At 42.0% G+C, this 57,671-nt stretch carries 56 protein-coding genes and 1 pseudogene (2 of these 57 cut by a window edge); 28 read left to right on the forward strand and 29 right to left on the reverse strand.

The annotated features are described in order from the left end of the window. From H7F27_RS00675 to fdhA, 6 genes are all read left to right on the forward strand, one after another. Positions 1 to 196, forward strand: the end of a protein-coding gene (locus H7F27_RS00675) for a GNAT family N-acetyltransferase (protein WP_101859657.1). 275 nt of this gene lie to the left of the window's left edge; only the last 196 of its 471 coding nucleotides appear in the window; its start codon lies off the left edge, out of view; the stop codon is at positions 194 to 196. 148 nt (positions 197 to 344) lie between these two features. Beyond that, complete coding sequence (locus tag H7F27_RS00680; RefSeq protein WP_101859658.1) at positions 345 to 1,082, forward strand: YiiX/YebB-like N1pC/P60 family cysteine hydrolase; 738 nt, start codon at positions 345 to 347, stop codon at positions 1,080 to 1,082. 10 nt (positions 1,083 to 1,092) lie between these two features. Next, the gene (locus H7F27_RS00685; protein WP_185848392.1) at positions 1,093 to 2,256 is read left to right on the forward strand and encodes a hypothetical protein; all 1,164 of its coding nucleotides are present in this window, start codon (positions 1,093 to 1,095) and stop codon (positions 2,254 to 2,256) included. 57 nt (positions 2,257 to 2,313) lie between these two features. Further along, positions 2,314 to 2,523, forward strand: a complete 210-nt coding sequence (locus tag H7F27_RS00690; protein ID WP_185848393.1) for a DUF2651 family protein — start codon at positions 2,314 to 2,316, stop codon at positions 2,521 to 2,523. Between the two features lie 195 nt (positions 2,524 to 2,718). After that, positions 2,719 to 2,889, forward strand: a complete 171-nt coding sequence (locus tag H7F27_RS00695; protein WP_101859661.1) for a hypothetical protein — start codon at positions 2,719 to 2,721, stop codon at positions 2,887 to 2,889. A 62-nt stretch (positions 2,890 to 2,951) separates the two neighbouring features. Continuing rightward, a complete protein-coding gene (gene fdhA / locus H7F27_RS00700) occupies positions 2,952 to 4,178 on the forward strand; it encodes a formaldehyde dehydrogenase, glutathione-independent (RefSeq protein WP_185848394.1) in 1,227 nt (408 codons plus the stop codon). Positions 4,179 to 4,210: 32 nt separating this feature from the next. On the opposite strand, the gene H7F27_RS00705 is transcribed toward fdhA, so the two are convergent. Beyond that, positions 4,211 to 4,624 carry a hypothetical protein gene (locus H7F27_RS00705; RefSeq protein ID WP_185848395.1) on the reverse strand — a complete coding sequence of 138 codons (414 nt, stop codon included), beginning with the start codon at positions 4,622 to 4,624 and terminating at the stop codon, positions 4,211 to 4,213. A 184-nt stretch (positions 4,625 to 4,808) separates the two neighbouring features. Between H7F27_RS00705 and H7F27_RS00710 the strand changes: the two are divergent. The 3 genes and pseudogenes from H7F27_RS00710 (at position 4,809) to H7F27_RS00720 (ending at position 8,385) form a co-directional block, all read left to right on the forward strand. Beyond that, positions 4,809 to 4,977 (forward strand): annotated as a pseudogene (locus H7F27_RS00710) (CxxH/CxxC protein). Positions 4,978 to 5,057: 80 nt separating this feature from the next. Beyond that, positions 5,058 to 5,537 (forward strand): 23S rRNA (pseudouridine(1915)-N(3))-methyltransferase RlmH, encoded by a 480-nt coding sequence (gene rlmH / locus H7F27_RS00715; protein WP_003226975.1) that lies wholly within the window; start codon positions 5,058 to 5,060, stop codon positions 5,535 to 5,537. 718 nt (positions 5,538 to 6,255) lie between these two features. Next, complete coding sequence (locus H7F27_RS00720; protein ID WP_185848396.1) at positions 6,256 to 8,385, forward strand: AAA family ATPase; 2,130 nt, start codon at positions 6,256 to 6,258, stop codon at positions 8,383 to 8,385. Between the two features lie 928 nt (positions 8,386 to 9,313). Here the strand turns inward: H7F27_RS00720 and H7F27_RS00725 are convergent. The 5 genes from H7F27_RS00725 to H7F27_RS00745 all read right to left on the reverse strand — a co-directional run bounded on the left by H7F27_RS00725 (position 9,314) and on the right by H7F27_RS00745 (position 14,988). Next, positions 9,314 to 10,255, reverse strand: a complete 942-nt coding sequence (locus H7F27_RS00725) for a BsuBI/PstI family type II restriction endonuclease (RefSeq protein ID WP_185848397.1) — start codon at positions 10,253 to 10,255, stop codon at positions 9,314 to 9,316. An 18-nt stretch (positions 10,256 to 10,273) separates the two neighbouring features. Next, complete coding sequence (locus H7F27_RS00730; protein WP_185848398.1) at positions 10,274 to 11,809, reverse strand: Eco57I restriction-modification methylase domain-containing protein; 1,536 nt, start codon at positions 11,807 to 11,809, stop codon at positions 10,274 to 10,276. Positions 11,810 to 11,883: 74 nt separating this feature from the next. Beyond that, positions 11,884 to 13,809, reverse strand: a complete 1,926-nt coding sequence (gene fbp / locus H7F27_RS00735) for a fructose-1,6-bisphosphatase (RefSeq protein ID WP_185848399.1) — start codon at positions 13,807 to 13,809, stop codon at positions 11,884 to 11,886. A gap of 241 nt (positions 13,810 to 14,050) precedes the next feature. Then, complete coding sequence (locus H7F27_RS00740) at positions 14,051 to 14,209, reverse strand: hypothetical protein (protein ID WP_010332572.1); 159 nt, start codon at positions 14,207 to 14,209, stop codon at positions 14,051 to 14,053. A 68-nt stretch (positions 14,210 to 14,277) separates the two neighbouring features. Further along, positions 14,278 to 14,988 (reverse strand): GntR family transcriptional regulator, encoded by a 711-nt coding sequence (locus tag H7F27_RS00745; protein WP_185848400.1) that lies wholly within the window; start codon positions 14,986 to 14,988, stop codon positions 14,278 to 14,280. Between the two features lie 155 nt (positions 14,989 to 15,143). On the opposite strand from H7F27_RS00745, the gene H7F27_RS00750 reads away from it, so the two are divergent. The 3 genes from H7F27_RS00750 (at position 15,144) to H7F27_RS00760 (ending at position 20,106) form a co-directional block, all read left to right on the forward strand. Then, positions 15,144 to 17,012: a beta-glucoside-specific PTS transporter subunit IIABC gene (locus H7F27_RS00750; protein ID WP_185848401.1), complete on the forward strand. Its 1,869-nt coding sequence runs from the start codon at positions 15,144 to 15,146 to the stop codon at positions 17,010 to 17,012. A gap of 13 nt (positions 17,013 to 17,025) precedes the next feature. Beyond that, positions 17,026 to 18,465 (forward strand): 6-phospho-beta-glucosidase BglA, encoded by a 1,440-nt coding sequence (bglA, locus tag H7F27_RS00755; protein WP_185848402.1) that lies wholly within the window; start codon positions 17,026 to 17,028, stop codon positions 18,463 to 18,465. A 288-nt stretch (positions 18,466 to 18,753) separates the two neighbouring features. Beyond that, positions 18,754 to 20,106, forward strand: a complete 1,353-nt coding sequence (locus tag H7F27_RS00760) for a polysaccharide pyruvyl transferase family protein (RefSeq protein ID WP_185848403.1) — start codon at positions 18,754 to 18,756, stop codon at positions 20,104 to 20,106. A gap of 111 nt (positions 20,107 to 20,217) precedes the next feature. Here the strand turns inward: H7F27_RS00760 and ahpF are convergent, their stop codons facing one another. The 6 genes from ahpF to gntR form a co-directional block, all read right to left on the reverse strand. Next, complete coding sequence (ahpF, locus tag H7F27_RS00765) at positions 20,218 to 21,747, reverse strand: alkyl hydroperoxide reductase subunit F (RefSeq protein ID WP_185848404.1); 1,530 nt, start codon at positions 21,745 to 21,747, stop codon at positions 20,218 to 20,220. A gap of 13 nt (positions 21,748 to 21,760) precedes the next feature. Beyond that, positions 21,761 to 22,324 (reverse strand): alkyl hydroperoxide reductase subunit C, encoded by a 564-nt coding sequence (gene ahpC / locus H7F27_RS00770; RefSeq protein ID WP_024123485.1) that lies wholly within the window; start codon positions 22,322 to 22,324, stop codon positions 21,761 to 21,763. Between the two features lie 290 nt (positions 22,325 to 22,614). Continuing rightward, positions 22,615 to 24,027 (reverse strand): decarboxylating NADP(+)-dependent phosphogluconate dehydrogenase, encoded by a 1,413-nt coding sequence (gnd, locus tag H7F27_RS00775; protein ID WP_101859671.1) that lies wholly within the window; start codon positions 24,025 to 24,027, stop codon positions 22,615 to 22,617. A gap of 25 nt (positions 24,028 to 24,052) precedes the next feature. Beyond that, positions 24,053 to 25,399, reverse strand: a complete 1,347-nt coding sequence (gene gntP / locus H7F27_RS00780) for a gluconate permease GntP (protein WP_024123483.1) — start codon at positions 25,397 to 25,399, stop codon at positions 24,053 to 24,055. Positions 25,400 to 25,426: 27 nt separating this feature from the next. After that, the gene (gene gntK / locus H7F27_RS00785; protein ID WP_185848405.1) at positions 25,427 to 26,968 is read right to left on the reverse strand and encodes a gluconokinase; all 1,542 of its coding nucleotides are present in this window, start codon (positions 26,966 to 26,968) and stop codon (positions 25,427 to 25,429) included. After that, positions 26,961 to 27,692 carry a gluconate operon transcriptional repressor GntR gene (gene gntR / locus H7F27_RS00790; protein ID WP_185848406.1) on the reverse strand — a complete coding sequence of 244 codons (732 nt, stop codon included), beginning with the start codon at positions 27,690 to 27,692 and terminating at the stop codon, positions 26,961 to 26,963. The genes gntK and gntR overlap by 8 nt, the downstream gene beginning before the upstream one ends. A 193-nt stretch (positions 27,693 to 27,885) precedes the next feature. Here gntR and H7F27_RS00795 point away from each other — a divergent pair, with 193 nt between their 5' ends. Beyond that, positions 27,886 to 29,034 carry a glycerate kinase gene (locus H7F27_RS00795; protein ID WP_185848407.1) on the forward strand — a complete coding sequence of 383 codons (1,149 nt, stop codon included), beginning with the start codon at positions 27,886 to 27,888 and terminating at the stop codon, positions 29,032 to 29,034. A gap of 88 nt (positions 29,035 to 29,122) precedes the next feature. Further along, complete coding sequence (locus H7F27_RS00800) at positions 29,123 to 30,154, forward strand: polysaccharide pyruvyl transferase family protein (RefSeq protein WP_101859675.1); 1,032 nt, start codon at positions 29,123 to 29,125, stop codon at positions 30,152 to 30,154. 146 nt (positions 30,155 to 30,300) lie between these two features. Here H7F27_RS00800 and H7F27_RS00805 read toward each other — a convergent pair whose 3' ends face one another. Continuing rightward, positions 30,301 to 30,711, reverse strand: coding sequence for a hypothetical protein (locus H7F27_RS00805; RefSeq protein ID WP_024123478.1), 411 nt, complete (start codon positions 30,709 to 30,711; stop codon positions 30,301 to 30,303). Positions 30,712 to 30,725: 14 nt separating this feature from the next. Then, entirely contained in the window at positions 30,726 to 32,183 is a 1,458-nt protein-coding gene (locus H7F27_RS00810) for a lipase (protein ID WP_185848408.1), read from the reverse strand. Positions 32,184 to 32,384: 201 nt separating this feature from the next. On the opposite strand from H7F27_RS00810, the gene H7F27_RS00815 reads away from it, so the two are divergent. Further along, positions 32,385 to 32,765 carry a DUF1433 domain-containing protein gene (locus tag H7F27_RS00815; protein ID WP_260627306.1) on the forward strand — a complete coding sequence of 127 codons (381 nt, stop codon included), beginning with the start codon at positions 32,385 to 32,387 and terminating at the stop codon, positions 32,763 to 32,765. Positions 32,766 to 32,896: 131 nt separating this feature from the next. Here the strand turns inward: H7F27_RS00815 and H7F27_RS00820 are convergent, their stop codons facing one another. Both H7F27_RS00820 and H7F27_RS00825 read right to left on the reverse strand, forming a co-directional pair. Next, on the reverse strand, positions 32,897 to 33,589 hold the full coding sequence (locus tag H7F27_RS00820; RefSeq protein ID WP_105954584.1) for an LrgB family protein: 693 nt from the start codon (positions 33,587 to 33,589) through the stop codon (positions 32,897 to 32,899). Further along, entirely contained in the window at positions 33,559 to 33,963 is a 405-nt protein-coding gene (locus H7F27_RS00825; protein WP_095712610.1) for a CidA/LrgA family holin-like protein, read from the reverse strand. Before H7F27_RS00825 ends, H7F27_RS00820 begins: the two co-directional genes overlap by 31 nt. Before the next feature lie 223 nt (positions 33,964 to 34,186). Between H7F27_RS00825 and H7F27_RS00830 the strand changes: the two genes are divergently transcribed. Beyond that, positions 34,187 to 34,618 carry a MarR family winged helix-turn-helix transcriptional regulator gene (locus tag H7F27_RS00830; RefSeq protein ID WP_095712611.1) on the forward strand — a complete coding sequence of 144 codons (432 nt, stop codon included), beginning with the start codon at positions 34,187 to 34,189 and terminating at the stop codon, positions 34,616 to 34,618. A 71-nt stretch (positions 34,619 to 34,689) separates the two neighbouring features. Here H7F27_RS00830 and H7F27_RS00835 read toward each other — a convergent pair whose 3' ends face one another. Then, a complete protein-coding gene (locus H7F27_RS00835; RefSeq protein WP_185848410.1) occupies positions 34,690 to 35,760 on the reverse strand; it encodes an SDR family oxidoreductase in 1,071 nt (356 codons plus the stop codon). A 130-nt stretch (positions 35,761 to 35,890) separates the two neighbouring features. On the opposite strand from H7F27_RS00835, the gene yxaF reads away from it, so the two are divergent. The 3 genes from yxaF to H7F27_RS00850 all read left to right on the forward strand — a co-directional run bounded on the left by yxaF (position 35,891) and on the right by H7F27_RS00850 (position 38,922). Further along, a complete protein-coding gene (yxaF, locus tag H7F27_RS00840) occupies positions 35,891 to 36,466 on the forward strand; it encodes a transcriptional regulator YxaF (protein WP_101859680.1) in 576 nt (191 codons plus the stop codon). 89 nt (positions 36,467 to 36,555) lie between these two features. After that, positions 36,556 to 37,569: a quercetin 2,3-dioxygenase gene (locus tag H7F27_RS00845; protein ID WP_185848411.1), complete on the forward strand. Its 1,014-nt coding sequence runs from the start codon at positions 36,556 to 36,558 to the stop codon at positions 37,567 to 37,569. 150 nt (positions 37,570 to 37,719) lie between these two features. Then, positions 37,720 to 38,922, forward strand: coding sequence for a DUF418 domain-containing protein (locus H7F27_RS00850; RefSeq protein WP_185848412.1), 1,203 nt, complete (start codon positions 37,720 to 37,722; stop codon positions 38,920 to 38,922). Positions 38,923 to 38,975: 53 nt separating this feature from the next. On the opposite strand, the gene H7F27_RS00855 is transcribed toward H7F27_RS00850, so the two are convergent. Continuing rightward, positions 38,976 to 39,431 carry an RDD family protein gene (locus H7F27_RS00855; RefSeq protein WP_024123472.1) on the reverse strand — a complete coding sequence of 152 codons (456 nt, stop codon included), beginning with the start codon at positions 39,429 to 39,431 and terminating at the stop codon, positions 38,976 to 38,978. Positions 39,432 to 39,627: 196 nt separating this feature from the next. Between H7F27_RS00855 and H7F27_RS00860 the strand changes: the two genes are divergently transcribed. After that, positions 39,628 to 40,122: an aldo/keto reductase gene (locus H7F27_RS00860; RefSeq protein ID WP_260627307.1), complete on the forward strand. Its 495-nt coding sequence runs from the start codon at positions 39,628 to 39,630 to the stop codon at positions 40,120 to 40,122. A gap of 143 nt (positions 40,123 to 40,265) precedes the next feature. After that, positions 40,266 to 40,691, forward strand: coding sequence for a DUF5391 family protein (locus H7F27_RS00865; RefSeq protein WP_185848414.1), 426 nt, complete (start codon positions 40,266 to 40,268; stop codon positions 40,689 to 40,691). Positions 40,692 to 40,813: 122 nt separating this feature from the next. Here the strand turns inward: H7F27_RS00865 and H7F27_RS00870 are convergent, their stop codons facing one another. After that, complete coding sequence (locus H7F27_RS00870; RefSeq protein WP_185848415.1) at positions 40,814 to 42,151, reverse strand: aldehyde dehydrogenase family protein; 1,338 nt, start codon at positions 42,149 to 42,151, stop codon at positions 40,814 to 40,816. Between the two features lie 141 nt (positions 42,152 to 42,292). Here H7F27_RS00870 and H7F27_RS00875 point away from each other — a divergent pair, with 141 nt between their 5' ends. Next, positions 42,293 to 43,435 carry a TetR/AcrR family transcriptional regulator gene (locus tag H7F27_RS00875; RefSeq protein WP_185848416.1) on the forward strand — a complete coding sequence of 381 codons (1,143 nt, stop codon included), beginning with the start codon at positions 42,293 to 42,295 and terminating at the stop codon, positions 43,433 to 43,435. A 320-nt stretch (positions 43,436 to 43,755) separates the two neighbouring features. Here the strand turns inward: H7F27_RS00875 and H7F27_RS00880 are convergent, their stop codons facing one another. Together H7F27_RS00880 and H7F27_RS00885 are read right to left on the reverse strand one after the other, a co-directional pair. Further along, positions 43,756 to 45,225 (reverse strand): beta-barrel domain-containing protein, encoded by a 1,470-nt coding sequence (locus H7F27_RS00880; protein WP_024123466.1) that lies wholly within the window; start codon positions 45,223 to 45,225, stop codon positions 43,756 to 43,758. Beyond that, positions 45,226 to 47,409 carry a peptidase domain-containing ABC transporter gene (locus tag H7F27_RS00885; RefSeq protein WP_024123465.1) on the reverse strand — a complete coding sequence of 728 codons (2,184 nt, stop codon included), beginning with the start codon at positions 47,407 to 47,409 and terminating at the stop codon, positions 45,226 to 45,228. A 411-nt stretch (positions 47,410 to 47,820) separates the two neighbouring features. Here H7F27_RS00885 and H7F27_RS00890 point away from each other — a divergent pair, with 411 nt between their 5' ends. The 4 genes from H7F27_RS00890 to H7F27_RS00905 all read left to right on the forward strand — a co-directional run bounded on the left by H7F27_RS00890 (position 47,821) and on the right by H7F27_RS00905 (position 49,118). Next, positions 47,821 to 48,039, forward strand: a complete 219-nt coding sequence (locus H7F27_RS00890; RefSeq protein ID WP_024123463.1) for a helix-turn-helix transcriptional regulator — start codon at positions 47,821 to 47,823, stop codon at positions 48,037 to 48,039. After that, positions 48,029 to 48,454, forward strand: a complete 426-nt coding sequence (locus tag H7F27_RS00895; RefSeq protein WP_024123462.1) for a DUF6773 family protein — start codon at positions 48,029 to 48,031, stop codon at positions 48,452 to 48,454. Before H7F27_RS00890 ends, H7F27_RS00895 begins: the two co-directional genes overlap by 11 nt. Positions 48,455 to 48,646: 192 nt before the next feature. Further along, entirely contained in the window at positions 48,647 to 48,877 is a 231-nt protein-coding gene (locus H7F27_RS00900; RefSeq protein ID WP_024123461.1) for a hypothetical protein, read from the forward strand. A gap of 16 nt (positions 48,878 to 48,893) precedes the next feature. Continuing rightward, complete coding sequence (locus tag H7F27_RS00905; RefSeq protein ID WP_024123460.1) at positions 48,894 to 49,118, forward strand: Blp family class II bacteriocin; 225 nt, start codon at positions 48,894 to 48,896, stop codon at positions 49,116 to 49,118. Positions 49,119 to 49,265: 147 nt separating this feature from the next. Here H7F27_RS00905 and H7F27_RS00910 read toward each other — a convergent pair whose 3' ends face one another. Further along, on the reverse strand, positions 49,266 to 50,087 hold the full coding sequence (locus tag H7F27_RS00910) for an SDR family oxidoreductase (protein ID WP_185848417.1): 822 nt from the start codon (positions 50,085 to 50,087) through the stop codon (positions 49,266 to 49,268). Positions 50,088 to 50,205: 118 nt separating this feature from the next. Between H7F27_RS00910 and H7F27_RS00915 the strand changes: the two genes are divergently transcribed. Both H7F27_RS00915 and htpG read left to right on the forward strand, forming a co-directional pair. Then, on the forward strand, positions 50,206 to 50,457 hold the full coding sequence (locus H7F27_RS00915) for a hypothetical protein (RefSeq protein ID WP_024123458.1): 252 nt from the start codon (positions 50,206 to 50,208) through the stop codon (positions 50,455 to 50,457). Between the two features lie 189 nt (positions 50,458 to 50,646). Continuing rightward, positions 50,647 to 52,527, forward strand: a complete 1,881-nt coding sequence (gene htpG, locus H7F27_RS00920; RefSeq protein ID WP_024123457.1) for a molecular chaperone HtpG — start codon at positions 50,647 to 50,649, stop codon at positions 52,525 to 52,527. A 44-nt stretch (positions 52,528 to 52,571) separates the two neighbouring features. Here the strand turns inward: htpG and H7F27_RS00925 are convergent, their stop codons facing one another. From H7F27_RS00925 to iolR, 7 genes are all read right to left on the reverse strand, one after another. After that, the gene (locus H7F27_RS00925; RefSeq protein ID WP_185848418.1) at positions 52,572 to 53,957 is read right to left on the reverse strand and encodes a sugar porter family MFS transporter; all 1,386 of its coding nucleotides are present in this window, start codon (positions 53,955 to 53,957) and stop codon (positions 52,572 to 52,574) included. Between the two features lie 126 nt (positions 53,958 to 54,083). After that, on the reverse strand, positions 54,084 to 54,572 hold the full coding sequence (locus tag H7F27_RS00930) for an HPP family protein (RefSeq protein ID WP_240312878.1): 489 nt from the start codon (positions 54,570 to 54,572) through the stop codon (positions 54,084 to 54,086). A 143-nt stretch (positions 54,573 to 54,715) separates the two neighbouring features. Beyond that, positions 54,716 to 55,276: a CGNR zinc finger domain-containing protein gene (locus tag H7F27_RS00935; protein WP_185848419.1), complete on the reverse strand. Its 561-nt coding sequence runs from the start codon at positions 55,274 to 55,276 to the stop codon at positions 54,716 to 54,718. A 219-nt stretch (positions 55,277 to 55,495) separates the two neighbouring features. After that, positions 55,496 to 55,804: a DUF2653 family protein gene (locus H7F27_RS00940; RefSeq protein ID WP_185848420.1), complete on the reverse strand. Its 309-nt coding sequence runs from the start codon at positions 55,802 to 55,804 to the stop codon at positions 55,496 to 55,498. 3 nt (positions 55,805 to 55,807) lie between these two features. Further along, on the reverse strand, positions 55,808 to 56,458 hold the full coding sequence (locus tag H7F27_RS00945; protein ID WP_185848421.1) for a hypothetical protein: 651 nt from the start codon (positions 56,456 to 56,458) through the stop codon (positions 55,808 to 55,810). Positions 56,459 to 56,674: 216 nt separating this feature from the next. Further along, on the reverse strand, positions 56,675 to 57,607 hold the full coding sequence (locus H7F27_RS00950; RefSeq protein WP_024123451.1) for an aldo/keto reductase: 933 nt from the start codon (positions 57,605 to 57,607) through the stop codon (positions 56,675 to 56,677). A 53-nt stretch (positions 57,608 to 57,660) separates the two neighbouring features. Beyond that, positions 57,661 to 57,671 carry the final stretch of a myo-inositol utilization transcriptional regulator IolR gene (gene iolR / locus H7F27_RS00955; protein ID WP_024123450.1) on the reverse strand. Its footprint extends 745 nt past the window's final position, so 11 of the gene's 756 nt are visible here — the last part of the coding sequence; its start codon lies beyond the right edge, outside the window — the gene reads right to left on this strand; it ends in the stop codon at positions 57,661 to 57,663.

Consider the following 57,671-nt stretch of genomic DNA (forward strand, 5'->3'; position numbering starts at 1 on the left):
CGATTTCGGGCTGTATGAATCATATCGGGGAAAAGGTTTCGCGAAGCAAGCCTTGAACGCACTGGATGAGATGGCGAGAAACATGGGCATTCGAAAGCTGTCTCTCCACGTATTCGCTCATAATGAGACGGCTAGGCGGCTGTATGAGCGGGCTGGATTTCAGGAGACTGATGTAATCATGAGTAAGAAGCTCTAGGCCTGGGGAAGGCCTTTTTTTGTGAGACAACCTTCCTGTAAATGATTTCTAAAAATTCTGTAAATCACCTAGTTACCTTCCACATTTCCCTAATATAATGTTGATAAAGGAAATCATCTTTCCTACACACATGAAAAGAGGAGATGTCATGAGTATGAAGAAAAAGGTATCAATTATTTTGGCAGCGCTTACAATGAGCGGCGGCCTGTTTATTTCTCCCGTCAAAGCTGTAAAGGCCACGAACTATGCTGAAGAAATTGCAGCGCTTCAGCCAGGCACGACCTCAGAAGAAATCACAAAATCCGCCAGCCAGATTGCCAAACAGCAGCGCGTAAAGACCGATGTCATTCTCAAACAGTTTTACAATGAAATCACCGCCGATAAAGCAGAAGGAGACCGGCTCGCCAAGGAAAGCGGCATGTCCGTGATGGGCGGCTCATCCGGTACGAAAAAACTTCCCACTAGCACGAAAGGAAACATCTACTATACCAACTCCTACACAGCCTACTACAACCATGGCCACGTCGGCATGTACTCCGCCGCTGACAAGATTGTTGAATCGGTTCCAAGCGACGGCGTCAGGCAGATCGCTTATAATGCCAGAGACGTGGAAGACAACTCCATCGTACAAACAGTCAACGTCACCTCATCTAAAAAAACATCAGCTGCCGACTGGGCGGTATCAAGAGTCGGCGACCCATACTCATTTAACTTCGTCAATAACAGAAATACCGGCCATGACGGCGCAAAAAACTGTTCGAAGCTCCTATGGTCTGCATTTTTGCTAAAAGCCGGCATTGATATCGACAGCAATAAAGGATTAGGCGTTTACCCGCGCGACATCACAAGTTCTTCCTATACGACAACCGTCATGACGATCAATTAGGGAGACAGATATGAAAAAATGGATGATCACTATTGTCATGCTGATTCTCGCAGGAATCGCACTATTTGTCTTCGTTTCTCCTCTCAAAAGCCATAAAGCCGTGAGTCAGCAGGATCTCCGAGACCCTGAATTTCTGACCGACAAAGAAGTCCTGCTGTATTTCTCAACCTCAGCGGATCAAGATGCATTCGGCGGCGGGAAAAGCTATGCCCTGTTTATCAGCCAAGACGGTTCGCTGTCGTCATTTAAGATGAAGGGCCTTGAGCTGGGCTCAGCCAAGGTTCACGGCGACAGTGTGATGCTGGAGGACAAAAACACGATTTTCACGATCAAAGACGGCCTGAGCTCCCATAAAAGAGCCTATCAGCACACTGGAGACAGCGCAGGCTTTCTGCAAAATACGGATGGTTTTTATACCCTATACAATTCCGGCTACGACAAAAAGGGAGACGGGTACCGCTCAGAGCTGTACCGCCAGATGAACGGAGAGTGGAAAAAAGACGTCATTCCTTACTACATCCGAGCCTCCGGTTTTCACGGTGGCGCCATTTACGCACTTGTCCCGACAGACGATGAGAAAGGCTATCAGCTCCTTCAGATTCAGGCCGATCAAAAGAAGCTTACCTATCATGCCATCACGGAATGGCAGTATCGGGAAGGAGCTTCAATCGAATCTCAGCTTGCTGCGGACGATCAAGCTGTATATGTGATGGTTCGGGGGCAAAAAGCCAGCAATCTCTATCAAATGGTGAAAATCAATAAGAAAAGCGGCAAGGTGGAGCTTTACGATATCGCCGAATACAAAAACGACGAGCAAACAATATACAGCTCTATGCCGTTCAGCTTCAAAAAAAGCTTTTTCTCGTATCACAGGTCCCTGTATTTCATTGACGGCTTCGGAAAGGTATACAAGATCGATGCAAAGACAGGAAAAAGCCGGATTGCCTTCGCCCTTTCCCCAGAAAAAATGAAGTCCGATTTCAAAGAAATCACCCAAAAAGGCAGCAGCCTCTATTTCTTCACATACACCTACAACCAGCCTGCATACATTGAACAATACAGCTTAAGAACCGGAAAGAAAGTGAAGGAAAAAGAGATCGGGAAGGTAAAGGAGATCGTGGCGCCGAAAAGTCATTTGAAGCTGTATGATTTTGAGGTGATGAAGGATTTTTAAGGTGAAGGGGGTTCCGACTGGGGAGCCGTTTTACTGCTCATCGTTTTTGTTTTTCCGATGATGTCAGGCGTAATTGGTGCAGCGGGTTATTTCATATGTAAGAAAGTTTGGATTGGTCCGCTCATCGTGCTTATTGCGAGTTTGATATTGTTGTTTACGTTAGCCTCTGGTAACAGTTCATTCATGTTTTGGGTTGTGCTTTATACTGCAATTGCGTTAGCAACCAGTGTTGTCACATTATTTCTCAGGAAATTATTATTCAACTGACCGCTGTTTATGAAGAGACTTGTGAAGTCTCTTTTTTCTGTTGCGCAATGTGATACATATCAATGATAGAACGTTGTCCAGCCTCCATCTAAACGAGGTTCAAAACTATAAATCTCGAATGGCCTTTTCAAGCAAACAGGTGTTAATTACTGTAAAATGAATATATAAAATGGATGCAGATAAAGGAGGAAGCATATGCGCACCAAACGGGTCATTCTTCTGGCAGTTATCATCAGTCTGATTTCGGCGGCTACGATGTTCCTGTTAAACGGAGGTAAAGCAGATTGGTTCGACATCATCGGAACCATTATGGGCTGCTTTCTTGGCATATTTGTTGTTGTAAGAATACAGAAAAAGCAGGCGTGAAAAAGGGAAAGGGTCATGCCGAACCGAAGTCATGTTCAAGGACGCAAAGTCCAAAGACATGAATGGGAGGAATGGCGTTGACAGGAAACAAAGCGGTTGTGTACAAAGGCAAAGGAAACGTGGCGGTGGAGGATATCGGCTATCCGGAGTTAATCTTGAGGGACGGGCCCGGCGTTCCGAAGGCGAATGTGAATCGGAAATGTGAGCACGGGGTGATTTTGAAGGTAATTACCACAAACATTTGCGGAAGCGACCAGCACATGGTCAGAGGCCGCACGACGGCGCCTGATGGCTTGGTGCTCGGGCATGAAATTACGGGAGAAGTCATTGAAACAGGTCGGGACGTTGAATTTATCAAAAAAGGCGACATCGTATCCGTTCCTTTCAATATTGCCTGCGGACGCTGTGTGATGTGCAAAACGCAGAAAACGCATGTGTGCCTGAATGTCAATCCGGACCGGCCGGGATCGGCTTATGGCTACGTTGATATGGGCGGCTGGGTCGGCGGGCAGTCGGAATACGTCATGGTGCCGTACGCCGATTTTCAGCTGTTGGTCTTCCCGGATAAAGAACAGGCGTTAGAAAAGATTCTCGATTTGACGATGCTGTCCGATATTTTTCCGACCGGCTTCCACGGGGCATACACAGCGGGCGTGCAAACGGGTTCTACCGTTTATATCGCAGGAGCGGGGCCTGTCGGTTTAGCAGCTGCACACTCCGCCCAGCTCCTTGGCGCTTCCACAGTGATTGTAGGCGATTTGAATGAAGACAGACTGGCACAGGCCAGAAGTTTCGGTTGCGAAACGGTCAACGTACAAAAACACGACCGCCTCGGCGAACAAATTGAACAAATACTAGGTGAACCAACCGTTGATGCCGCAGTGGACTGTGTCGGCTTTGAAGCATCCGGACACGGCAGCCAAGGAGAAGCGCCGGCCGCCGTACTGAACTCGATCATGGATGTCACCCAGGTCGGCGGAAGTCTCGGTATTCCAGGCTTATACGTGACCGAAGATCCCGGTGCAAAGGATGCGGACGCCAAAACAGGCTCTTTAAAAATTCGCTTTGGACTCGGCTGGGCCAAAGCCCACACCTTCGTCACCGGACAAACACCCGCTATGACATACAACCGCAACTTGATGAAAGCGATCCTGAGCGGTAGGGCGCAAATCGCAAAAGCCGTCAACGCCACCGTCATTTCTCTGGGCGACGCGCCAAAAGGCTACAGCGACTTTGACAAAGGAGCGGCGAAGAAATTTGTGATTGATCCGCATGGAGCATTGAAATAAAAAAAAGCCGGCGGTTCAATCGAACGCCGGCTTTATTGCTGATAATCGGTTTCTGCAAAGCGATCTCCTGATTCGTCTTGAACGATTAAATCCCCTTCAATTTTGTCCAGTCCAATCAGAATATAAGGGTTTTTCTCATTTTCCTCGGGAGCCGGCTTTCGTTTCACAGTTACAATCGTTTCTTTAGGTGAGTATTTGACGTCTGACACCTCAAGCTTCTTATCCTTCTCGCTGCTTCCGAGAGAGACCACGACCATTTTTTTGCCTTCTGATATGGTGAAGACTTGGTATCCTTTCACATCATCATGTGTTTGAAGGTAATTTGCGTATAATTCTAGCTCGGAACTCCCTTCACCGATCCGATCCTTCTCTAACACCCAATAAGACGGCTGACACCCAGCAAGCAACAACATGATCACAAAAAGCCAAACCCATCTGAAGCGCACATGCAGACCTCCCCAAACATCGGTTACATCCAAACTAACATACAAGCGAAATAGAGTCATCAACAGCTTGTTTGTCGATTTGTGGATAAAACTCAGCCCGAAGCACTACTAACATGTGAATAAATAGGTTATATTGGGAAGAGAATATTTGCAAAAATGCAAGAAACCATCGGAGGATTTGAACATGAAACAAACGTATTATTCCTGTGAAGAACACATCGAAACCGTGCTGGATATGTACATAGACGACCACGAGCTGCCGCCCGAAATCAGAAAAATCGAACATACTAACAGTTTATCCACAGCCTGTGAATTATGTGGAGACCCCGCAGTATATAGTGGGGAACGAATGATCTTACACAAAATACAGAAAAGATATCCACAATTGTGGACAATATATATGAATAACTTGTTTCTAAAGTGGGGATGACCTGTGAATATCAATATTGTGACAATCGGAAAACTAAAAGAAAAATACCTCAAGCAAGGCATTGAAGAATACACCAAACGACTTTCGGCCTACGCAAAAATCGACATCATCGAACTCCCGGACGAAAAAGCGCCGGAAAACCTAAGCGACCAGGACATGAAAATCATAAAAGACAAAGAAGGCGACCGCATCCTATCAAAAATCAGCCCCGACGCCCACGTCATCGCCCTCGCCATCGAAGGAAAAATGAAAACATCCGAAGAACTAGCCGATACAATAGATAAGCTGGCTACTTATGGAAAAAGCAAAGTCACCTTCGTCATCGGCGGATCACTCGGATTGAGTGACGCAGTGATGAAGCGAGCGGATGAGAAGCTGTCGTTCTCGAAAATGACGTTTCCTCATCAGTTGATGCGTCTTATTCTGGTGGAGCAGATTTATCGGGCTTTTCGGATTAATCGTGGGGAGCCTTATCATAAGTAAATGAGGTTTTAAAATTGTATATTTTTTAGTTCTTTATTCCTTTAAACTGTTTCATATATGGAGGTATATAATGAGAGAGAAAGGTTTCTGTGTTTTATGTGGTCAGGAATCAATATTGACCTTTGAACATATTCCACCTAAATGTTAGGAAACAATAATAGAGCTAGAGGTATGAATTTTAATAGTTACATAAAAGGTAATTCTCAGAAGGATAAAAAAAATTCCTGAGAACTTAGAGGGCCTTAAATATAAACAAATGCAAAAAGGCAAGGGAAAATATACTCTATGTACTAATTGTAATAATAATACTGGTTCTTGGTATGGAGAAGCATATTGTAACTTTTCAAATACAGTAGCTTCTCTATTAGAGAATGAAGGATATAAAATTAATACTGTAATGAATTTCACACTAAAATTAAAGCCATAAAATGTTATGAAACAGATAATTTCAATGTTTTGTTCAGTAAATCTTCCGACATTCATAGACCAAAATTTACGTGATTTTGTACTTGAAAGGGAGAGTCAAACCTTTAATTCAAATATGTATAAACTTTCAGCCTTTGTTTACCCGGAGGGGATGCAGAAACATTTGGGTAATCAAGGATTAACTTTTGAGGGCAATATAGTTGTCACAGCGTAAACGACTATAGTGTAAATTTATTTACTATATTTCTAATAAAAATTTAATTAGAAATACTAATAGATTAGGAGCCTTGATATGAAATTAAAAGAAGTAAAACTACATAAAGTAAAAAAATATAATAATCAAGTTGTTTTTGATTTTACAGCTGGAAAGAATATTAATACTTTAAGTGGGATGAATGGTGCTGGAAAATCCACTATTTTTGAAGCACTAATAAAATTACAAAAAGCATATTTTGTTAACAAGATAATTGAAGAAAATATCGCATATGAAGGAAGAGATTTATATAAGGAAGTAGGAGAAGAGCTTTTTCAATTCATGCTTGACGATAAAGCATATATTCAAGCTGTATTTCAGTTTGATAAGCAAGACCAAAAAATGGTAAATGACTTAGAAATTCCGTTAATTGAAGGTAATAATATAGAACATTTAGAAGTCGCTGCTTCATCAGAGATTCAGGATGAGGTTATTGAAGTTACAATAACATTAAAGGCAATGAAAGTTGAAAACGAACTAGTTGACTGGAGAATAGAAATTGAGGATTCTGAAGATACTGTATTGAAGTCATTTTGGAATCTTAGTAATCCCAAGAATATTATCGCATTTATAAGTTCAATAAAAAATATTATTGAAAAGGATATTACTTTTGATGATATAAAGTTGAGGCAGGATAAAAATATTTCTCCAATTGTCAACTTTGTGTTAAATCCTACTAGCATTTTTGAAAATCTATATGAAATTGTAATAAATGACTATTTATATGAAAAAATAATTCCAGTTAATCGAAAAGGACCTTCTCCAAGAAAAGACTTATTTTATCATGTAACTAAAATGTTGTTCGCGACAATAATGCCAGACCTGTCCTTTACACATTTGTCGGGTTCCAAACGGGAAAATCAATTTATATTTAGCGCAAAAAATAAGTCTTTAGGTTCTAAACAATATGACATGAGACAATTTAGTTCTGGGGAAAAACTCATTTGGTATACATTACTATTTATTAATTATATTAAAAATATGGGTATTCTAATTATTGATGAGCCTGAAAATCATTTACATGAGGAAGTTGTTTGTAAACTTTCAAAACTATTGCATGACATTACTATTTCTAATGATTTTAAAACTTTTGTTAGTGAGTTAAATATTGACCAAAAATCTCTTAAAACAATAGAAAGTGAATTAGAAAAAGGGTATAGAAATTTTCGTTTGAATCAGGTATTCCTTCTAACACATTCGAAAGGGCTAATTTACCATAATTTTTCTCAGGGTACAAACTTTGTATTAGGTCATACACTTATGCCAATTGATTATGCTTCCTGTGAACAAGAACTACGAAAATTAGGTATTAGCTATGTTAATGATAAAATACTATTTGTTGAAGGGGATACAGATATAGAGATACTGGAGAATGTGTTAGACCGTTATAACATAAAGGTTAGAGCTCTAGAAAGTTGTTCTGAAATAATTAAGACTTTTGAAGGTATTAAAAGAGTGAGTAAATTTTTACAGGACCCAATGTTTGTGTTTTTAATAGATAGAGATACAAGAAGTGTACAAGAAATTGAATCTATTAGAAGTAGGCATGGCAAATACTTTGATAATCATTTTATAGTAATGGATAAACATGAACTAGAAAATTACTTTTTAGAACCTAGGGTTATCGCAGAGGTTTTAAAGCAGCATCAAAGTGATAGTTATCAACCCCCAACAGAAGACGAAATAAAAAGTGAAATTTATGAAGTTGCTACCGAACAATTAAAATATACCAGAAAGAAATATTTGAATTATCATCTTCAACATAAAATTGAAAAGGTAAAAAGGTTAATAAAACATAATGAAATAGAGGTAGAAGATAAGGAACTTTATAATCAGTATATTAATGATTTATTCAATAAACAGGGTTTCCTTAATATAAAAAAAGAACTTACAAATCTTTTTGACCAAATGCAAGATTTTTATGAGGGAGAAAATTGGGAAGATAATTGGCATGACTATATGGATGGTAAGTCGGTATTTGGCAAGGTTACTGCTAAACTTAGTGAGGGACCAGAAATAAGACATACAAGATTGAAAAGGGAAATTAAGTCTGCAATTCTAAGGACTAAAGGTAGTGAACTAAATAACCTTATTGATAGGATTACATTCCTTTTTGGAATTACACAGGAGGAAATTCAAGTAGAAGAGACTGAGGGGACGGAAGAATAAGTTAAGTTGTGATATTGAAAATTTAATCTTTCTAGGCTCCTTATTATCTTGTGTAAGCAAGGAAGGAGCCTCGATCTCTTGAGGCTCAAATGAACGTAATGCGTTGATAGTTCGCTCAATTGGGTATCCTTGAGAAAGTGATTTTGTCTATGAATGATTTTAGTAGGCGTTTTTTTGTCTAATTCTGCTTTCTCAATGGAATTAGTAAGGGTTTGTTGGATGGCAACAGGAATCAATAAACTCTAAGATCCAAGATTTTTTTAGTACCTTTAAAATCTATAAATTTTCCCTTTGTTTCTCACTCCTGTGCTTCTAAAAACTCCATCTGTTGGAATAAGATTCTCGTGCTTAATTTTTTCTCTAAATTCATCCTAAAGTTTTAATCTTTTTTTTTGATTTTTTCTAAGTCCTTAATCAATTTTTAAAATCCTTCTTGCAGAGGTTTGATATCAGTTTCGGAGTGTATTTTCATTTTCTTAACTATGGAATTTATATTTCAGGTGAAGATAAAAGGCTTTCAATTCTTCTTAGTAAAAATTCTTCAGCATAATCAGCTTAGACAAGGTTTGTTTTGCACAAAGCAGGACCCTTATTCACATTATTGCCACAAGCATATATGATACGGTCAGGATTACATCTGTCTAAATCATCAATTAGAACTTATTAGGTTGTCTACAGAGGACTCTTCTATTAAAGAACCAATGACATCTTCTTGTGACTGGGCATTAAAGTATTCTTATTTATATTTTATAATTTTTTGGAAAAGTTTGAAAGGGATAATATATGATTTAAAACGTGCAAATCTAATATTAATCCCCATCGTAGACCGATAAGGGTAGTGAACATAAAACATTTTATACCAAAGAGAATGAAAGAGTTCTCCTTATTTGATGAAGTGGATAATAAAAAAGCCTCTTAAGAGGCCTAATTAATTGCGAGGACCGAAAAAACGGTCTCCGTTAAGGTGTATCATGTGGTCTGGATTGTCTGCTACCCAGATTTCTGTTTCCCAAGCAATTTGGTCAATGAATTTCTTAAAACCATTCTTAGCTGACATGTCTAAGAATGCCGTTACATATACAACACCACAACTGCATTCTTCAAGCATGGCTTGTATCTCATTGATTCGCTTCATTGAGATAGGTCCTACAGAAGTAACAGCTTCAATGAAGTAGAGCCAGTTTTTTTCTTCCACATATAAAACTACATCTGGTAGCTTGTCGTGGTCTGTAATTCGGACACCAAGCTCCTGTAACTTCTCTCGGTTCTTAATCAAATCTTTCTTCTTTGTATCTCCAACATATAACACTTCCGCACCAGGAGCGAACCTCGGAGCAAAATCCTCAATTATGGCTTTTTGGAGATGATTGTGCTTCCCGGGGCTAAAAACTAACTCTTGACCGTTTGCCACAACAGGAATGAGTGACATTTCTCGAGCCTGTGTATACTGTTCTACCAATGTTTCATGTTGTTCTAGCCACGCACCCAATTTTTTTTCCCACTCATCAGTACCATATGATTGGAGAACTTCCACAATTTCATCGGATAAACGGTAGGAATATTTCGGGCTATTAGTAGCTCTTTCGTCATCATCGTCATTAGAAACAGCGATTGCTCCTGCTACAAACTGGTGAATGCTTTCTTTTCTTATCGTTTCTCTTGAATTGGGCTTGTAGATTTTCCCGTAGTGATTGCCCATAAAGTTCATCATATCTACAATACGCAAAGAGTTTATAGAGGCATCAGCCCAACTGTCTTCTTCTTTTACTCCTGCTAAAGCTAATAATACATATCCACTTCTATCGTTGTACTGTTGTTTTGGCATTCCTAATGCCTTTAGTATTTCTTTTGCTTCTGCTAACTTCCCCATGCTCTCTTTTCGCTCCCTTTACACAACATTTCTTCTTTCTGATCTTGTATCGTTTGTAAATAATTCTTCAATAATCGTATCACAAGACTCTGTTGTAATAGAGTTTTTTTCCAATAACGTTCTGCCCATTCTTTTAATCACATCAATAGAAGGGAGGGGAATAGCGTTCATTTCTGTTGCATTAACCTGGGTACTACCATTCAGAATGCGATAGTATGTGTCAATAAAAGTGCTGTTAAATAAAACGTATAGACCATACATTTCGTCAACGGCCATTTCTCCCTTTAACTTAGTAATATAGTTCAAATGATTTTCAATACCGACTTTTTCATTTTCAAAGTCTTCTTTGAAATAAAGTGAGCATTGAACTCTTCTTCTCTCTTCCTTACTTGAAAATCTCTTCACAAGTAGATAGTTTTTATTTGGAAGAAGAACGCTTTTGCTTTCTTCTGTATCTACAATGTATTGAGGATTTTTAGATACAGGAACAGGGAACGTAATTTTATTATTAACAAAATGATTTGACCATAATAGTGGAACTGTGTTCTCTCCTGGTTCATCTTGTATTAATTCCAACGCTCTAAAATCTACAACGGGTCCAGTCTTTAACTTGAATCCTAAAGATAACAAGTTGTAATCCCAAGATTGGACAAGTGTAAGTAGTTCAATTTCTTCCAGTGTTGTAGGGATTAACATGAACAGGTTAGCTGAATCCATATCAACGACAGTGCCATAAGGAACTTCATGAATGAAAATCTCGCCAGTAGTAGGATTTTCAGAAGCAGAAAGAGCAATATTAGTCGTCTGTTGGCTCGTCTTAATGGCTCTAATAATAATCGCTTCTTGTAGCACCTTGTCACTGTCAAACACATCCAACCTTGAATGATAAAGATGAATATTGCTTATCCGAACAGTATTTAAGAAATACTCTCTAAACTTCCTAAAGTAAAGACCGCTGGTAAAGCTACGAGGAGTAATGAATATCATTTCTCCGTTTTCTTTTAGCAGCTTTGCAGACATCGCCATGAATAAGAAATAGATATTAGGTTGTCCATGAACAATAGAAGACATAACAACTGATTCCGGTTCTGTTTTAGCAATTTTTTTATATGGAGGATTACTGATAACAACATTGTACTTGCTGTCTTCTGACCGTACCGTTCTATCATTCCAAAAGTCATCATTGCTAAGGATAAAGTTCTCATCAAAAATAGTGTAACTTATAGCCTTCCCTTTCTCTTCCAAAACAGAGCGAACGAGTTCCATATTTTCTCTCAAAAGAGGAAGGACATTATCATCGTTTTCGTACAGGTCAATGTGGATAGATTTAATTTTGTCATTTTCCAAAATGGATTGGCACAATCCACCCGTCAAGATTCCAGTACCCGCACCTGTATCTAAAATGCGAATTCTGGGTTGATTGTATTCCATCAAACTAGCCATATAATTTGCAATGGAAGGAGGTGTGAAGAACTGTCCAATTTTTTTTCGGATATTTTTCCCCACTCTTTGACCGTATCCTATTGTTGTCTCGTAAATCTGATTGACTAACATAACTGCACCTCAAAATGAATCAGAATGTGTTATCTCATTTTAACATAGAAAAAACACCTGAACCCCCACACCCCTCACTTCATATACCGATACTCCCGCAAACTCTCCAAAATCGCAACTTCCTGCAGCAGTTCCTCACCGACATTCGTTTCCTTTACTTTCTTCCGCTCAAGCTCTTTGTCCACTAAACGTTTCACCATTAAGACGTCGGTTCCGGTGCTTAGGACTTCTGCCTTGGAGTTGAAGTGTTTATGGGCGACGAGCTGCATGCCGTAGGAGTTGTATAGCAGCGTGTAGCCGGCGATGCCTGTTGTGGATTGGTAGGCTTTGGAGAAGCCGCCGTCGATGACGATCATTTTTCCGTTTGCTTTGATTGGGTCTTCTCCTTCGATTTCTTTTACGGGTGTATGGCCGTTGATGATATGGCCATGATCTGGATTGAGGCCGAATTCTGCCAGGATGTTTCGGCAGGTTGCCTCGTCTTCGCGTAAATAATAATACGGATTTTTCTTCTCTTTATGCGTTTCCTTTTCTTTAATGAAATACCGCTCAAATGTCGTCATGGCGCGTTTTCCGAAGAGGGAGGAGTACTCGCCTGTCCATAAATACCAAGCCATATCTGTCGCCAGGTCATCGGTTTCTTCCGGGTGGGCAAACGCTTCCCGTAAGAATCGTTCAAATACATCGAGCAGCTCACGGCCCGCATACGGTTTATCCTCAATCATCATCGTTTCCATATTGCCGTTTTCATCGACAGGAATACAGCCGTGAATTAACAGGTTGCCGTTATATTTTAAATAAAGGCTGCCTTTTTTCATCATAAAATTCATATGACGGCCCAGCTTTTCGGAATGCTGGACAGAGAATAGCAGCTTGTCTATGACTTCTGCTTCTTCTTCTAATAGCTGATCTGGCTGTTCGGGATTAATTGTCGCAAAGCAGGTGTTTTCCAGCTGATATGTTTTTCCGTGCAGCGTGATTTCATTTTTATCGTAATCAATTTTCTCTAGTAACAAGCGTTCTTCCATATTAAAGTTCGGCCGTCTCTTGATAATAGGGCTCTCAAGCTTGAATTGGATCATGGCAATCGCTTGATGGATTTTTGTGATTTGCTTAATCTCATCCTCTGGCCTGTTGTCGTCTGCTTTTGGACGGAACGCTGGATTATCGTCATAGTATTTTTCGGCCAAGTTCAGCAGCGGTCTTAAATTGATGCCGTACACGTCTTCAATAATATCCAGGTTGTCATAGCGGGCACAGATGCGGATAATATTGGCCAGGCACACTTTGGAACCGGAGTAGGCACCGATCCAAAGGACATCGTGATTTCCCCACTGAATATCGACTGAATGGTAGTTGATAAGCTCCTCCATAATCCTGTCCGGCTGTGGTCCGCGGTCGTAAATATCGCCGACCACATGCAGATGGTCGACCACCAGTCGCTGAACGCTGTACGCAAGGCCGGTGATCAGCTTATCGGCTTGGCCAAGTTCAATGATCTGGTCTATGATTTCGGAGTAATATTGCTCCTTGTTGCCAGCTTGTTCTGTTTTGTATAGCAGCTCCTCCGTAATATAAGCAAACTGGGCAGGCAGTGCTTTACGCAGTTTGGAGCGGGTATACTTCGAGGAGCAATAAGAAACGAGCTTAATCATTCTGTTAATCGTTTTTTTATACCACTCGTTTAACGCATCTTTCGCATCAAAATCATGTTTGATTAACTTCAGTTTGTCTTCCGGATAATAGACCAATGCTGCTAATTCATCAATTTCTCTATCGTAAATGACACCGCTGAAAATGTCGCGTATCTTCTCTTTGACTCGTCCCGAACCATTACGCAGCACGTGCTGGAATGCCTGATACTCCCCGTGCAAATCACTGACAAAATGCTCGGTGCCTTTTGGCAGGTTCAGTATCGCTTTCAAATTAATGATTTCCGTTACCACTTTTTCTTCACAATCGTATTTTTGTGCGAGTAGATCTAAGTACTTGCTTTCCAAAATCGTCCATCCCCTTTTTAGAATAAACCCCTATTTATGAGCGTGTGCATATCAGGTTAATTTAAAAGTATGTCATTATTTTTAAACATTGGACCCTTATACGATAGTAACGCATAACTCCTTTTAGAGACAATGAAAATGAGGGCAAGAGGGTGGCGAAATGAGTGAGGATAAAATGGATGAATAAAGTGAAGCACAAAAAAAACCAGATTTGAGTACAAATCTGGTTTCCTATAGCCGTTCAATGCTTTTCTTTCGCCATCTTTATAAAGAGGAAAAAGATAATGAATACGATAAAGTAATTCATTGGATTCTTAAAGATGCTCATCTCTAGTGAAATCTGTAATAGTATCCAGAGCACGAAGATGGCTAGTATGGCAGGAATGATGATTTTGTACATGTCGACCACCTTCCATAGTTGATGAAAGAAGAGGGGTGTTTTTTCATTAGAAGCAAGATGCAGCTGCCCTACAACAAAAAACTATTCGCCTGCACAACAAACTGCGACTGCTCATAATGATAAGAAATCTTCGAGTAATCAAACGGCTGCCCGTTTGTCAGGTGAAAAATACTCTCTATATAAAGCTTCGGAAGTCCAGCCTTCAGCCCCAAGTACTCCGCTTCTTCTTCATTAAGCTGACCCACGTGAAGAAACAAATCAGAAAAGCCAATCTTCAGTCCCAATCCTTCCCGGATGTAATGAAAGATTGAGTGAGACACAATTTCCTTGTTCAAGTACGTCACGATGGATTTGTTGTAATAGGATTCTTCGAAGCATAGGGTTTGTCCGTTGATATAGCGGACCCTTTTGACAAAGTAGATGTCTTCATCTTGTCCGATGTTGAGGTTTTCTGCCGCTTCCGTTGTTGGCTTTCTCACGTCCAGCTCAATGACTTTTGAGGTGACATTGAAATCCTCGAGGTCTTTTTTAAATCCTTGATTCGACAGGAGGCTGATGTAGCCTTTTCGTTTATGCTTTCGGACGAAAATGCCGCTTCCTCTGAGCTGAAAGATCGCGCCTTTTTGTTCTAGTAGATCCAGAGACTTTGTGATTGTGCTTTTGCTGACCTCAAACTGGGTCATGAGGGTTTCTAGCACTGGCAGCTTATCTCCCTGTTTAAGCTCGTGTTCTTCTATATAGTTTTCGATTTCCGCTGCGATTTGCTGGTACTTTAACATACGCATTCCTCATTCATTCGTTTAGTTTCACTTGTCAAAATTATAGCATAAACCGCTTACAGAAATGAAAGGTATAAATACTTTGTTAGAGTATTGATAAATTATACCGGTACAATTATAATGAAAGCGTAACCGAAATAAAGGGGTGGGTGAAAATGTCGGGGAATGTGAGAGATTATACGAGACTAGCGAAAGACATTTTGGAGGCCGTAGGCGGGGAAGAGAATGTGATAGGGGCTTCTCGCTGCGCTACCAGGCTTCGCTTGGTGCTGAAGCGGTCTAAGCCGCAAGCGAAGGATATCATTAAATCCATGCCCGGCGTGATTACGGTCGTGGAGAACAGCGGCCAATTTCAGATTGTCATTGGACAGCACGTAGGGGACGTTTTCGAAGCGTTTTCGAAGCTGGTCAATATTGATCTGTCCGATGAACAGAGCGAAAATAAAGGAACGATCCTGAACCGTGTTATCGCAACCATGTCAGCGGTATTTGCGCCATTTGTGTACATTTTGGCTGCGGCCGGTATTTTGCAAGGTGCATTAATTATCATTAATTTATTGTTTGATGGCTTTGAGAAAACGGGAACTTATCAGGTTTTTAGTTTCATATCATGGGCGCCGTTTACGTTTTTGCCTATTTTTATCGCGATTACGGCATCAAAGCATTTTAAAACCAACATGTATATTGCTGTGGCGTGCTGTGCCGCGTTAGTCAGCCCGACATGGGCGGAGATGGCGACTCAAATCGCAGACGGAAAGAGCATTTCCTTCTTAGGGATTGCTTTATCGCAAACGACATACACATCTTCCGTGCTGCCGCCATTATTTCTAGTGTGGATGTTGTCTTACCTTGAACGATTCTTGAATAAGAGAATGAACGAAGTGATCAGACCGTTATTTGTTCCTTTCCTATGTATGGTCATTATGGTGCCAGTAACAATTGTCCTTATTGGTCCTGTGACAACGCTAGGCGCAAATGGGATTGCAAACGGTTACAACTTCTTGGCGGAAAACGTGCCGGCTTTGGCTGGAGCCATCATCGGCGCATTCTGGCAGGTCATCGTGATCTTTGGCGTACATTGGGGCATTACGCCTATGGTATTGGCGAACTATGATCTATACGGACGGGATTCATTCCAGGCGTATCAAACGATTGCGGTGGTTGCACAGGTTGGCGCAGTGCTTGGCGTTATCTTAAAGGCGAGAAATAAGGAAACGAGAAAAGTCAGTGTTTCAGCTGGGGTGACCGGACTGTTTGGCATTACTGAGCCGGCGATCTACGGTGTGACCTTAAGATTTAAGAAGCCGTTTATCTTTGGCTGTATTTCCGGGGCGGTTGGTGCCATCACGGCCAGTTTCTTTAATCCGTATTACTTTGCGTATGCCGGACTTCCGGGACCTCTGACGATCGTGAATGGCATCAATGAACAATTCCCGACGTCCATCTGGGGTATTTTAATCGGTGCTGCGATTGCGGTGATTCTTCCTGTTGTGCTGATTCAGATCTTTGGCTATGGTGATGATACAGCTGCACAGCCGGAAAAGGAAAGTCTTCAAACGGCACAGGCAAATGAAGAAACCGTATATGCTCCGTTTAGCGGCAAGGTCATTCCGCTTTCTAAGGTGCCTGATGAGGTATTCAGCTCAGATGCCATGGGACAAGGCTTGGCGATCGAGCCATCCGATAATAAGCTCTATGCTCCGTTTGACGGAACCGTCGTCATGGTTGCGCCTACAAAGCACGCGATCGGCCTTCGTTCGGCGTCTGGCGTCGAATTGCTTGTGCACATCGGGCTGGATACAGTGACGTTAGACGGAACTCCTTTTGCCTTAAAGGTGAAAGAGGGAGATACAGTCAAAAAAGGCGAGGTGCTTGCTGAGTTTGATAAAGCATTCATTGAACAGAAAGGGTTAACAACGATTACCCCAGTCATCATCACGAATTCACATGCGTATCAGGAAATTCTCATCGAGGATCTTGAAGTAAGTGCGTTAGACCAAAAATTATTTACAGTCGTAAGCTAGGGAGGAATATAAGATGGAAAAAATGCCGAAGGATTTCTTATGGGGCGGCGCTTTAGCTGCCCACCAATTTGAAGGCGGATGGAATCAGGGCGGTAAAGGGCCAAGTGTCGTCGATGTGATGACAGCGGGTGCGCACGGCGTACCGAGAAAAATCACGGATTCCATTGAAGAGAACGAATTTTATCCGAACCATGAAGCCATTGATTTTTATCACAGATACAAGGAAGATATCGCTTTGTTTGCGGAAATGGGATTAAAATGCTTGCGGACGTCCATCGGTTGGAGCCGGATTTTCCCGAAAGGCGATGAGGCTGAACCGAACGAAGAAGGCTTGCAGTTCTACGATAATGTATTTGATGAATTGCTGAAGCATGGAATCGAGCCGGTGATTACACTGTCTCATTTTGAACTGCCGCTCCATCTGGCAAGAGAATACGGCGGCTTCAGAAATCGCAAAGTTGTAGGCTTTTTCCTCAAATTTGCTGAGGTTTGCTTCAACCGATACAAAGATAAAGTGAAGTACTGGATGACATTCAATGAGATCAATAACCAGATGGATGTGAACAACCCTCTATTCCTATGGACGAACTCAGGAGTTGTGGTCGGAGAAAATGAAAATGCCAAGGAAGTCATGTACCAAACGGCGCACCATGAGTTACTTGCAAGCGCATTGGCAGTGGCAAAAGGAAAGGAAATCAACCCTGAGTTCCAAATTGGGGCCATGGTGTCACATGTGCCGATTTATCCTTACTCCTCTAATCCGGAAGATGTGATGCTTGCTGAAGAAGAAATGAGACAGCGTTATTTCTTCCCGGATGTGCAGGTTCGCGGTTATTATCCAAAGTATGCGTTAAAAGAGTTTGAAAGAGAAGGATACAATATCACCTTCGAAGACGGCGATGACGAGATTTTGAGAAATGGGACAGTCGATTATTTAGGCTTCAGTTATTATATGTCGACAACTGTGAAAAGCGATGTCGAAAATGACAATACAGGAGATGTCGTAAACGGCGGGCTGCCTAATAGTGTTGAAAATCCGTACATCACCTCCAGTGACTGGGGCTGGGCGATTGATCCGACTGGTTTGAGATACACGTTAAATCGCTTTTATGATCGATACCAAATTCCATTATTCATCGTTGAAAACGGCTTTGGGACGGTTGATACGCTGGAAGAGGACGGCGCCATCCATGACCCGGAACGAATTCAATATTTGAAATCACATATTGAAGCACTGGAAAAAGCGGTCACTTACGACGGTGTTGATTTAATCGGCTATACGCCGTGGGGCATTATTGATATCGTCTCCTTCACAACAGGCGAAATGAAAAAACGCTACGGCATGATCTATGTCGATCGTGATAATGAAGGAAACGGAACAATGAAGCGCTATAAGAAAGATTCATTTGAGTGGTACAAACAAGTCATTCAAACGAATGGTGAGGAATTATAAAGCAGATGGCCCGAGTCGAGCACTTAACCGAAGTGCCTGGTTCGGGTTTTTTTGTGATCCGAACCGATATCCAGTAATGGGAATAGATTACCAACGCTGATTGCTGTGTTATGATTTCACCTGTAAGATTCTTTTTTGTATAATTTAATATTAGAACGGAAGAAAGGGAGAGAGTTTGTGAGTAAAAAGGGATGAAAGCAGGTGTCCGGCTGAAGGTTTTAAGATCATGATAGAGTTCCCTAAGCAAATCTCCTGACAAAAATTTGGCGAGGAAGGGGCAACATCACATTGAAAAACATTTTAATAAGAGCTGGCATATCACCATTTGATACATTTAATGCAGCTGAAATGATTGTTCGCAACTCCATCGGCGGCAACGTAGGAAACCTAGTGTATGCTTACAGTGTGTTTCGTACGCTGATGACGGAAGGAACAACAATTACTCCTGATTATTATCGAATTAATCCGGCAGATGCTGAACAAATCAATAAAAAGTATGATATGTACATTATTCCGCTGGCAGATGCATTCCGAGAGGATTTTGTGCCTTCATTACGGAAATATACCCAATTAATCAAAAAACTAACCATTCCGGTTGTTGTAATTGGTGTTGGGTTGCGTGCTCCATTTGAACCGAAGTTAAATGAGGGTTTCCCATTTGATCAGGATGTAAAGGCATTTGTGAGTGCTGTGCTGGAGAGATCCAATATGATCGGTGTCCGCGGTGAAATTACAGCGAAATACCTTTCCAGATTAGGCTTCCGTGAAGGTGTTGACCATACGGTAATTGGCTGTCCTTCTATGTATGCGTTTGGAAGAGAACTAAAGATAAGAGAAACCAATATCACATCAGAATCGATGGTGACGGTTAACTCGTCAAGGCTGTCTCCTAAGCATGTGCTGGACTTCATTACGAGAAGCATGAAAGAGTTCCCTAATCATTACTTTATCCCGCAATGGCGGAAAGAGATGATTCTGACATATGCCGGTGCCCCTGCTTTAGCGAAGCCTGCCGATAATTATCCGGTCAGCATGGAAGACCCTGCTTATCAGAATGATAGAGTGCGGTTCTTTTTAAATGTGCCGACTTGGCTGGACTTCCTGAAACAAGCTGATTTGAGCTTTGGCGCAAGACTGCATGGAAATATCGCAGCGACGATCGCCGGAACACCGAGCCTTTTGCTGCCGAAAGATGCCAGAATGCGGGAATTAGCTGAGTACCATAAGTTAACGCATGTCATGGCAAATGAGATAACGGCTCAGACAAAACTGTCAGAATTAATTGAAACACTTGATTTCCATCAGCCTGAGAAACGGCAAGCACAAAACTTTGACCATTTTATCAGCTTCTTAAATAAAAATGAATTGGACCATATTTATAAAGAGAAGATGATTCCTGATACAGTTCCTTTTGACGAAAAGCTATCTAGCACGAAGCTTCTTCCGCCTGTGACTACAGTTAGCGGCTGCAGTTCTACAGAAACAGCTAAACGCTGGGAAGCGCTTATGGTATTAGAAAATGCCAAAAAGGAAAAAACCATTAAAGATCTGAAAAACAAGGTCAAAAAGTATCAAGGTACTTTAAATAGAAAATCAGTGCGTTTCGCTTTAAAAACAGCAAATATGCTTAGTGTGAAGTGACGATTCACACTACAATATTACAATTCTATTACAAGTGGATAAAATATGCAATATGGTGTAAAAAAGAAAGCCTCTATGCTGCCAATCAGGCAATATAGAGGCTTTCTTGTATTAGTTACGGATAAGGTAATCAAACGCGCCTAAAGCGGCAGTCGCTCCTGATCCCATTGAAATAATGATTTGGTTGTAAGGACCGTCTGTGCAGTCGCCGGCAGCGAATAAGCCTGGGACGCTTGTAGCGCCATTTTTGTCGACTACGATTTCGCCGATGCGGTTGCGTTCAACGGTTTCGTCTAACCATTCAGTGTTTGGCACGAGACCGATTTGGACGAATACACCTTGGAGTTCAACGTGTTTTTCTTCGCCTGTTTCGCGGTCTACGTATGTGATGCCGTTTACGCTCTGATCGCCTGTAATTTCTTTTGTTTGTGCATTTTTGAGTACAGTGACGTTTGGCAGGCTGTAGAGACGTTTTTGCAAGACTTCGTCTGCCTTCAGTTCCGGCGCGAACTCTAGCACAGTGACGTGATTGACAATACCTGCAAGATCAATCGCTGCTTCGATACCAGAGTTTCCGCCGCCGATAACGGCTACGTCTTTGCCTTCAAACAATGGTCCATCACAGTGCGGGCAGTATGCGACACCTTTGTTTTTGAACTCTTGTTCACCAGGTACGTTGACATTGCGCCAGCGGGCACCTGTTGAAAGGATGACTGTTTTACTTTTCAGGACAGCACCGTTTTCGAGTTCAAGTTCGAACAGATCTTTTTTCTCAAGTCGTTTGGCGCGCTGAAGGTTCATGACATCAATATCATATTCCTTCACGTGCTCTTCAAGACTTGCAGCAAGCTTCGGTCCTTCAGTTGCTTTTACGCTGATGAAGTTTTCGATGCTCATTGTGTCGAGAACCTGTCCGCCGAAGCGTTCAGCGACAACACCTGTGCGGATTCCTTTACGTGCCGTATAAATGGCTGCACTTGCGCCGGCAGGTCCGCCGCCGACAACAAGAACGTCGTAAGGATCTTTGTCAGCGAACTCAGATGCATCTGCGCCGCTGCCCATTTTCGCAAGAATCTCTTCGAGGGTCATACGGCCGCTTCCGAAGGATTCGCCGTTTAGGTAAACCGTTGGCACTGCCATAATGTTTTTGCTTTCAACTTCTGATTTGTATGCCGCACCGTCAATCATAGTGTGAGTGATGTTCGGATTCAGCACGCTCATCATGTTTAAAGCTTGTACAACGTCAGGACAGTTGTGGCATGTCAGGCTGATATAAGATTCAAAGTGGTATTCACCGCTGATCTTCTTCACCTGATCAATGACTTTCTGATCTACCTTAGGCGGTCTGCCGCTGACTTGCAGCAATGCCAACACTAAAGAAGTGAATTCGTGTCCAAGAGGAATACCGGCGAAAGTGACGCCAGTGTCTTCTCCGACGCGGTTCACACTGAAGCTTGGCGTTCTGTTCAATTCAGCTTTTTCAACAGTGATTTTAGATGACATGGAAGCCAGCTCATCAACGAGAGCCAGCATGTCCTTAGAAGTGTCATCTTCACCTGCACTCACTTTGAGAACAATGTCGTTCTCAATTAGCTGCATGTATTGATTTAATTGTGCTTTGATATTTGGATCAAGTACCAATTGAATGCACTCCTTAGATTTTACCTACTAGATCAAGGCTAGGTGTAAGAGTTTCGCCGCCTTCTTCCCATTTAGCCGGGCAAACTTCACCTGGGTTTTGACGAACGTATTGTGCTGCTTTTACTTTGCTGATCAGGTTGCTTGCGTCACGGCCGATACCGCCTGCATTGATTTCAACAGTTTGGATCACGCCATCTGGATCGATGATGAATGTTCCGCGGTCAGCAAGACCAGATTCTTCGTCAAGAACATCGAAGTTGCGAGAGATCGTTTGAGATGGGTCACCGATCATTGCGTAAGTGATTTTGCCGATTTTTTCAGAGCTGTCATGCCAGCCTTTGTGTACGAAGTGAGTATCTGTAGAGATAGAGTACACTTCAACACCTAATTCTTTAAGTGCAGCGTATTGGTTTTGAAGATCTTCAAGCTCAGTTGGGCATACGAAAGAGAAATCTGCTGGGTAGAAGCAGAATACGCTCCATTGACCTTTTAGAGATTCGTTTGTTACATCGATGAATTCACCGTTTTTGAATGCTTTTGCTTCGAATGGTTGTACTTCTTTACCGATTAAAGACATAATGTTATTCCTCCTAAAAATGGTTTAGAAAGCAATAGTGCTTTCAATAATAATTCTAATTATATATGAATTATTAATTAATATATATTTTTTGTCAAGACAAAACCCCTTAATTATTTTCTCTTTTTCCTTTCATCGTGTAGGAAAGTGCTGGTGTGATCAGCATAAATTACACTTTGACAAATATTCAAATTTTATATGTCTGATTCTCAATTAGTTGCGATATGTGAGTTTAGCCTATAAAAAAAGCTGGCAGCTGGTATAAAAGCTCCAGCTGTCAGCCTTATCTATTAGTTTGCATCAGACCAATTGGTATGGAAAACGCCATCCATATCTGTCCGCTCGTACGTATGGGCGCCGAAATAATCGCGCTGCGCCTGTAACAGGTTGGCGTTGGAACGCCCTGTGCGGTAGCCGTCGTAGTAAGAGAGCGCGGTGCTTAAGCATGGGAATGCGCTTCCGGCGCTGATTCCCTCGCAAACGACTTTTCGCATGCCTGTCTGATAAGCTTTAAGCTTTTCTGAAAAATAAGGTGCAATCAGCAGGTTTGAGAGATCTGGCTGTTCTTGGAATGCTTCGCTGATGACGTTCAGGAAATCCGCGCGGATGATGCAGCCGCCGCGGAAAATCAAAGCGATGTCTTTAAGCGGCAGGTTCCATCCGTAAAGCTCAGATGACATTTTATATTGAGCAAAGCCTTGTGCGTAGGCGCATACTTTTCCCATGTATAAGGCTTGTCTGACGTATTCAATCCAGAGATCCTTATCGTAATGTTTTTCCTCTGTTTCCGGACCGGCTAACAATGGTTCAGCCGCCATACGTTCTTCTTTTAAGGACGACAGGTAGCGGGCAAACAAGGACTCGGTGATAATAGCGGATGGAATGCCGTTATCAATAGCTTGCATGCTTGTCCATTTTCCTGTGCCTTTCTGGCCGGTTTTATCAAGAATGACATCGATCAGCGGCTGACCTGTATGTTCGTCCTTTTTCCGTAAAATCTCCGCTGTAATCTCTATTAAATAGCTTTTCAGCTCACCTTGATTCCACGTTTCAAAGATGCTGGCGATTTCTTCGAGCGGCAGACGAAGCGTTTCTCTAAGAAATGTATAGGCTTCAGCAATCAGCTGCATATCTGCATACTCAATGCCGTTGTGCACCATTTTTGTAAAGTGCCCTGCCCCTTTTGGTCCGATGTAGACACAGCATGGGTCTTCTCCGACTTGTGCGGCGATTTTGGTCAGGATCGGAGCGGCTTTTTCATAAACGTCTCGATCTCCGCCCGGCATGATGGAAGGCCCTTTTAATGCGCCGACTTCCCCGCCGGAAATGCCGATTCCCAAGTAGCCGATTCCTTTTTCCTTCAGCTCGTCATATCTTCTTTCTGTGTCTTCGTAGTGGGAGTTGCCTCCGTCCATGATGACGTCTCCTTCATCTAGCAAAGGCATTAACGAATGGATGACGGAATCGACCGGTTTTCCCGCTGTGACCATCAGAAAAATTTTTCTGGGTGTTTCTAGTGATTGAACAAAATCTTGAAGCTCGTAGTACGGGCTCAGCGATTGTCCATCCAGCTTTTTCACAAGCTGGTCCGTTAAATCTCTGGTGTAATTATAGACGGCGACTTTTTCGCCTTTATTTGCCATGTTTAAGGCGATATTGCTTCCCATTACGCCTAAGCCTATGACACCAATTGTATTGAACATGTGTGTTACATCTCCTTCATTAATTTCATACAACTAAACTTAACAATAATATAAATCCTAGTCCAGCAACGGAGATAATTGTTTCCAGCAAGGTCCATGTGGCAAATGTTTCTTTCATGCTTAATCCAAAGTATTCTTTGAACATCCAGAAGCCGGCATCGTTGACGTGTGAAGCGATGACGCTTCCTGCGCCTGTTGCGAGCACCACTAATGCAAGGTTGGCATCGGACTGTCCCAGCAATGGAATGACGAGCCCCGTCGTGCTTAATGCGGCAACGGTTGCTGATCCTAAGGAGATGCGCAGGATCGCTGCGATGAGCCATGCCAGCAGAATCGGTGATAATGCCGTTTCTTTGAATAGATCTGCTACGTAGTCGCCGACACCGCCGTTGATTAACACTTGTTTAAAGGCGCCGCCTCCCCCGATGATCAACAGCATCATGCCAATTTGCGAGATGGCTGTAGAACAAGAGTCCATGACGGTTTTGATTGGAATGTTGCGTGCGATTCCCATTGTGTAAACAGCAACGAGCAGTGAGATAATCATGGCAGTCGATGCATTCCCGATTAAACGGATGAAAGCCAGGAAACTGTTATCCGCAAATCCTATTGTTTCCTGAAGCAAATCAATGATGGTTGCGATCGACATGATGATAATCGGAAGCATTGCTGTAAACACACTGATTCCAAAGCCTGGTGTTTCTTCAAGCTTGAATGTTTTTTGTGTGCCGAGTGACGAAATATTTCCGTTTTTCGCAAATGATGCAGGGACGATTTTTTTCGCGAACTTTGTAAATATTGGCCCTGCAATCAGGACTGTCGGAACAGCAACAATGAAGCCGTACAGCAGCACTTCCCCGATATTTGCGCCGTATTCTCCGGCAATTGCTGTCGGTCCCGGGTGCGGCGGCAGGAACCCGTGTGTGACGGATAATGCTGCGACCATCGGAATACCGAGATATAAAATAGAAATCTTCAATTCTCTTGAAATTGCGAATACGATCGGGATTAATAGAACCAATCCTACTTCAAAGAACAACGCGATTCCGATAATAAAGGAAGCAATCACAACAGCCCACTGTATATTTTTCTCGCCGAATTTGTTGACGAGCGTCATTGCTATACGCTGTGCGCCGCCTGAATCAGCAATCAGCTTGCCCAGCATCGCACCGAGTCCGAAGATGAGTGCGATGTGGCCAAGTGTCCCCCCTATACCTTCTTCAATGGAGCTGACAACTTTATCAAACGGCATCCCAAGTGCCAGTGCCACGCCGAATGATACAACTAATAAGGAAATAAATGTATTTAATTTCAAGCCCATAATCAAAAATAGTAATGCTAAGATCCCAAGTGCAACAATGATTAATGGCATGATAATCCCTCCCCTTCATGTCATGTGCTATTTGTGTGTAATTAGGCTTCTTTGATAATTTGCAATTTGGGTGTATTGATTTTCTAATGATCTTGATAGATTGATGAATATCGGCATTAATGTTCTATATTCTTTGGCTGAGTCTTCGATTGGCGTATGTCTGTACGTGCTGCCGATCATGTCGGACACGGCATCGAACGAATCGATTTTCCCTGTCGCATACAGGCCTAAAATGCAGGCGCCGAGACATGAGCTTTCGTAGCTTTCGGGAACGACGACTTCAGATTCGAATATGTCCGACATCATTTGCCGCCAAACCTCTGATCTTGCAAAGCCGCCAGTCGCTTGAATTCGGGTGACCGGTCCGTCCATGCATTCTGTTAGCGCCAGGAACACAGTGTACAGGTTGTAAATGACCCCTTCTAATGCTGCACGTATCATATGTTCTTTTTTATGTGACATGGTCAGGCCGAAAAATGAGCCCCGTACATCAGAGTTCCATAACGGAGCGCGTTCCCCGGCGAGATACGGATGGAACAGCAGGCCGTCAGAACCCGGTCTGACGCGTTCAGCAATCTTCGTCAGCACGTCATACGGGTCAATTCCCAGTCTTGTCGCTGTTTCGATTTCTGATGAAGCAAATTCATCTCTGATCCAGCGAAGAACGATGCCCCCATTGTTCACCGGACCGCCGATAACCCAATGCTTGTCCGTTAACGCGTAGCAGAAAATTCTCCCCTTTTCGTCGGTTTGCGGCTGGTCGATAATGGTTCGGATAGCGCCGCTCGTACCGATCGTAACGGCGATTTCTCCTTTTTTAATGGCATTCACACCGAGATTGGACAGTACGCCGTCGCTTGCGCCGATGACAAAAGGTGTGTCTGGATTAATTCCCATCTGTACCGCTAATTTCGGGCTGCAGTGCTGAAAGATCTCAATTGTCGGCACGAGTTTGGATAAGTGATCCGGCGTAATGCCTGCGATCGTCAGTGCTTCCTCGTCCCAATCCAAGCTTTTCAGGTTCATCATCCCTGTCGCTGATGCCAATGAGTAATCGATTACATACTCATTAAATAGCTGTTTAAAAATGTACTCTTTGATGCCGATATATTTTTTGGCTTTAGAAGCAATTTCTTTTCGTTCGTTTGTGATCCATGTAATTTTGCTTAACGGTGACATCGGATGAATGGGTGTTCCTGTTCGTTTGTAAACCTCATGCCCATTGAGCTCATCTTTAATCTTATGCGCCCAGCCTTCGCTTCGGTTGTCTGCCCACGTGATGCATGGCGTCAGCGGCTGATCATTTTCGTCCATGGCAATGACGCTGTGCATGGCGCTGCTGAAGGAAATAAATGAGATTTGTTTTTCCGGGTGCTGTTTCGTGATTTTTGCAGTTGTATGGATGACAGCCTGAAAAATCTCTTCCGGATTTTGTTCAGCTGTTGAGATGTCCGGTGTATGGAGCGGGTAGCCGATGCTTTCTTTCTGTACCACGTCTCCGTTTTCAGTGAATAATACAGCCTTTGTGCTGGTCGTACCGATATCGATTCCTAACATATAACTAGTCATTTTGGTGTTCAGCTCCTTTTGCCAGCATTTGTTGTGAGAGCCAGAGGTCCTCTACTTTTTCTTGCACATCGTCAAAATTCTGGTGCAGAGACTGAACCATCAGCGCCCTGTCCTTTGTTTTGATCGCTTGAATATATAGCTCATGGTTGTCCAGAATCCTTGAGAAATCTTCGTACTTTTCCTTTAACCGTACCCGCATTGATAAAAGAATAAAGCTTTCCATTACGGGTTTTAGATTGTTCCAGATCATCTGAATGTATGAGTGATCAATGGCGCGGATAATCGTTTCATGGAATAACACATCCTGAAATGAAAACTCGTCCGCGTCCTCGTATTTGATGGAGACTTTCATTATTTCTAGAATCTTGCTGAGATCTTTGACTAAAGGCTCAACGTCGATTTTGACAAGCCGTTCAAAGATAAACGTTTCTAATAATAAACGCACGTCATATATTTCTGCGATTTCCTTTTCAGTTAACCCAATCACAACCGCTCCCATTCGTTCTAAACGGATCATTTTTTCGGAAGCCAGTATTTTTAACGCTTCGCGAACCGGCGAACGGCTTACGGAAAACTCAGCCGCGATTGTATTTTCTGATAGAATGGTACCGCTTTCAATCATGCCTGAAATAATCCGCATTCTCAGCTCGCATGCGACGCGAACGCCGGTTGACGCTTTTGAAAGCCATTTTGCGGGATACAACAGGTCCTTGGAGTCTAGCATACGCTCACCTTCCTCACTAAGGAGTATACTTGTATACAAGTATGATAACGCGAATATTTTATTAATGCAAACACTTTCATTTCTAATTTTTTATAAAATTTTTCCCAATTACTCAATATGTATTGTGCATCTTCACTATGGTAAATTAAAGAAAAGACAGTGTGAATCATCACTTTTTGAAAGAGGCGATTGGATGAAAATCATTATTGCACCGGATTCTTTTAAGGAAAGCTTATCAGCGTTAGAGGCTGCTCACGCCATAGAAAGAGGCTTCAAAACAGTTTTTCCCGATGCCGAATATCGGAAGCTGCCGATGGCGGACGGCGGTGAGGGGACTGTCCAGTCATTAATTGATGCCACGGGCGGAACCATAACAGAGCAGATTGTCACGGGTCCGCTGGGGGAACCGGTAAAAGCGTTTTTTGGCATAATGGGAGACGGAAAATCAGCTGTGATTGAGATGGCTGCCGCATCAGGGTTGCATCTTGTGCCCGCAGAGAAGAGGAATCCGCTTGTCACTTCTACTAGAGGAACGGGAGAGTTAATCGCAGCGGCTCTTGATGCGGGTGCAGAGCATTTGATCATCGGAATCGGCGGAAGCGCCACAAATGATGGCGGAGCCGGGATGGTTCAGGCGCTGGGCGGAAGGCTTCTTGATGAATCAGGCCATGAGATCGGTCCCGGAGGCGGTGCGCTTTCTCAGCTTTCCTCAATAGATGTGGCAGGACTTGATCCCAGATTACGAAATGTGAAAATCGAAGTCGCCTGCGACGTGGATAACCCGTTAACAGGGCCAAGAGGGGCTTCCGCTGTTTTCGGTCCTCAAAAAGGCGCCACGCCTGACATGGTGCGTATACTTGACCGGAACCTGTCTCACTTTGCGGATGTGGCAGAAACAACGCTTGAAACAAGCTTCAGGGAAACAGAGGGCGCCGGTGCAGCAGGCGGTCTCGGTTGGAGTCTGTTTACTTTTCTTCGTGCTGATTTGAAAAGAGGCATTGATATCGTCCTCGATGCGGTCCAGTTTGAAAGCAAGGTTCAGGATGCAGATCTTGTGATTACCGGCGAAGGGCGGATTGACAGCCAGACAGTTTACGGCAAGACGCCGATTGGCGTGGCCAAAGCGGCTAAGGCATACGATGTGCCTGTCATTGGACTTGCGGGATCAGTTTCGCGAGACAGTGATGCGGTCTATGCACACGGGATGGATGCCCTTTTTAGCATCGTGCCGGGAGCCGTGCCCCTTGCAGACGCACTTGGGCATGCAGCCGAGAATATGGAAAGAACGGCAAGAAACATTGCGGCATCCTTAAAACTGGCGAAAACGATGTATCTGATATAAAGCTGGTCAAGCACATGCCCGTGCATATACACCCTCCTTTCTGGGTACAGACAGATAACCAAGCACAACCTAGAAGGAGGACACAGACATGACTGTACAAGAAATCAAAGGCAAAAAACTAGTAAAAGGGATCGCACCGAATGTAAAACCCGAAGCCTTATTAAATGATAAACGAAAAGTATTTTTGTTTGGTTCCCCGAGTTACACAAACATCGGAGACCAAGCGATTGCGTATGCGGAAGAGAAATTTATTAAAAATCATTTTCCTTACTATGAATATATTGAAATTATGGACTACGCGACGGACGAAGGCATTGAATTGGTGAAGGAGATCATCCGTGAAGACGATATTGTCTGCTTTACCGGCGGAGGAAATCTGGGGAACCTTTACCTTGATATTGAGGAGGACAGAAGGAAGGTCTTTGCAGCGTTTAAAGACTATAAATCCATTTCTCTTCCGCAATCCGTCTATTTTGAAGATACAGAGGACGGAAACAAAGAAAAGAAAAAAACACAGGATGCGTACCATCAAAATCCAAATTTAACGATTGCCGCGCGGGAGACACAGACGCTCGATGTTGTGAAAGAAACCTTCAATTCAGATGTCATCTTTACACCGGATATGGTGCTGTCTTTGGATATCGTACCGAAAGAGCTTGAACGGGACGGCGTTCTTTTTATTTTAAGAGCGGACAAGGAGAAGGTAACCGATGAAGATTTTATTTCACACATGATGAAATGGGCAGAAAAAACAACCTATGCGGAGCGTACAGACACGGTGCTTGATACGGTCGATATGATTGATTACGAGGATCGGGAAAAGCATTTCATGGAAATGCTCGACCGCATTGGTTCCAGTAAATTGGTGGTGACAGACCGCCTTCACGCTATGATCTTCTCGATTATCACAAAAACGCCATGCCTCGTCTTTGGAAATAGCTACGGCAAAGCTAAACATTCATACCGAGATTGGCTTGAAAGCTTAAACTTCATTGAATACACAGATAAAAACGATATTGAGGAATTAGAGCAAATGATTGACCGCCTGCTTCAAGCAGAGCCGAATGACGTTGATTTGTCTAAGGATTTTCAGCCGCTGATTGATTTCTTTAGATCGTAATGGGAAAAGCAGACTGGGAACAGTCTGCTTTTTTCTGTGCTAATGATCGTTTTCCAGACGCACAGTTTCATTCGTGACTCGTTCTCGCTGCGCCACTTCGTCGGAGATGATATCTTCTTTATTTTAAGCTATATTGACTCTCTACCTTATAAGCCAATGGAATTGATTACACTCGAAACATCGGAATGAACTTTATCAAATGAAAGGTGATCTTTCATTTTATCAGTGACACTATCTATTGCTTTTCCAGACATATGATGGTTGAGGATTTCTCGTTTTGTCTTTATAGCCTGCTCGGCATCAGTAATGTTTTCAAGGATCGAAGACAAATTCTTACGGTCTTCCTGAAATGCATAGCTTAATTGTTTTTTGATTGAATTCATCAACGCCAATTTTTGTTCTTGTCTCTTCTTCTCTTTGAACGCCGCCAATTGTTCAGGTGTCATTTCAGAGGTATTTACATTAGTGTTTGAAAAAATCGAAGTGCTTGAATGCTGACTCGTCACTCTTTGCATAAAACGGTCAGCATCTGTTGGTTTCTTATTCATAAAATCCATGTTTCTTTCTCTCCTTATGAAATCCCCATTCGACTGGCCGCTGCCAGATCTGCATCATGATATGCATGTCCCATATGTCCGAGATCATCTGCAATCATCTGTAGAAAGTGTTGCAGATTGAGCGCTGCATCTACTGCCTGATCATATTTTTCTTTTGAGTAAAAAAGGTGGTGCGGTTTGTTCATTTTGATCTTATTGATCAGATCATCGACATCGGAAACTGATAATTCATCATAGGCGCCAAAACCAACCATTCGTGTATGCATATTCCTGACATCCTCAATTGAATCCTTTACTTTGTCATCAATTCTTTCAATCTGGCGTATAATCTTAGACCATTCTGATTCACCGATATGTTTTAACTGGGTGCTTGTATTCATCAATACATGTGACTTAATGAGAATCGAAACACCTGTATTGGCCTTCACATTCGTTGATTTCATTTGCTTAAGCATCGTTAATGCAAAGTCAGGGTTGTTCTTTAAAACATCATCCACAGTTTGGGCAGAGCCATCTGAATGGAAGCTGTATCGATCCAAGCCGTGACTTCCCATCAAGGCTTCAGCAAATAGTGTGATATCAAGAGATTGATTGCCATAATGTTTCAGTCCAAGACCCAGCATTTTCACTTCATCAGGGAGGCTATTATTCTGTACACCATTGGGCAAAGCTTCGTCATACATCACTTTTACTTTGCCTACTTCAGCAGCATCCCGATTCAGCAAGGATAATCCATCATTTAAATTAATATATTCTGTTAAACGGCTGCGAAACTCTCCCTTTAACGCCTGGGCTTTTACATCCTCAGGCAGGTTTTCATATATGTTAGGATTCTCGAAAGTGACACCGCGTTCTATAAAGTCATTCATCACGACTGCATAGCTTGCATTAGATCCGCCTAATGAGTGACCCGTTACTTGAATGTCAGCATTTTTAAAATCCTTATGTATTGTTTTTGCATATTGATCTGCCTGAATGGCCTGGTTATCTGTTCCATCATCAAACGGCTTTTTGCCAACTAGATAACTAGTATCCATGTGAAGCCAATCTTGGATGATTTCATTTGCATATTCAGAGAAACCTGTTACTGAGTCAAAAGAAGACCCATCTTCTTCAGCTGGAATATTGATCCCTTTTTTCTCTAGTTCTTTAATGAGCTCTTCTCTTTTTCCACGCTGATTTGTTTCCTTAATCGTTTCTTTTAATTGGTTAGTGCTGATAGGTTCTGACCCGCGGTATGCGATGATGGCGTTTTGGATTTTTTCAGGGTGTTTGCCTTCATGAGAATTACGGTAATCCTCACGAGAAACAAGAGTAAGAGCGTTAAGGCCCTTTTCTGTTTTTTTATAATCGATAACGTATAATTTTTCTCCATTACTGACTTCAATGGTTTCTCCAACATGGTATTTTCCTATTTTATAAGCATTATTTGAAATAAGGTTGAAATCTTCATCGGTTAATTTTTTAGACATGTATTTATGAGACAATCGCAACACTCCTAATCTTTACATATCTAGTATAATAAAATAAAAAAGGGTGAAAAACCATGTCATTTTCCAAAAAAAACACTTTTTGTTGGCATGATTATAGTACTTTTAATAGGAATTGTTTACTTTAATCATAAAAACTCAAATTCTAATCAATCATCAGATAAATCTGGGGGGAATCAGAGCGTGAATACAGAGGAGAAAAATGATCAACAAAAAGCAGAAGAATATGCTGAAAAAATGAAACCGAAAATAAAGGAAAAATTGAAGAAGGATGATATACATCATTTTGTAAATGAGATAACGTTTGATAAGAATGTCTCAATCAGCCCAATGGGAATGATTGAATTAACAGGGTACGTAAACAACAATCCTGAAAAGTTCTCATTCGATGTCTCCTTAAGATATGGAACTGATAAAGTAGATTCAATAGGTTATTCTAAAGACTTAGCGGATCGATTTGAAAACTGGGATGATTTTGATAAAGAGGTTAAAGAAGACTTTTTAAATAGTTTGACGAAAGAAGAACGGGAACAATATTTAAAAGACATTGGAGAATCAAAATAAACAGGCGAAATGCCTGTTTATTTTGATCGGTTTACTTTCTCCTCTGTGCCATTTTCCAAGACGCCAGTTCGGCATCAGCAGCGTAAAATAGATATGGAAAAAGACTGCCCACTGAAGGCAGTCTTTTTTTGTTAAATATGAAACAGCCAGACGACGAGCGGCCCAAAGAATGAGCCGAGTACCGCACAAAGTGTCATTGAGACCGAACTCATGGATACAGCCAGTTCTCCATATTCAAATGCTTTTGAGGTGCCGAGTGCATGGGAGGCGCTGCCTAATGCGATGCCTTTTCCGAGTGAACTGCGGATACGAAGCCATTTTAGGATCAGCGGCCCGAGAATGACGCCTGAAAAACCCGCGATCATGACAAATACGACTGTCATGGAAGGAACACCGCCAAGGCCGGCGGCAATTTGGATAGCAACTGGGGTTGTGATCGACTTCGGCAGAATGGACAATACGAGATCATGATTGATTCCGAATGCTTCTGCGAAAATGAGTCCGCTGATCATCCCCATACACAACCCGACCAGCACACCGCCTATAATGGGAATACTGTATTTCATAATAATGTGCCGTTGTTTATAAAGCGGATATGCCAGTGCCACAACAGCTGGCCCAAGCAAAGAATTGATCCATTTTCCACCGATCATATAGCCTTCATACGAAATATGGAACATCGCCAAACACGCGACAATCAAAATTGTCGTTGTCAGAACAGGGATAAGAAATGGAAAAGGGAATCGCTTGTAGAGCTGTACCATCGCTAAGTAAGCCGCAACTGTCAAAAGAATTATAATGATTGCGATACATGCTTGCTGCATTTCTTTTTCTCCTTTCGTTTGTTGGCTCTCTTTTCCAGAACCTGGCTGGCGGCTCCTGCTGCAATGATCGTGAAGATGGTGCTCAAAACGACTGTAATCAGCAACATCAACCCATTTAATGAAACGAGAGATGGATACTTCATCACCCCGGTCATAGCTGGAATGAATAACAATGGCAGAAAGGACAATAAAAACCCGGCTCCGTCTTCAATAATGGCAACCGGCACAATACGGAGGGCTAAGCAGATCAGCAGCAATACCAAGCCGACTATGCTTCCTGATATCGGTAAATGAAACAGATGCTGAAGTGCTTCTCCGATGATAAAAAACACATATAATATCAACACTTGCAAAATTATTCGAATGATTTTCACAGCAAGTACTGCTCTCTATTAGAACAGCTTCCTCCTTTCTGGTTGACTACCTTTTGGTTTGTTTTGAGGAATGACTTTACTTTCTTTTTATATGGTTGTACTATACAAGTAAATAAATAGATTTTATCATCCAATACTTATTCATACAGAGCTTATACATTTGTATTATACAAGTATATAGAATGCTGTCAATGTCAAACATCGGAATGGGGAGCGAAAGCGATTGCAAAAACAGAATCCAGTCGAATTGATTGAATATGAGCTGACCACTTTTATCAGGAGAGCTGTTTATCTGGATCAATCAGAGAAAAGAACAGGGAATTTGGAGAGATCCTCTTACTTATTATTGAGACAATTGGATGAGTTTGGACCCGCTCGTGTAAAGGAGCTGGCGGAGTCGTTTAAGCTTGATATTTCTACTCTTTCCAGACAAGCTGCAGCTTTAGAGGCCAAGGAGCTCATCTATCGTTTTACCGATCCTTCCGATAGAAGAGTCAGTCTGTTTACCATTACAAAACTCGGCAAACAAGCATTAAAGGCAGATCAGCAGATGCGCTTAGAACGTTATGAACAGATGCTGAAAGAGTGGTCAATACATGAAAAAGAGATGTTTGGCGAACTTCTGCAGCGTATGAACAAGGCCTTTGTCGATTAACATCAAAAAACCCATGCGTTATGTTAAATCTGCATGGGTTTTTATGGTGTGCAATCAAATGATGGAAGGTCTCATTTGGTGCGTTTAACGGCAGCCCAGACACAAGCAAGCCCGACAGCCGCAGCCGCAGTTACCGCTGGGCGCTTTGTGGCCTTTACATAATAGCTTCTTGACCGAAGCCACCCTTTATTTGTCCCCCTGTCATGCATGCCGTAGCCCGCATGGTAAAGCGCGCTTTCTTCACGCGGTTTGGACGGTCTTTCCGCATGCTGGCTGCAGTACATGATTTTTTCCATCAGTCTGTCGGTCAGCCGGGGAAAGAGTGCACCCAGCATGGCGATGGCTTTTGCCTGCGAGCCGATGTACATGTCGCGTTTCGGATGTTCAGCGGCAAACAGGATGGCTTCGGCTGCACCTTCCGGCGGGTAGATCATAGAGCGGTAATGAGCCGGCTGTTTGTCCAGGTAGCTTCTGGCGTGTTCGTTGTAAGGCGTGTCGATTCTGCCTGGATGGATGAGTGTGACCGAGACGGGTGCCTGTTCTTTTTCAAGCTCCATTCGGATGCTTTCTGTCCATCCGTGAAGCGCGAATTTCGCAGACGCGTAGGTGGATTGTATAACGGTTCCTCTGTCGCCGAACAGGCTTCCTACATTGATGAGAGCACCCGGACCGCCTCTGCTTGTAAAGTGTTTGACGGCTGCCCTTGTTCCATAGACCGGACCCCAGAAATTGGTGTCAAACACGCGCTTCATGTCTTCGGTGGTAACATCCATGGCGTGTCCGAAAACCGAAACAGCGGCGTTGTTAACCCATGTGTCAAAGCGGCCGAATGTGCTGATCGCGGTTTCTGCGATGCGGTTGACGTCTTCTTCTTTTCCCACATCCGCTTTTACATAGATGGCTTCGTGCCCTTTTTTCTTTACTTCATCAACGAGCTCCTGAAGGGCGTCTTCATTTCGGGCTGCTGCGACGACTTTTGCTCCTTTTTCGGCCGCCATTCGCGCGGTGACGAGGCCGATTCCGCTTGTAGCACCGGTAATGACGATGACTTGATCCTTTACTTTTTTCAGTTTGAGCTTCGTTTTCGGGTTTTGCTGTTTTTCAAGCTGTTCAGTATTGGTGACCGTATCATCAGTTGTCATCGAGAATCCCCTCCTAGACATGTTTGTCTACTTTTACCCCATCCAGGAGGTTCTTACCCCTTTTGACAATCCCACGGTTCTTTTTTATATTATATAAGTCGCTCTACCATACCTAGGAGGGAATGTTTCAATGACTAGCAGAGGAGATTCACGTGAAAAAATCCTTCACACAGCGTCACGTCTGTTCCAGCTGCAAGGATATCACGCGACGGGCTTAAACCAGATTGTGAAGGAAAGCGGTGCTCCTAAGGGATCGCTTTATCACTTTTTTCCGAATGGCAAAGAAGAATTAGCAATTGAAGCGGTTACATATACGGGTAAGATCGTTGAACATGTGATACAGAAAAGCATGGATGAATCCTCTGATCCTGTTGAAGCGATTCAGCGTTTTATCAAAAAAACCGCCAGCCAGTTTGACAATACGGAAAGCATTCAAGGGATTCCAGTCGGTTTGCTGGCGAGTGAAACGGCGTTAATCAGCGAGCCGCTGCGCACGGTTTGCATGAAGGTGTTTAAAAGCTGGGAAGCGGTTTTCGCCAGAAAATTAATGGAAAACGGATTTGGAGAAGAAGAAGCAAGCCAGCTGGGAATGCTGATTAATTCGATGATTGAAGGCGGCATTATGCTTTCTTTAACGAATAAAGACAAAACGCCCCTTCTTCTCATTGCCGAACAAATTCCAGTATTGGTGAGGAAAAAAGGGTAGCAATTTGTTATCCTTTCCCCTACAATTATATAGAACGGTCTAGTCGGAAACCTAAAATATATAGACTGGTCTAAATTGGAGGAAACAACATGAAAACGTTAAGTAAACATTCACTGTCCAAAGAAAAAATGCCTTACTTGCTTCGCAGCGGAGAGGGAGAGCGCTATTTGTTCGGCAGACAGGTCGCGACAGTGATGGCAAACGGAAAGAGCACGGGAGATTTGTTCGAGATCGTGCTGCTTTCTGGGGGAAAAGGAGATGCCTTTCCGCTTCATATTCACAAAAATACGCATGAAGGGCTTCTTGTTCTTGACGGTAAGCTTGAACTGACGCTTGATGGAGAACATCATCTTTTAGTAGCTGGTGATTATGCGAACATTCCGGCCGGAACGCCGCACAGCTACCGGATGCATAGCCACAGAACACGGCTGGTGTCTTACACAATGAAAGGGAATGTCGCACATATGTATTCCGTGCTTGGAACGCCGTATGATCACGCTGAACATCCGCCGCACGCAAGCGAAGAGGTATCAAAAGAGCGTTTTGCAAAAGCGGCTGAGGCGGCGGACATTATATTTGCGGAGGATGAAACCCCTGCCGGTGCTCCAAAACTAGTGGAGAATACAGAACTTCCGGCTGGCGTTGTTCCATATGTGCTTGAGTCTGGAGAAGGAGACCGCCTATTGACGGGCGATCAGCTTCACCGCATTGTGGCTGCGCAAAAGAATACGGACGGGCAATTTATCGTTGTATCATCTGAAGGTCCTAAAGGCGATCGCATCGTTGATCATTACCATGAGCATCATACAGAAACTTTCTATTGCCTTGAAGGGCAAATGACGATGTGGGCCGATGGTGAGGAAATTCAGCTTAATCCTGGAGATTTCCTGCATGTTCCTGCTAACACTGTACACTCATATCGCTTGGACTCTCACTATACAAAAATGGTGGGTGTATTGGTTCCGGGCTTATTCGAGCCGTTTTTCCGCACGTTAGGAGATCCGTATGAAGGGCATATTTTCCCGAGTGAGCCTCAAGCTTTGCGATTCGACCGTGTCTTGCAGAATATCGAGACATTAGATTTAAAGGTCATGAAACCATAATATCTCCGCCGGACTTCCTGTGGAGCCTGGTTTTTTATTGTGAAGGTGACAAGATTGTAAGGTTTTTCCTTTTTGTGGCCACCTAAATCGATGTTTCTTCGCTTCTTTTTTTCATACGCTTGAGGTATAGAAAAAAGGAGCGTGATCCATATGGCTTCATTACAGCCGACTCTGACAAATGAGCGGATTGGTGTGCTTGACGTGTTAAGAGGAATTGCCATTTTCGGCATCCTATTTGTGAATTTGGCGCACTTCAGTTATCCGGATATGTATTTGTCTATGCTTGGAAAGGATAACTTTTTCACGGAAAAGTGGTCTGGTGCAGACTTTGCTGCAGCAGAAATATTGAAATTTTTGATTCAAACCAAATGTATTTTACTGTTTTCATTTTTATTTGGGTTTGGCATGGTGGTGATGATGGAGAGAGCGTTAAGCAAAGGAAAACGTTTTGTCCCGCTTTATATCAGAAGATTATTGGCACTCTTCATCTTTGGAACCATTCATGCTTTTTTGATATGGGACGGGGATATCTTAACGGAATACGCCCTGCTTGGTTTGGTTTTACTTTTGTTCAGAAAAGCAAAGCCGAAAACATTGTTGATATGGGCAGTCTCTTTGTATCTCCTGTTTTCTCTTCCGTTCATTTTGGCAAGCTTTCATCAAGCAAACGGACAAGAATGGGCACAAGCAGCCATTCAGCAAGCGAAGCAGGCGCTGCATGCTTACGGAAACGGCAGTCTGAAAGATATTGCGGAACAGCGAATCCACGATCGGCTCGTTTATATGTCAATGAATGGCATGCTGACCTATAATCCGCTGAATTTCTTTTTTGCCTCCATCCCATATTTCAGTATGTTTTTGCTGGGAGCCGCGGCGGCAAAATCAAGATTGCTGCATCAGCCGGAAAAGCACCGCAAAGCGTTAAAAAGAGTATGGCTGTTGGGGCTGGTCATTGGCATCAGCGCTCATATATTGTACAGTGTGACCGAAATGGAAGTATTTTTGCTGGTTGGTGCGCCTTTTCTTATGTTTTTCTACGTCACAACGATTGTGTATCTTTATCATAAGACAAGACTGGCTAAGCCGCTGCAATACTTTTCCGCAGTCGGGAGAATGGCATTTACCAACTATCTCATGCAATCAATCATTTGTACGTGGATTTTCTATCATTACGGGTTAGGGTTATACGGAAAAGTATATCCGGCTGCGGGCGTGCTGATCACGATCGCGGTATGTGCCCTTCAAATGATCATCAGCCATCTTTGGCTGCGGGCATTCCGAATGGGGCCGTTTGAGTGGCTTTGGAGGAGCCTTACGTATATGAAGTGGCAGCCGATCTTGAAGAAATCATAGATAAATAAAAGTCTAGACTCATAATTGACGTCTAGACTTTTTCATGTTTTCAATTATTTATATACAACCCGTGTACGGCAAATGATGTCATGAAGGCCCTTTTTCTCTCCGAATGCCACCATGATAAAACCGATATAAAAGATAATTCCAGATACTATGTACGCAAAGTAACGGCCGATTGCCTGCCCGATAGACACGCGTCCGCCTTGTTCATTGACTACTTTCAGCCCGAGAATTTTCTTGCCGAGCGTACCTTGCATTTTAGAAGCTGTAAGCAGCCCGTAATATAACACACTGATGACGATCATAATCAGCATGGCTGGCAAAAAGGCAAGCGTTAAGTATTTCACCATATATTCGTCTTTTGTCATGTATGGGTCTGTTGCGATGGATCCAGCGATAAATACAGAATTGATAATAAATAGAATAATATAGCTAGGAACAGATACAATAATGCCATCAATCAAATAAGCTAAAACACGAATCCAAAATCCTGCCGGTTTTTCCATGTATATTTCTCTCTCCTTTGAATTAATCTGGAACAGTATACTTTGTAAAAAAAGCTTTTGCAATATGATATGGTGATAAAATCCTGATATTACTGAAAAATGAGTCTTTTATCCTTTCTTTTTTACTATATAAATCTACCACGGACGGTGAAAAAACAAGCTTTATACATTAAAAGAAGTCATGGAGCAGTGCCAAATGACTGAGGATGCGGTTCGTTATGATGAGAAAATCGGCTTGCTTCCACCGGTTAAACGAAAGGCGAACGGCCATCGGGTGTTTAGTGAGGATGACAAGAAACGTCTGCTGTTCATCAGATGTTTGAAGAAAACGGGCATGTCTTTAGAGGAAATGAAGCCGTTCCTCAGCCTGCAGGAACAGACAGATCGCTTGGATGATACTCAGCGCGAGCTGCTAAGAAATTACCAGGAGAAATTGAAACAGAAGCAAAGTGACTTGCAGCAGGTGTGGAAGCTGATCGAAGCGAAGCTGGAGAAATTAAAGCGGTTTGCTGAACAAAAACAAGCGGAGCCGGCACAGGTCGCTTTGTCATGGCTGCTGCATCAGCCTGGGATTGATTTGATCATCCCTGGAGCCACTAGGCCTAGCCAACTCAAGACGAATATCAAAACAGCAAATCTTCATTTATCAGAAGATGAACTGAAACAAATGGATCAGATGTTCAGTTCTTAATATTTTTTCCAGTTATACTCTATTTCAAATGAATGGAGTATATCTTTTTCATGGGTGTTTTTAGAAATCCCATCGATTTCTATTAGTTTTTCCTTTATGATAATAAAGGTTAATATTTCTATTTTAGGAGGTGTCAATTGATCATGTCCAGAAAAAATCGCGTGGTGATCATGACTGCGATTTCTGCATTCCTTTTTTGCGCTATGATTGCTGCGGCTTCACTTTCTCCGCTGGCAGACACGGGGTCCTCAGCCAATCAGTTCAACTCTATCGGTATGTGGTCGGCAATTGGTATGATACTTGTTTTCTATCTCATTCCTATCCTCATTTACATGCTGGGTGTGGATGCAATGAGATATGTGATGGCGGCGCTTTGCGGCATGGGTTTGCTGATTCACTTATCTACTGCCGCCATTGTGCTGATGGTCAGTATATTCAGTGACCATCCGCTCTCTGATGTGATCACTGTGATGGGACTCTGTCTCGCTTCAGCGGCTGTAAACATCATTTGGTTTTTTGCAGCGTTTCGTTCTGCGCCAAAGAAACCTGTCACAAGGGATTTTACATAGTTTTCTATTTTGTGTTAATGCATGATTTTTCTGTGAACTATATTTATTTATTGTTATGAAACTTTGTCGGGGATGATAGAAAAAGAGAACCTGCAAGATGATGCAGATTCTCTAAATCATGTTTATTTAGCTGCTTGAATAAACACACCTTTTTCATGAGAAAACTCTTTAAATCCGTATACCCCATGGTAAGAGCCGATTCCGCTTGTATTTACGCCGCCGAATGGCAGGTTGATGTCACTGAAATGAACGACGACATCATTGATCGCTGCATTTCCTGATGTGGTGTGCTGAAGGACGTTGTCGATCAGGTCTTGGTTGTGGCTGAATACATAAAGCGCGAGCGGTTTATCGCGGTCATTTACGTAATCAATGACTTCATCGATGTCTTCATAGTTCATCATCGGCAGGATCGGTGCAAAGATTTCTTCCTGCATGATCTTCATATCTGGCGTAACGTTTTTCAAAACGGTTGGCGAGATCGTACGGTCGCTTGCATCAAATACGCCGCCGAACACGACTTCCGCGCCTTTCTCGATGGCATCGTCGTATAAAGCTTTGACGCGGTTAAAGTTGCGGTCATTGACAATTTGCGTAAATTTGTTTCGATCCGGCGTGTAATCATCTTCCATAAATCCTGCGTTGACAATGGTTTGTAAAATGCCTGCGAACTTATCCTGCACGTCTTTTTTAATGAAGATATAATCCGGTGCGATGCAGGTTTGGCCGGCATTTACGAACTTGCCGACAGCAATTTTTTTCGCTGCGTCCATTAAGTCGTATTCACTGTCGATGATGGTCGGACTCTTGCCGCCAAGCTCAAGCGTGACAGATGACAAGTGTTTGGCGGCGGCTGTCATGACGATTTTTCCGACATTTGTGCTTCCGGTGAAGAAAATGTGGTCGAACGGCTGATCAAGAAGTTCAGTGGCCACTTCAACCTCTCCTTCAAAAATGGCAACTTCTTTTTCGTCAAAAGCATCTCGGATGACTTTTGCGGCAATATTGCTCGTGTTCATCGTAAAGTCTGACAGCTTCACAATGGCGCTGTTTCCTGCAGCGATAGAAGCGGCAAGCGGCGCCATCGTCAGCATAAACGGGTAGTTCCACGGACCGAGTATAAGCGTGACGCCTTTAGGCTCGTACATAAGGATTCCGTTGGCATCAGAGCTTAAGGATGAACCGACTTCTTTGGGTGCCATCCATGTTTCCAGGTTGTTTATATTATCTCTGATCGCTTTTTTTGTACCCTCGATTTCCGCTTTTTTGACCTCGTGATATGGCTTCCGCACGTCTTTGCGGATCGCTTCGATGATTTCCTCTTCATGTGCAATGACGGAATCCAAAAAGCGCTGAAGCTTTTCTTTCCGCTGTTCCGCTGTTGAAGCGCGCAGCACTTTTTGCTGTTTTTTCTGAAGCTGGAAGACGCGCTGAATGTCGTCTTTTACTTGCTGTTCCATTGTAAAATCCCCCTCATTTGCTTTCTGCTTATCTCGGAACTATTATAAAGTGGTATCTTTTCTATAAGAAAGACAACGGAGAATCATCTATACGTTACCGTACATATATCGAACATCTGTCTAAGTTTGGAGGTGACTCTTTTGCCGGAATCTGCTGAGGCTCAAATCAAACAGGCGCTTCTGGATTTATTAGAAAAAAGGGATATTCGACAGATTACAATGAAAGAAATTGCTGAACACGCACAAGTGAGCCGCGGGACACTCTATCTTTATTATGAAGACAAGTTCTCCATTATTGAGGATGTAATCGTAGACATGAAGGAAGGTCTGGGCGAGGCGCTCTATAACGCCTTCAAGCATATAGACACATTCCATTTAAATAAAAAGCGGCACACCGTGCATCCGACTTTGTCTTTTGTCCACGAGCATCGATCCTTTTTTGGCACGATGATGAACAGAGGACAGTTTCATCGTTTTTTTAAGGATGTGTTTCAGCAGGATGTGTTGCTGGCACCGATTCATGTGAATTTGACGCCGATCGAACGGGAAATTTACGGACATTACCGGGCCTTGTACACGTACGCGATTATCCTGTATTGGCTGAATGAGGATGCGGAGGCGTCTCCGGAAGCCATCAGCCAAAAAGTATGGGAGCTCGTTTCTCAAAAGCGGTTTTATTGGCTGTTTGGACAGGCTCCGTCATGGGAGCGGCAGGAGGACAAGCAAATCGACAGGCGTGTGGTTCGAACGAGAGAAGCGCTGCAGAAGGCTTTGCTGGACGTATTGTCAGAGAAAAAAGACTACGCGGCCATCACGATTTCTGACATTACCCGGAAAAGCAATATCCGCCGCGCAACCTTTTATGATCACTATGCCAGTAAAGAAGAATTGCTGCAGACCATCATTCAGCAAGCGTGTGCGGAGATCATAGATCACCTGTCGATTGCCTTCAGTCCGAATGAGCTTTCTTTAGAGGAAGCGAGGGAGGCGCTCGCCAGCCTGCTTTCTGCTTTAGACCGCATGCCTATTGTCCATTTGCTCAATCGGGACTGGAGTGTTCCTCATGTGATACCCGAGATGCTCAAAGCGTTGGAATCATTTTATCTGCATCAGCAAACTAATATTCCTGCGGAGAAAAAGCTTTATGCCTATTATGTATCGGCGATGATTATCGGGCTGATATTGTATCGGCTCGATGAAGGGAAGGCGTATGCGCCGGAAGTGCTGACGAGGGAGTTTTTGCAGTTTTTGGATGTGAAGAAGTATAAGGTTGTATTGCTTTGAAGTGCCCGGAGACTTAATCCGGGCTTTAGGTCGTTATGATACTTGGTCTTTTGATTTTCTTTCTTTTAAGGTGAGATTGAGAAATAGAAGAGACAAAAGAATAAAAACAATATTCACCGTCCAAGACTTCCAGCTTACAGTGGGGAACAATACTGTATTAAAGAAAAGGCGAACGATTGAAGAGAATAAAAAGAGTAAAAATAACAGTTTGTTTTGAAACATGATTCTATACGTCCTCTACCTTTCTTAAAAAAATAAAATGCCTCAAAGCAGATGCTCATCTGCTTTGAGGCATATATGCACACTTCTCTTGATGGGAATTAATGTAAGTTTAATGTATCTAAAAAATAATCAATATATCTTTTTGAATCAACAATAATAGATACATCAGTCTGCATGCCATTTTTTAAGTGTATTTTTGTTCCGTTATTTTTAACTATTTCTTTGCTTTCTATTTTGCTTTCAGCAATATAAAATTTTTGCCCATTTTGATCACTAATACTGTCTGGACTTATTTTGATAATGACACCTTTAATGGTTTGATTTGTATTTTCAATATGGAATCTTACTTCATCTTTTTCATTAATATTTGTGATCTCATGACTCGGAATATAAATGTTAGCTCTAAGCTTCTCTTTATCAGGGACAATAGTCAAAATAGCAGTGCCTGCTTGTAAATTGTCACCTGGAGATATATTTGTTAGTACATTAACATAGCCGTCACTAGTTGCTTTTATTTTATATTTTTCTAATTGTAAATCTATCATCTTTAGATCATCTTCTTTTGATTTAAGAGTGGTCTGAAGATCTGTTTGCTTTTGAGATGTTTGATTTAGCAAGTTTGTTTTAAGCTGTTCAATTGAAAGCTTATAATTTGTTTCCTCTGAGTTATCGGAATCACTGTCAGAATCGTCACTTTTCATTGAACTGTTAATCTCATCAAGTGATTGATTTAATTCGTCTTTTTCTTCACTTAGTTTTACTAGCATATCTTGTTTTAAACTTTCAAGCTGTCCGTTTAGATTCTCTTTCTGCTGTGAGAAACTGTTTTTATCGAGCCCATCTTTCATCTTCCGTAGATCATCAAGCTGCTGCTCTACATTTTGTTTGTTAGTTTGATAACTATTATAGTAAGAATTGTACTTATCATCCTGTTTGGCAAAGGATTTATTGTTTTTAATGGAGTCTTGCAGATCAGAAATTCTTTGAAGCTTTAGTTTCACTTTGTTTTTTGTCTTATCCAGACTATTTTTTATGCTTATTTTCTGCTTCTTAAGTTTTTTTTGCTGAGTTTTTGCATTTTCTTTTGATGACTCTAACAAATTACTTTGTTTTTCATATGAGAGATATTGATCTTGATAACCCCAATGATCGTTCTCGCTGAATAAATTTTTGTCATTTTCAATACTTTTTTTTAGAGTTTTGTTTAACGCAGCTTGTTCTTTTAAATCTTTGATATCTTCTTTAACAGCTTTTTTCTGCGCTTGGATTTCAGTATTGTCTAGAGTTAATAGAGTATCTCCCTTTTTCACCTTATCAACCTGTTTAATATCAACTGTTTTTACTTTGCCGGCTACTTCGTTTGTTACGTTGCTGTTAGGCTTGGTATATTGGATGTCAGCTGTCGTTTTTAGAATCACTTCTTTCTTTCCATAGAAACTAAAAACAATACATGCAATAAGTAAAGCTATCAGTATATATGTAAAGAAAACACCAATTGGTTTGGGTTTTGATTCGTAGAATTCTCTGCTATCCCTCAAATCATTTAAATTGAAAAAGTTACGTTTCATCTAAATTGTCACCATCTCTCTCGATGGCATTTGGTTCTCCCACAACTCATAGTACTTGCCTTTTTTCTTCAATAAATCATTGTGGTTCCCATACTCTATGATTTCTCCATTTTCCATGACAAATATTTTGTCGCAATTCATAATTGTACTCAAACGATGAGCAATTATAATCGTAGTTACATCAACAGTCTGATCGTATATCATCTTTGATATTCCCTGTTCGGTTGTCGTATCGAGATTGCTAGTTGATTCATCCATTATGAGAATGTTAGGTTTTCTTAATAATGCTCTGGCAATTGCGAGTCTTTGCTTCTGGCCTCCAGATAAATTAGACCCGTTTTCTTCTACAAGAGTATCGTATCTCATTGGTAAATCATTGATAAAATCATGTACTTTAGTTTGTTTACATACTTCTATAATCTCTTCAAAGGTAAAACTGCCTGAGTTCCCAAGCAAAAGGTTTTCAAGAATTGATCCTTGTATAAAATGAGATTCTTGAGGTATATAACTTATGCTTTCCCTTAACGCATTGATGTGAATATCATTTATATGATAACCATTGATTGAAACCTCACCTGATTCAGCTGTATAAAATTTCATTAAAAGCTTAGTCAAAGTAGATTTTCCTGAACCGCTTTCTCCAACAAAGGCAACTTTCTCTCCTTTTTGAATATGCAGTGTAATATCTTTTAAGATGAGCCTTCGAGTTCCGTATCGAAAATTGATTTTTTTAAAAGAAAGCGGACCTGTAATTGACGACGTCGATGTTATTCGCGCCTCTTTCTCTATTAATTCGGGTTCTAGCTTTAGAATTTCTCCGAGCCTTTTGGACGCAACAGAAGCTGACTGAAGCTTAGATTGTAGGCCGATGATGTTTTGTAAAGGATTTAAGAAGTAGGTTAATAAGGCATTATATGTAATAAGCTGACCGATAGTAAGGGTGCCTTTCATGACCTGAGTTGATCCGATCCACAGTATCAATGCACCGCTTGCTAAATCCAAAAACATTTTTATGGAACTCTGAAGGTTATCAATAACTCCGTGTTTAAAAGCTGATCGTAAGTATTTCACAAATCTTTTTTCTGTTTCAAATGACATCATATATTCCGCATTGTATGCTTTAACAGTTTCGATGCCGTTAAGCGTCTCAACAATCTTTGAAGTCAGCTGCGCATTGTTTTCCATTTCTGTGTTATTTATATTTTCGTAGGGTTTTATAAAAATCCAAACCGTCAAAATATAAAAAGGTATGAAAGCCAATGTGATGAGAAATAAAGTAGTATTCTGCAGATATAAGAAAATACCAACCATAATAAGCATAATGGTATCGAGTATGACCGAAAGCGATGCACTGACAACCGCATCGATCACTTTATTAGCATCAGTAAATCTGGATATAATTTCGCCGACTTTTCTATTGCTGAAAAATTTCATTGGCAAAGTAAGCACATGTTGAAAGTATCCAAACATGATGGAGATACTTAATTTTTGACCTAGGAGAATCATTAGGTATTGCCTAAAACCTATTAAGAAAACCTTAAATAAATACATAATCAAAAGGCCGATTGAAAGAATATGTAATGTGTTACTTAATCCATTAGGTAGGATTTGATCGATGATCGTCTGAAAGTAAAAAGTACCGAGGATCCCGAAGACGGTAATAATAAAGGATGCTAAAAACGTATGTATAATCAACGATTTTTGCTGAAGAATCAACCTGAAAATATCGGCACTTATATTACTTGTCTCGGTCTGTTTTTTATAAGTCTCAGTAGGTGCTAAAAGTATTAAGATGCCTGTCCAAATCTTAAAAAAATCATCTTTTTGATATGTAACGAGCCCTTTTCCAGGATCCGCAATGATAATTTTATCTTTACTAATTTTATGTATAACAACGTAATGCAATAATTGTTGATCTATAATAATATGTGCAATTGCTGGAAGAGTAATGGACTGATCAAAAGCTGTATGCTCTGCACGCACAGCTTTTGCTGAAAACCCCAACTGTTCGGCGGCTTTTACCATTCCAAGAGCACTAGTACCTTGTGTATCAGTTCCAGCAATGTCACGTATATAAGCTAGAGAGAGCTTTGAGCCATAATGTTTTGCAATTGTTGATAGGCAGGCTGCTCCACAATCTTTTTGATCAAGTTGTCGTACACAATGATATCTATTAAAAAACATATACTACTCTCCATAATGAAGGTCATTTTTTAGAATATATATAATATAAAGAATAGACATCATTTTATTACATTTTCATGGTTTGTCAACCTTTTTAAGGTAAATATTTATTGTTATTTAGAGCTTTTGGCACGTTTATATAATATAAATGCGTAATTGATATAGATAAGATATAAAGCAAGATTAAATACACCTAAGTGAAAAAAATAAGAAAGAGATATACAAAATAAACCCCCTGCGATTATAAAGATATAGAACAATTTCATTTTACCAACTCCTATAATTGTTAAAATTCATTGTAAGATATAATAGACAAAATGTAAAATATATATGGATGAATGCAATATATAGTTTGCATGGGTTTTTTATATATGATATGCTACAGATAAATAAACCAATGGAGACTTGCCAATGAATAATAATTTGAAGTTGGAAAGAACAAGAGCGAATTTAACACAGGAACAACTTGCCGAAAAAATTGGAGTGACAAGACAGACGATTGGATTAATTGAAAAAGGGAAGTATAATCCTTCTTTACAATTATGTTTGAAAATTTGTATAGAATTGAAAGTTACTCTGAATGATGTATTTTGGACGCATAACAGGGAGGAAGAAACTAATGAAGGATGAGAGAATAAGTCATATTGAAAATAAAATAGGTCATGAAAGCTTTCTTTTAGTAATTGCTTTGGTTTTTGTCTCTTTTATACTTTCGATTATGTTTAAAATGCCGAGCACGTTAATGACAATTATCATATTGTTTGTTGGAAGCGGATATTATGGATTAAGAGCTATGTTAAAAGGCATTTTAAGAGTAAATCTGAAAAAGAAGAAGAAGAGTTCGTACTTTCTTTTAATTGTTTTTACTTTTATTCTGTATATGGCAACGTCGGTATTATTTAAAATCATTACATTCCCTTTTACAACTAAAGAATTCTTATTCCAAATTCTTATGTATATTTTATGGCTAATTCCTTTTAGTCTCATCATGTATACTACATATAAATTTTCAAACAGGCAGCAGAAAAAAGAATTAGAGAATTAATTAAGAGAGCTTAACCTAAATAACTGAATTAGGTTAAGCTCTCTTTTACTATATATAAATTGATCGATAGGTTATAGATGATTTTATGGAAAAAACTATTGATTTAGGATTTATTATGTAATATTATAATTCCCATGGTAAATTTATACTAGTTATTATTATTTACCTGAATAACTTTGAGGAGGAATATTGATGAACGCAAAAAGCATAAAAGACGTTGAACTTCAGGCATTGACTCTTGAAGAAGCTGAACAAATTGATGGAGGAAGTTATGCTAAATATCTTGGCAGTGCAGTAGTTACAGGTGCTGGCGCAGGTGTAGTCGGAGGAGTTCCAGGTGTTATTCTTGGTGCCCATGCAGGTGCAATTGCAGGGTCAGTTGGTTATTTAGGCGGGTCATTAATCGCAGGAAAATGGCTTTAAGGAGGGAATAGCATAAATGGAAAATAATAATCGTCTTTCAGAATTGAATGTAAAAGAAATGGAACAAATTGATGGCGGAGGTTGGAGAAGTGCCCTTGGCGGAGCTTTTTCAGGTGCATTAGTCGGTGCTTCAACAGTAGGCGTCGGTGGAGCAGCTGTTGGCGGACCCGTTGGTGGTGCCGGCGGAGCAATTACTGGCGGCATAGTTGGCGGTATAGTTGGCGGAATAAACGCTTGGTAATAAAAATACATAAAGAACTAGTTTGAACATTATGTAACAAGACCGGAAAGAGTATATCTTTTCTCGGTCTTGTTATATTTGTATTTATATATACATAATGTTTTGTAGCGTCTATTTATTATAAATTCTTTTAACTGACTATCTCAGTTATTTTGTTTCTTCCTTCCATTTCTCATCAATCAGCATCTTGCCAGGCCATGTATACGCCATGATGCCGCCGTCTGCGGTGATGTCTTCGCCTGTGACGTATGAGCTGTCGTCAGAAGCGAGGAAAAGCGCCACCGTCGCCATTTCCTTCGGCTTGCCGAGGCGGCCGAGCGGTGTGATCCATTTGTTGGCTTCGCGGAATTTCTCGCCCATTTCCTGTTCCTTGGTGCCAGCTAATTTGTCAATAAGCGGCGTTTCAATCGTACCCGGTGAGATGGAATTGACCCGGATGCCGTTTCTTGCGTAATCAATTGCCATCGCTCTTGTCAGGTTTGTGATTCCGCCTTTTGCGGCGTTATAGCCGGAGCGGTCAAGGTCCGCAGCCCTGCCTGACATGGAGGAGGTGTTGATGATGGAGCCTCCCTTTTCGAGCATAAGCGGAATCAGATATTTGCTGCAAAGAAACGTGCCGCGCAGATCGACTGCGATTATGCGGTCAAACAGATCTACGGGATATTCGTGCACTTTTCCGCCTTCTTGATCGACGCCGGCGTTGTTAAAGAGAATATCAATCGTTCCGTACGCGTCTTTGAGTTGATCAGCAAATTGCTTTACGTTTTCTTCATCTGACACATCAAGGTGAAAAGCCTCAGCCTGTCCTCCGTTTTGTCTGATCGCTTCGACTGTCTCTTTCATTTGATCTTCATTCATATCGCCGAAAATCACACGCGCGCCTTCATTGGCAAAAACCTCTGCCGTTGCTTGTCCAATGCCTGTCGCAGCGCCTGTGATCACAGCGGTTTTGTTATCAAGTCTTCCCATAACATGAATCCTCCTTTTTCTAGTTGTCTTCCCGCTGTGTGCAGTGATAAACATGTGAGAAAAGAAATGCCTGCATATGTTAAAATGAACTGGAAATTGTTGGGAGGTTTTATGTGTTTTGAAGATACAGCATAAGAAGGAACTTAAATTTTATTGTCTCATTACGATTCCGGCTGCGTTTGCTGTGCTGACTGTCATCTCTTTTTTATTGCAAGAGATTACGTTTCCGGTTACAGCTAGCGCATTTCTGAATGCTTCATGGCATAATCTATTGTTTCTGATACCGTTCTGTTTGTTTTTCTATCCGGTGCATATTTGGATGAAGCGGGAGTTTAGCCGATGGAATGATGCAGGACAAAAGAGAGGTTGATCCTCTCTTTTTCTTATCAGACTGTCTAGAAAAAATAGTGAAAACACCCCCAACTAATGTTAAATTTACATATATACGCATCTATTGATCTTTGATGAAAATCGTATTGACATGAGTCGTCATTTATGATAAATAGATGCTGAAAAGAGTTTACATAACATCACAAAGCATGAAAAAGGAGCGAGCTGAATGGCTAAAAAAGAGTTTAAAGCAGAGTCCAAACGACTGCTGGATATGATGATTAACTCCATTTACACTCAAAAAGAAATCTTTCTTCGCGAGTTAATTTCCAATGCGAGTGACGCGATTGACAAAATCTATTACAAAGCGCTGACAGATGATGCGCTAACCTTCGATAAAGACAATTACTACATAAAAGTCGCGGCTGACAAAGGCGCGAGAACACTGACCATCACGGATACAGGGATTGGAATGACAAAGGACGAGCTTGAACAGCACCTCGGTACGATTGCGAAAAGCGGCTCTCTTGCGTTTAAAAAAGAAAACGAACTGAAGGACGGCCATGACATCATCGGGCAATTCGGTGTCGGATTTTATGCGGCGTTTATGGTTGCCGATGTGGTGACCGTTATCAGTAAGGCGCTCGGCAGCGAAGAAGCGTATAAATGGGAATCTGCTGGCGCAGACGGCTATACAATTGAGCCGTGTGAAAAGGATTCTGTCGGCACAGACATTATCCTGAAGATCAAAGAGAACACGGAAGATGAGAGCTATGATGAGTTTTTAGAAGAATATCGTTTAAAAGCGATCATCAAAAAGTACTCTGACTTCATTCGCTACCCGATCAAAATGGATACAACGGTTAATAAGCCGAAGGAAGGCAGCGACAATGAATTTGAAGAGGTGCAGGAGGAACAGACGGTTAACAGCATGGTGCCGATCTGGAGAAAAAACAAGAGCGAGCTGACAGATGAGGACTATGAAACGTTCTACGCTGAAAAGCATTACGGATTTGATAAACCGCTCACTCATGTCCATATCAGTGTTGACGGTGCCGTGCGCTACAACGCCATTTTATTTATTCCTGAAAACATGCCGTTTGACTATTATTCTAAGGAATATGAGAAAGGCTTGGAGCTCTATTCCAACGGCGTGCTCATCATGAACAAATGCGCGGATCTGCTTCCGGACCACTTCAGTTTTGTGAAGGGTATGGTCGATTCTGAGGACCTGTCGCTGAACATTTCCAGAGAAATGCTGCAGCATGACCGCCAGCTGAAGCTGATTGCGAAAAACATCAGCAAAAAGATCAAAAGCGAGCTGCAGAGCCTGCTGAAAAAAGACAGAGAAAAATATGAGACCTTCTACAAATCGTTCGGCAGACAGCTGAAGTTCGGCGTGTACAATGATTTTGGCGCGAATAAAGATCAATTGAAGGATCTTTTATTATTCTACTCTTCCAAAGAGAAAAAACTGGTCAGCCTGGACGAGTACGTATCCAGAATGCCTGAAGAGCAGAAATATATCTACTACGCGACCGGTGATTCATACGATCGCATTGAAAAACTGCCGCAAACGGAAATGGTAGCGGACAAAGGCTATGAAATTCTTTACTTTACAGAGGACATCGATGAATTTGCGATCAAAATGCTCGCTTCATATCAAGAAAAAGAGTTCAAATCTGTATCAAGCGGCGATCTTGGCATCGATTCAGAAGAGGATCAAAAGCAGTCTGAAGAAGAGGAAAGCAAGTACAAGGATCTGTTTGAGGAAATGAAAAATATTCTGTCTGACAAAGTGAAAAACGTCAGAGTATCCAAACGCCTCAAATCTCATCCGGTCTGCCTTGCAGCTGACGGTGAAGTGACAATCGAGATGGAAAAAATCTTAAACGCGATGCCGGACAGCCAAAATGTAAAAGCGGACAAAGTGCTGGAAATCAACCCGAATCACGAGGTATTCAAGACGCTGCAGAACGCTTTCGAACAAGATAAAGAGAAACTAAGCCTGTACACAAATCTCCTGTATAACCAGGCGCTTCTGATCGAAGGTCTGCCGATTCAGGACCCTGTGGAATTTACGAACAATATGTGCAAGGTAATGGTGTAACCATAAAAAAGGAATCGTCCCGATGAGACGATTCCTTTTTCTATTTATGACGTCCGTTCATTCAGCATACGGCTTTGTCTGTTGTTCTTTCTTTTAAAACGTTGTTTCAGGCTTGCTTCAATTTCTTCTAAGCTTTTCCCTTTGGTTTCAGGAACCATGTAAAGGGCGAAGAAAAATGAGAGAAGACAAATGACTGAAAAAATTGTAAACACCCATGCGATGCCCATGGCGCTGAGCATCAGCGGGAAGACAAGCGACACGATCAGGTTGGTTGCCGATAACACCAAAGTGGTAAAGCCCGTCGCGGCCCCGCGCGCTTTGGATGGGAAGAGCTCAGGCATCAGAACCCATACAACCGGACCCCATGTTGCCTGGTAGAATACGATATAAACTCCGAGAAAAACAACGGTCAGCCAAGCTGTTGATGTTGAGAGCCCCAGCGTCAGGAGCACAGCCGATAGTGCGGCCAAGCTCAGCGTAATGCCGATGCTTCCCCAGATCAGCAGCTTTTTGCGGCCGATGCGGTCGATTAAAATCATAGCTGTAATACACATGATGACGTTGAGTACGCCGATTCCCATTGTGCCGAGCACCGATGCCGATGTACCGAGACCGGCCTTAGTGAAAATGGTTGGCGCGTAGTAGATAACCGTGTTAATCCCGACAGCCTGCTGGAAAACGGCGAGGCCGACGCCAATGAGAAGCATGGGACGAATCCATTTGGCTTTTAACACGCCGAGTGTTGTTTCTTTTTTCTCTGCTTCCCCTTGTTTCATATCTGCCAGTTCACGTTCAATATCTTCTTGATCATGAGTGATTTTCATGATTCGTTTCGCTTCATCTTCACGTCCGCGCTTCACGAGCCATCTTGGTGATTCAGGCATAAATGCGATCCCGATTAATAAAAGCACGGCAGGCACCGCAGCCAGCCCCACCATCCAGCGCCACGCTTCAAACGGTGTGAATAGATAGTTTACGATATATGCAAGTAAAATACCGGTGACAATCATTAAATTGTTCATCGTGCCGAGTGTTCCGCGGATTTTTGTCGGTGCCATTTCGGAAAGATATACAGGCACCAGCGCCGTTGAACCGCCTACGGCCAGGCCGAGAATGACCCGAGACGCGATCAGCATGGTAATGGTTTGAGAAAATGCACAAGCAAGCGCCCCGACGATAAAAATGATGGATAGAACAAATACGACTTTTCTCCTGCCCCAGCGATCGGAGCACGTGCCGCTTAAAGCGGAACCGAAAATCGCGCCGAGGAGCAGCATGCTGACAACCAATCCTTCTGTCAGTGTTGTTAAAGGGATATCATTGTTGATAAACAGCAGCGCTCCCGAGATAACGCCCGTATCATAACCGTAAAGCAGCCCCCCTAAAGCGCCGAAAAAGTAGATCATATATTTCCTTGTGTTTGTCTTCACAAATGTTCCTCCTCAGTCTTTGAGCCAATGAGTATGTACGATGTAACAAAGTTAATAGATTAGTACCCTTCTCCTAATCAATTTGAAACATTTGTTTGAAAAAAGATTGATTTCACAAAAGGAAATTTAAAGCCAAAACGAGGGATATTGGCGGTTTTTACGCAAGTTATTGATCACGAGAGCGATGATCACGATGATGGCAGACCCAATGAAAACGGGAAACAGTAAATAACTCCAAGCATACGCCCCTTGAATGACCACAATGGGATCTGCGCCGGCAGGAGGGTGAGTGGTTTTGGTCAGCATCATGAAAAAGATGGCAAGCCCTGTCCCCAATGCAAAAGTCCAGGGATGAGCTCCGAATATATGAAGGACAGCCAGTCCTGTAAGTGCAGAGATAAAATGCCCGCCAATCACATTTCTCGGCTGTGATAAAGGTGCATTCCAAGCGCTGAATACCAGCACGCAGCTCGCTCCAAAAGGGGCCATTAACCATGGGCTTGATGTATAAGAGGTCAATACTGCAAGCGCCAGAATGGTGATGAATCCTCCTAAAAAGCCTGTGACGGCGTCCTTTCCATTTACCTGTAAAGGTGTTTTTCCTTTTCCTTGCATTTTCAAAAAGAAGTTGTTTTCCAAATTTATCCCTCCCAGTATGTATAGGATAATAGCTATAAACTAACCTGTCAATTTTATTTTTTATGGTTAGTTTCAACTTCGATAAAAAAACCGTTCTCTGGGGAACGGTTTTTTACTCATTATTGATTTTTTTTATGATGGCGTGAGACTTTTTGTCTGTTGCCGCATATCTTCATGGAGCACCATTTTCGCCTTCCTGTTTTATCAAGAAAAAGCAAAATGCACTTTTCGTTTGCGCACCGTTTCAGCTGTTGGATTTCTTTTGTATGAATCAGCCATAATGCATCGTAAGCGATAAGCGATAAAATAGATTCATCTGGTTTTCCATTTGGAATGCGGGCAAGTTTGTCATCTAAGATTTGATAAGAAAAAGGAGCGGCGGCGATTTGATCTTGCAGGAAAGCGATAAAAGCTAGAGAAGGTTTACTGCCTTCGGCGATACTCTCAAAATGTTTTCTCAGCTCAGCGCGGAATTGATGAATCCGTTGCAATGGTTCTTGGACTTGCTGCAGCGTAAAAGACCTGAGAAAAGGAGCAGTTTCTCCCATTATTTCAAACCATGCCATCAGATCTTTTTCTGACTGGATGAGATCGTGCCGTTTATCATAGCTTATGATTTCAGTATTAACGAGATCGAGAGAAAGGTTTTGTGTGATAAGAGAGAATTGAGCATTTGCCATTGTAATCATCCTTTCAAAATCATTGTAAGCGCCAAAACCTTTTTCACGCAAGGATATGAGTAAAGGAGGCTTTTTCCCATTTTATCTGTCAGGCAGTCTGCTGATCATTAGGGGCGGTGCTCTTCCCATGACCGGAAACAGCCGTTTCTGTACCTGCATTTCAAAAAACATCATAAAAAAACCTTACTCGTCCGGAGTAAGGTTCTGATTAAGATATTTTTATTCATCATCCTCGTTGACGAAAACCAAGGCGGAGAATCCTTTTTTCTTATCAAATTGCAATTCAACGACGGTAACGTCTGGATTGAAGTTGTGGTATTCCTCTAAGAACTGAATAATGCCTTCTGAAATGTCATCTGACTCAAGCTGCTTGTGATGCAGGCCATATTTGGCTTCAGCGAAGAATCCTGTTCGCTTGTTGTAAGACAGCTCTTTTACTTCAACGTCCTCAGGGTAAATCTCTTCTTCATTAGAAATATACACACAAATCCCGTCTACAATTTCTTGCTCATTTAATACTAACTTCATTACCTAAAAGCTCCTTCTGTACGTCTTCGGTGTTTTAAATGCGCGAATCAGTGCGATGACAATGAGTAAAATAATGATCAAAGCGATGACATCAACGATCCAGGCAATGGGTGAAGCGCCATAAGAAACATAGCCCGGGCCTCCGACTGGATGATAGGTGTAACCCCAAGGGTGCATCATGCTGATCATGAACATACTCGTTGTGAATCCGCTATAATAGCCAAACCATCCTGATGGCGAGAATCCTGCATTGTAATAATGATTCACTGAAACATAACGTCCGCCAACATAAGCTTTAGATGTTTTTCCGCTGTATGTCTTTCCGCTTACTTTTGATGTGGCGCCGGAAAACGTGCCTGACGATTTTTTAGAGCTTGATGAGCTTGTTTTATCGGAAGATTTCTTTTTCAGCGAAATCGATGATGATGAATCATCAGACGTTTTGGACTTTTTGCTTGAAGAGCTTGATCCTGAACTGTAGCTTGATTTCGGGCTGGATTTATAGCTTCCGCTGTATGACGAGCTTGAACTTCGGCTGCTGTGACTGGATGATGAGCGGCCGCTAAAACTTTTTGCATGAGAAATGGCTGATGGCAGCAGTACACCTAAAGCAACGGTTACTGCAACTAAGGCTTTAACATATTTCAGTTTCATTCTGGTTCCTCCATAGACCGCCGAAACGGCCCGTTATTTCTGGTTTGAATCATATCAATCTTTCATATCATGTTTAGCTTTTTCAATCACTTTCTTTCTGAGATAAACTACCTTTATTTTATCGGATTCATGCCTCTTTTTGTAAGTGTTGCATCAAAATCAAACCAATTTATGGGCAAAAAAACAGCCTTCTCCATGGAGAAGGCTGTTTTTTTCTTATGCGAACAGCTTATCAATAAACGAAATATCCTCTTGAGAAAGCGTTACATCGGCTGTTTTGATGTTATCAATCAGCTGATCGGCACGTTTTGCTCCAGGGATTAAAATATCAATTTCCGGTCTTGCCAAATACCAAGCCAATACGATGTGAGGGATGTCCACGTTGTGCTTTTCAGCAATCGGCGCCAGTTTGTTGACCTTTCTGATATTTTCTTTGAAACGCTCGCCCTTGAAGTGTTCCTGTTCGTTTCGCAGGTCTCCTTCAGGGAACGTCGTATCTTCCGTATATTTTCCAGCCAGTAATCCTGATACAAGCGGGAAGTAAGGGATGAATGAAATATTGTGTTCCTTCGTATACGGGAAGAAGGTTGTTTCCGCTTCACGGTTTAACAGGTTGTATTCACCTTGAAGCACATCGACCAAACCGTCTCTGTTGGCTTCCTTCAGCTGTTCCAGAGAGAAATTGGAGACACCGATGGAGCGGATTTTTCCGGCTTGCTTCATTTCATTCAGTGCGTTAACCGCTTCATCCTTCGGCGTATGTTCATCCGGAAAGTGAATGTAGAACAGATCGATATAATCGGTATTCAAACGTTTCAGGCTTTCATCAACTGATTTTTTCAGAAACTCAGGCGAATTATCAAAAACAAAGTCATTTCCTTCTTTTCTGTGCGCGGCTTTTGTGGCGATGACGACATCTTCACGATTGAACTCGCGCAGCACTTCACCAATTAGCTCTTCCGAACGGCCGATGCCATAAATATAAGCAGTGTCTAACATGGTCACGCCATTACGAATGGCCTCGCGAACCAATTCTTTTCCGGTTTCTTCATTCAGATTCGGGTAGAGGTTATGTCCTCCGACAGCATTTGTTCCTAATCCGATAGGGAATACCTGCAAGTCTGATTTTCCGAGCGTTGCTTTTTTCATGATCTACCTCCTGGAATAAAATTGATGAAAGACTCTCAACACTATTGTAAACGTTAGGCCAGAT

Origin of the sequence: Bacillus sp. PAMC26543 (assembly GCF_014250375.1) — a bacterium.
Lineage (GTDB): Bacteria > Bacillota > Bacilli > Bacillales > Bacillaceae > Bacillus > Bacillus halotolerans.

What these genes read in the sequence shown, in the direction of transcription:
- H7F27_RS00680 (WP_101859658.1), top strand. Translation starts at nt 345, where the DNA reads ATGAGTATGAAGAAAAAGGTATCAATTATTTTGGCAGCGCTTACAATG.
- H7F27_RS00685 (WP_185848392.1), top strand. Translation starts at nt 1,093, where the DNA reads ATGAAAAAATGGATGATCACTATTGTCATGCTGATTCTCGCAGGAATC.
- H7F27_RS00690 (WP_185848393.1), top strand. Translation starts at nt 2,314, where the DNA reads ATGATGTCAGGCGTAATTGGTGCAGCGGGTTATTTCATATGTAAGAAA.
- H7F27_RS00695 (WP_101859661.1), top strand. Translation starts at nt 2,719, where the DNA reads ATGCGCACCAAACGGGTCATTCTTCTGGCAGTTATCATCAGTCTGATT.
- fdhA (WP_185848394.1), top strand. Translation starts at nt 2,952, where the DNA reads ATGGGAGGAATGGCGTTGACAGGAAACAAAGCGGTTGTGTACAAAGGC.
- H7F27_RS00720 (WP_185848396.1), top strand. Translation starts at nt 6,256, where the DNA reads ATGAAATTAAAAGAAGTAAAACTACATAAAGTAAAAAAATATAATAAT.
- H7F27_RS00725 (WP_185848397.1), bottom strand. Translation starts at nt 10,255, where the DNA reads ATGGGGAAGTTAGCAGAAGCAAAAGAAATACTAAAGGCATTAGGAATG.
- H7F27_RS00730 (WP_185848398.1), bottom strand. Translation starts at nt 11,809, where the DNA reads ATGTTAGTCAATCAGATTTACGAGACAACAATAGGATACGGTCAAAGA.
- H7F27_RS00740 (WP_010332572.1), bottom strand. Translation starts at nt 14,209, where the DNA reads ATGTACAAAATCATCATTCCTGCCATACTAGCCATCTTCGTGCTCTGG.
- H7F27_RS00745 (WP_185848400.1), bottom strand. Translation starts at nt 14,988, where the DNA reads ATGTTAAAGTACCAGCAAATCGCAGCGGAAATCGAAAACTATATAGAA.
- H7F27_RS00750 (WP_185848401.1), top strand. Translation starts at nt 15,144, where the DNA reads ATGTCGGGGAATGTGAGAGATTATACGAGACTAGCGAAAGACATTTTG.
- bglA (WP_185848402.1), top strand. Translation starts at nt 17,026, where the DNA reads ATGGAAAAAATGCCGAAGGATTTCTTATGGGGCGGCGCTTTAGCTGCC.
- ahpC (WP_024123485.1), bottom strand. Translation starts at nt 22,324, where the DNA reads ATGTCTTTAATCGGTAAAGAAGTACAACCATTCGAAGCAAAAGCATTC.
- gnd (WP_101859671.1), bottom strand. Translation starts at nt 24,027, where the DNA reads ATGTTCAATACAATTGGTGTCATAGGCTTAGGCGTAATGGGAAGCAAT.
- gntP (WP_024123483.1), bottom strand. Translation starts at nt 25,399, where the DNA reads ATGCCATTAATCATTGTTGCACTTGGGATCTTAGCATTACTATTTTTG.
- gntK (WP_185848405.1), bottom strand. Translation starts at nt 26,968, where the DNA reads ATGACTAGTTATATGTTAGGAATCGATATCGGTACGACCAGCACAAAG.
- gntR (WP_185848406.1), bottom strand. Translation starts at nt 27,692, where the DNA reads ATGCTAGACTCCAAGGACCTGTTGTATCCCGCAAAATGGCTTTCAAAA.
- H7F27_RS00795 (WP_185848407.1), top strand. Translation starts at nt 27,886, where the DNA reads ATGAAAATCATTATTGCACCGGATTCTTTTAAGGAAAGCTTATCAGCG.
- H7F27_RS00800 (WP_101859675.1), top strand. Translation starts at nt 29,123, where the DNA reads ATGACTGTACAAGAAATCAAAGGCAAAAAACTAGTAAAAGGGATCGCA.
- H7F27_RS00805 (WP_024123478.1), bottom strand. Translation starts at nt 30,711, where the DNA reads ATGGATTTTATGAATAAGAAACCAACAGATGCTGACCGTTTTATGCAA.
- H7F27_RS00810 (WP_185848408.1), bottom strand. Translation starts at nt 32,183, where the DNA reads ATGTCTAAAAAATTAACCGATGAAGATTTCAACCTTATTTCAAATAAT.
- H7F27_RS00820 (WP_105954584.1), bottom strand. Translation starts at nt 33,589, where the DNA reads ATGCAGCAAGCATGTATCGCAATCATTATAATTCTTTTGACAGTTGCG.
- H7F27_RS00835 (WP_185848410.1), bottom strand. Translation starts at nt 35,760, where the DNA reads ATGACAACTGATGATACGGTCACCAATACTGAACAGCTTGAAAAACAG.
- yxaF (WP_101859680.1), top strand. Translation starts at nt 35,891, where the DNA reads ATGACTAGCAGAGGAGATTCACGTGAAAAAATCCTTCACACAGCGTCA.
- H7F27_RS00845 (WP_185848411.1), top strand. Translation starts at nt 36,556, where the DNA reads ATGAAAACGTTAAGTAAACATTCACTGTCCAAAGAAAAAATGCCTTAC.
- H7F27_RS00850 (WP_185848412.1), top strand. Translation starts at nt 37,720, where the DNA reads ATGGCTTCATTACAGCCGACTCTGACAAATGAGCGGATTGGTGTGCTT.
- H7F27_RS00855 (WP_024123472.1), bottom strand. Translation starts at nt 39,431, where the DNA reads ATGGAAAAACCGGCAGGATTTTGGATTCGTGTTTTAGCTTATTTGATT.
- H7F27_RS00860 (WP_260627307.1), top strand. Translation starts at nt 39,628, where the DNA reads ATGACTGAGGATGCGGTTCGTTATGATGAGAAAATCGGCTTGCTTCCA.
- H7F27_RS00865 (WP_185848414.1), top strand. Translation starts at nt 40,266, where the DNA reads ATGTCCAGAAAAAATCGCGTGGTGATCATGACTGCGATTTCTGCATTC.
- H7F27_RS00870 (WP_185848415.1), bottom strand. Translation starts at nt 42,151, where the DNA reads ATGGAACAGCAAGTAAAAGACGACATTCAGCGCGTCTTCCAGCTTCAG.
- H7F27_RS00880 (WP_024123466.1), bottom strand. Translation starts at nt 45,225, where the DNA reads ATGAAACGTAACTTTTTCAATTTAAATGATTTGAGGGATAGCAGAGAA.
- H7F27_RS00885 (WP_024123465.1), bottom strand. Translation starts at nt 47,409, where the DNA reads ATGTTTTTTAATAGATATCATTGTGTACGACAACTTGATCAAAAAGAT.
- H7F27_RS00890 (WP_024123463.1), top strand. Translation starts at nt 47,821, where the DNA reads ATGAATAATAATTTGAAGTTGGAAAGAACAAGAGCGAATTTAACACAG.
- H7F27_RS00895 (WP_024123462.1), top strand. Translation starts at nt 48,029, where the DNA reads ATGAAGGATGAGAGAATAAGTCATATTGAAAATAAAATAGGTCATGAA.
- H7F27_RS00900 (WP_024123461.1), top strand. Translation starts at nt 48,647, where the DNA reads ATGAACGCAAAAAGCATAAAAGACGTTGAACTTCAGGCATTGACTCTT.
- H7F27_RS00905 (WP_024123460.1), top strand. Translation starts at nt 48,894, where the DNA reads ATGGAAAATAATAATCGTCTTTCAGAATTGAATGTAAAAGAAATGGAA.
- H7F27_RS00910 (WP_185848417.1), bottom strand. Translation starts at nt 50,087, where the DNA reads ATGGGAAGACTTGATAACAAAACCGCTGTGATCACAGGCGCTGCGACA.
- htpG (WP_024123457.1), top strand. Translation starts at nt 50,647, where the DNA reads ATGGCTAAAAAAGAGTTTAAAGCAGAGTCCAAACGACTGCTGGATATG.
- H7F27_RS00930 (WP_240312878.1), bottom strand. Translation starts at nt 54,572, where the DNA reads ATGCAAGGAAAAGGAAAAACACCTTTACAGGTAAATGGAAAGGACGCC.
- H7F27_RS00935 (WP_185848419.1), bottom strand. Translation starts at nt 55,276, where the DNA reads ATGGCAAATGCTCAATTCTCTCTTATCACACAAAACCTTTCTCTCGAT.
- H7F27_RS00940 (WP_185848420.1), bottom strand. Translation starts at nt 55,804, where the DNA reads ATGAAGTTAGTATTAAATGAGCAAGAAATTGTAGACGGGATTTGTGTG.
- H7F27_RS00945 (WP_185848421.1), bottom strand. Translation starts at nt 56,458, where the DNA reads ATGAAACTGAAATATGTTAAAGCCTTAGTTGCAGTAACCGTTGCTTTA.
- H7F27_RS00950 (WP_024123451.1), bottom strand. Translation starts at nt 57,607, where the DNA reads ATGAAAAAAGCAACGCTCGGAAAATCAGACTTGCAGGTATTCCCTATC.